The organism is Bacillus australimaris, assembly GCF_001307105.1.
Classification (GTDB): Bacteria; Bacillota; Bacilli; order Bacillales; family Bacillaceae; genus Bacillus; species Bacillus australimaris.
In genome coordinates this window covers 345,088-402,758 of record NZ_LGYN01000026.1, presented here as the reverse complement: position 1 = coordinate 402,758, position 57,671 = coordinate 345,088, and the positions used below count along the sequence as shown (strand labels likewise).

Here is a 57,671-nt window from a genome sequence, read left to right as displayed (position 1 = left end):
AACCATGTTCCACCTCATTTGTACGTTAAAACGTGATTGTTGATCTAATTCAACATCATAATCTCTTTTTGATGAAAATGCAAAATAAACTAAAAACCAAGAAGGCGCGTCACAATTTATTCACTTTTCTGCTGTTGAAAATGTCTTAAATATTGAAGTGACGGGGCTTAAGCCGTTATGATAAAAAGAAAAAATGATTCCTTTTTCCTTGCAATTTGAGACGTTTATTTTTATAATTTTATTAATAAGTTCATTTGAACTTAATATGACAGCGGAGGTTATGTATGGGTAAAAGAATATTTCTGTTTATATTAACGAACATTCTTGTTATCACTACGATTGGTATTGTACTGTCGGTTATTAGTGCAGCAACTGGTGTTGGTTCTTATATAGGAGCAGACGGAAGACTTAATATACTTTATCTTCTTGTATTCAGTGCAGTTGTTGGTTTTGTTGGCTCGTTTATGTCACTTGCGATGTCTCGCTGGATGGCAAAAATGATGATGGGTGTTCGTGTGTTAAATCCTGAAAAGGATTCATTAACATATGATGAGCAGCAGCTTGTTGACCGCGTGCACAGACTATCAAGAGCAGCAGGCCTTTCTAAAATGCCTGAGGTTGGTATTTATCAATCATCTGAAGTAAATGCTTTTGCAACAGGACCTTCTAAAAGAAGATCACTTGTGGCGGTGTCGACTGGATTACTTCATGAAATGGATGATGCAGCAGTTGAAGGTGTTATCGCTCACGAAGTTGCTCACGTTGCGAATGGTGACATGGTCACGATGACGCTGCTTCAAGGAATCGTCAACACGTTCGTTGTCTTCCTTTCAAGAATTGCGGCATGGATCGCAAGCCGCTTTGTTCCGCGTGAAGAGCTTGTGCCGGTTGTTCACTTTATCGCTGTGATTGTTTTCCAAATCATTTTCTCTATCCTAGGAAGTCTTGTCGTGTTTGCATATTCAAGACATCGTGAATTCCATGCAGACCGCGGTGGAGCCGACCTTGCAGGTAAAGACAAAATGATTCATGCGCTTCGTTCACTTGAGGCGTACACGTCAAGAATCAAAGATGATGACCAAGCAGCAGTTGCTACGTTAAAAATTAGTGGTAAACGAAAAGCTTCTCTTTTCTCAACACACCCTGATTTAAACGAAAGAATTAGAAGACTAGAAGCAAAATAAGAAAGACAAAAAGACATTCTACACGAGGATGTCTTTTTCTTTTTGATGAAAAAGAAAATAAAGCATAAAATAGCTTTAAAATCATGTCTCTTTTCATTAAAATGATAAAGTATTCGAAAAGATAGATAAAAGAAGGAATGACAATGAATCCTATAAAAAAGCTAATTGACCGGCTATCGGCGTTCCAGCTGATTGCCCTTTATTATTTTCTTGCTGTCACGGTATCACTTATTCTTCTCAGCCTGCCAGTAGCTCATCAAGAGGGAGTGAAATGGACATTCATTGATGCCTTATTTACTGCGGTGAGTGCTGTCAGTGTCACAGGACTGACTGTTGTCGATACTTCCCAAACATTTAGTGTGACCGGTATGTGGATCCTGGCGTTTGTCCTGCAAATTGGAGGCATCGGCATTATGACACTCGGTACCTTCGTATGGCTCGTCATGCGAAAAAGAATCGGTATTAAAGAAAGAAAGCTGATCATGGCAGATCAAAACCAAAGCAACTTATCAGGAATTGTGAAACTAATGAAGCAGGTTTTATATTTAATTTTACTGATTGAGTTTATAGGCGGTCTCATTTTAAGCATGTATTTTCTTAAATATTACGATGTGCAGGGAGCTTTTTTACATGGCTTCTTCTCGAGTATAAGTGCGACAACCAATGGGGGCTTTGATATTACAGGAAACTCGCTTATCCCTTACAAGGATGATTATTTCGTCCAATTTATTACGATGCTGCTGATCATCTTTGGCGCAATTGGCTTCCCTGTGCTTGTGGAAGTAAAGGACTATTTATTCAATCAGGAGCGAAAGCACGCATCGTTTTCATTGTTCACCAAAATCACAACGATTACGTTCGGCGGTCTCGTTGTCGTTGGAGCGATTGGAATATATGCACTTGAAGCTGGGTTCAGCTTTCTAGGGAAAAGCTGGCACGAAATTTTGTTTTATTCCTTGTTCCAATCGACTGCAACGAGAAGCGGGGGTTTGACTACATTAGACATTACCCAGCTGACAGAACCGACACTGTTATTTTTATGTATGCTCATGTTTATCGGGGCTTCCCCAAGCTCAGTAGGGGGCGGAATACGGACAACCACGTTTGCCCTTAATTTACTCGCCTTGTTTCATTTTGCTAGGGGAAACAAATCCATTAAAATCTTCAAAAGAGAGCTTCATCAAGCGGATATTAATAAATCCCTTATGGTGACAATGATGGCCTTTATTTTGGTATTTGGCGCTACGTTCCTGTTATCCTTAACAGAGCATAATACACTTCTTGAAAATTTATTTGAAGTTTGCTCTGCATTCGGAACAACAGGGCTGTCACTAGGAATTACTTCCGATCTCTCTGTGTTTGGTAAATGTATCATTATGGTCGTCATGTTTATTGGACGAATCGGCATTCCAAGCTTCTTATATTTAATCGGCCGGAGAGAAAGTGAAGCGAATTATCATTATCCGAAAGAGCGCGTTATTATCGGCTAAACAGCATTCCAAGCGAATGCTGTTTTTTTATTTCCATTATCTAACTGGCTAAATCACATGAGATGTTCGCAATCTATAGGTAAGAGGTGAACGAGACGTGCTGGATGTGTTATGGAAAGCAATTGTCATGCTGCTAGTTGGTACCTTGCTGCTGAGAATAGCAGGGCCTAAATCCATTAGTCAATTAACTGTACAACAGACTGTGATCATGATTTCAATCGGATCGATTATTATCCAACCCTTTATTGAACATAATTTACTTGAAACCATTTATGCAGCTACCATCTTTATTGTGGCACTTGTCATTATGGAGAAGCTGTCGATTCAATCTGATTTCTTTGAAAAATTGCTTTCAGGCAAATCGGTCGTGATTTTACAGGATGGCGAAATGCTTGATCATAAGCTGAAGAAAACAAGGCTCACAAGGGATCAATTCAAAATGCGCTTAAAGCAGCAAGGCATCACGGACATCAGCAGTCTCAAAAAAGCTACGCTAGAAGCCAATGGACAAATTGGCTATGAGTTAAAACCTGAGGAAAAGCCAGTGACGGTCAAGCAAATGAAGGAACTGTTTGACCAATTAAGAGAAGAACTAAACATGTCAAAAAAGGACTGATTTTAGATGAAAAGAAAAGCAGCGAAAAACGAAGCACTAACAAATAATATGACTCCGACAGAAAGCATGGCGCATGATCAAGGACAAACCCAATTTGACGAACACTCAAGAGATCGTCAGGCAAACCGAAATTCTCATAAAGGGAAACAAGGGGGTGCATCTCGTGACTAAAAAGCATGTAAAGAGTAAAGAGATGAAGGACCATAAAAAGCCGATGGACCCAGATGTTCTAGAAGAGGAATTTGGCAGTGAGCTTGGAGATATCAACAGCAGCAAATGGATTGATACGTTGGTGAAGCCAAATAAAGATGCGGAATGTCGCACTGAAAAACGGAATGGAAAATAAAAAACGATCCAATGAGGATCGTTTTTTATTTGATATAACTGCTTTGCCTGCCGGTGATTGATCGCATGAGATTAGTCATTTTGAGCTCAATCACTGGCTGTGCAACGGTTTTGACAAAGGTGCTGGACAGGGTAAAGGTTAACAGAATGGTCAGCAGCAATAAAATCAGTACACTTGCGGCATTTAGTGCCCAGTCATCAAACCAAATTGTTCTAAGCAGTTTGATCACAAAGCCATGTAATAAATAAACATATAACGTTCTTGTGCCCCATTTTGTAAAGAAGAAACGGCGTGTTGGAACTAATGCAAAAAAGCTAAAAGTAGCCCCAAATGCAAGCAAATACCATGCCATGCGTTTCATTGCCGCAATCATTCCTTCATCCCCAAGTGAAGCATATGACTTTGATCCAAATAAGAAGGAATAATCAAATTCATAGAAATAGCAAAATAAGAACACAGCCATCAATACAAAAAGTGCTGCTAGTTTTCCTTTGCTTGTACGGATGAATTCAAAGTGCTGCTTTTTTAAATAGAAACCAGCTAAAAACATAGGCAAAAAGACAAACGTACGCGATAAGCTGAGCGTATTGCTGATGCTGTCCACATAACCGACAAGTAACGCAATCGATAAACTGACGATCATTGCCCAGTGGAACGGCAGATTTGAAAAAGGAATGAGGAGCAAATTCCAAAAGAATAAACTAATTAAGAACCATAAAGACCATTGCGGATCAATGGGGTTTAAATTGGTCATGCTTTGATCCTGTAAGAGATAATAGTAAACAGAATAGATCACCTGGAAAATTAAATATGGGATGATCAGCTTAACGGCGACTTTTTTCATAAAGCCCGGTTTTCTAAATCCTTTTGCAAAAAAGCCGGAAACTAAGATAAAGGCGGGCATATGAAAGGTATAAATAAACTTGTATAAATAGAGCATCCAATCATTATCATGAATGAATGATCGTAACAAATGACCAAAAACAACTAGAAAAATCAGAAGGAATTTCGCATTATCAAAATAACTATCTCTTGAGGATGCCATAACATCACCTTTCCTGCTTGATTTAAAACATAAATGTTATAAGTGCACTGTTCCCTTATTTGCCTCATTCTAAAATACATTTTGGCTCAATTCGCTATTTGATTTGAAATTGTAGAATGGCTGTAAAACAAGTGTAAGAAAAGTGAACCGTTATACAATCCTGTCATTCAAATGAAATAAAAGAGACAGTCTTCACGTAAAAAGATATCTTTTTTTATGAGTCGAATGAAGGAACAATGAAAATATTGTAGAAATATTGTAGAGGAATGAGGCTGGAAAAGGAGTGTAAGAGAATGACTGAAACGCTCGATGGCAAAAGGTTAACACCTGATGGAGATATCAGAAAATTAGAAAAAGAGAACGAATATTTGCGTACTGAGTTGATGCAGCAGAAAATGCTGTTGAATAAGACGCTCGATGCTATTTTTATATTTGATCAGCACCTCAACATTATCCAAGCCAACGAAGCAACATGCAGGCTTGTACAGACACCGAAAGAAGACCTCCTCAATAAATCCGTTCTAGATTTCCTATACGGCATTCCGAAAGATAAAATTGAATGTTCACTCGATCTTTTTTTTCGAAAAGGTACGTTAAAAAGAGAAATCTCCATTCAGCTTGAAAGTGGTGAAACAAAATACATTGAATTTGTTGCAGAGCATGACGTCGTGAATCAGCAATATATTGTGGTCATGCGAGACATTTCCTCCAAAAAAATATTAGAACGAGAACGCTCCATGAATGAGCAACTGTTCAAAGATTTGTTTGACCGAGCGATCGATGGAATGGTCATTTTTGATCAGGATGGCTGCATGATCGATGCCAATCATTCTTTTTGTCAGAGCTTTGAGCTGCAAAAGACGGATTTAACCGATCGCTATTTACATGAATTTGTCGAAGAAGAAAATCTCCCAGCTTTGCAGCACCTTTTAATATCACTTAAAGAAACAGGGAAAGCAAAAGGGGAGCTTCCTGTTACCCTTCAATCTGGCCAGCAAAAATTATTTGAACTCACCATTACATCAAATGTGATGAGTGGTTTTTATATGTCCATCATGCGGGATATTACAGAAAAAAGGTTAATGGAAGAAAAGTTGTTAAAAAGTGAAGAACGCTTTAGAGAAATTTTCGAAAATGCAATGGATGCTATCATTATATGGGCGGACGATGGGGAGATTGTGAGAGCCAATGAATCAGCCTGCCGAATTTTTGAATTACCTATGCACTCACTGATTGGCAAGAAACTCACCGACTTTCTCGTGAAATCTGATAAGAGATATAGGCCAACGAGAAGACGGTATTTCCGGAATCATGAAATAAGGGAAGAGCTTTTGTTCAAAATGGCAAATGGGCAATTTAAAGAGCTTGAGTTTACATCAAAGCATGCGGTGTTAGAAGGACAGCACTTAACCATTTTACGTAATGTAAGTGATCGAAAAAGAATGGAGCAGGAGCTGCGCGAAAATGAGCTAAAATTCCGAAAAGTATTTAACGGCTCAATGGATGGCATTGTTCTTTTTGATAATCAATACCGCATCATTGAAGTCAATCCACCTGCAAGCGAGCTGCTCCAATTGAAAGACGATCATCTAACGGAAATGAATCTTTTCCACATCCTTGCGCCGTATCAAATTGAAAATTTGGCGGAGCCTGCTCAGGCGATGTCATTAGATGAAATGGACAATGAGGTTCCGTTTGTATTGAACCATCCAGATCAGCGTATATTGGAATTCTCATTTAAACGAAACATTATCCATAATATGAATTTAGCAATCTTTAGAGATGTGACAGAGCGGAAGGAATTAGAAGAACGGGTGAGAAAATCAGATACCCTTCATGTGGTCGGAGAGCTTGCCGCTGGAATTGCTCATGAAATTAGAAACCCGATGACAGCTTTAAAAGGCTTCATTCAGCTGTTAAAAGGAAATATAGAAGGGGAGTATTCGCTCTATTTCAATGTCATCACATCAGAGCTTAAAAGAATTGAATCCATCATCACAGAATTTTTGATTTTAGCGAAGCCGCAAGCCATTGTTTATGAAGAAAAAAATGTCGTGCAAATTGTGAAAGACACGATGGATCTCCTGCACGCTCAGGCGAATCTCGGCAATGTTCAAATGCATCTCAATGTGCTGGATGAGATTCCGCTGATTTATTGTGAACAAAACCAATTAAAACAGGTGTTTATTAATATTTTAAAAAATGCAATTGAAGTCATGCCGCGCAAAGGAAATGTCTATGTGAGCATTCAGCGGAAGGGTGAGGAGCATATTGTCATTTCACTGAGAGATGAAGGCTGCGGAATGGCTGAGGATAAGCTAAAGCGTCTAGGTGAACCCTTTTATACAACGAAAGAAAGAGGAACTGGACTTGGTTTAATGGTTAGTTATAAAATTATAGAAGAGCATCAAGGAACCATTGAGGTAGAAAGTGAGGAAGGCGTAGGGACCGTCTTCCATCTTACGCTGCCATTAAGGCAGCAGAAACAAGAAGGAGAGCAGTAACGTGTATTATACCGTCTATCAAGCACCTATTGGGGCATTATACATACTAGAAAAGGACGGTGCCATCATCGAGGTGATGTTTGATGATGAGCCGTTTTTAGCAAAAACACAAGCAGCCCATGTAGAAAAAGCAGATACGCCTGTTTTACAAGAAGCGAAAAAGCAGCTGGATGAATATTTCAAGGGTGAGCGTCAAGTATTCGATCTCCCGCTTAAGCAAACGGGTTCTCCGTTCCAAGAGCAGGTGTGGGAAGCACTATCAGCTATTCCATACGGTGAATCAAAAAGCTATGCAGACATTGCAGAGGCGATTGGGAATCCAAAGGCTGTGAGAGCCATAGGACAAGCGAATAGACGCAATGCATTACCTATTTTTATCCCGTGTCACAGAGTCATTGGAAAAGACCGGTCTCTGACGGGTTATGCAGGAACGAAGACAAACATGAAAGCGGTCCTGCTTGAATTAGAGGGCATCCCATTTGTTCAAAAATAAATCGATTGACCTGTTCCAAATGTTTGTCAAGCGACATATCCTTTTATTAAGCTAAAAAAGTTGGTTGAGGGAAAAAGGAGGGCGCTAGCATGTTTTGGGGCAAAAAATCTAAAGTGTATGCTGTTACGTCATTATGTGTCAAAATGAACGTCTTAACAGAAGCACAGAAAAAAGAAATTTTAGCAAAAACAAATCAAGAAACAAAAAAGCGCGGTGCTCTTAAATAACAAGAACACGGCGCTTTTTGTTGTCATTGTGAAATGCTTTCGGCGAAAAGAGCATCAATCTCTTTTGCATAGTTAGATGTGATAATTCCCTTTTCTGTAATGATGCCTGAAATGAGGTGGGAAGGAGTGACATCAAAGGCGGGGTTGAATACTTGCACATCAGGTGGTGCAATCGGGATACCGTTTAATTCCTTTACTTCCAGCGGGTCGCGCTCTTCAATCGGAATATCTGACCCGTCGAGGGTGGATACATCAAAGGTTGAAAGCGGTGCTGCTACAAAAAATGGAATGTGAAAATGCTTGGCTAGAACGGCAAGACCTAACGTTCCAATTTTATTCGCTGTATCTCCATTACGGGCGATGCGATCAGCTCCAACAATGACAGCGGAAATTTGCTTTTCTTTCATCGTATGGGCGGCCATGTTATCTGTAATGAGCGTCACATCTACGCCTCCTTGCATGAGCTCCCAAGTTGTCAGTCTGGCGCCTTGAAGAACAGGGCGTGTTTCGCATGCATAAATGTGAAGATTAAGATTTTTCTTTTTGGCTAAATAAAAAGGGGCAAGAGCTGTTCCGTACCGGCTCGTTGCGATGGAGCCTGCATTACAAATGGTCATGATTCGGTCACCTGATTTAAAGAGCTGCAGTGCATTTTGACCGATTTGTCTGCATGTTTCTTCATCTTCAATTTGAATTTGAATGGCTTCATGAACAAGGTCTGTTTTGGCCGCATTCACTGACGCTGCACGCTCAATGCGCTGCAACAATCGGTCTAATGCCCATGCAAGGTTCACAGCAGTTGGACGAGCACTGTTTAAATATTCTTTGATTCGAATGACTTCTTGTTTAAAAACATCAATTTCTTCTGTCTCAATTGCTTGGGCACTAAGCGCAAGCCCAAAAGCTGCTGTAATGCCAATCGCAGGTGCACCGCGTACTTTTAAAGTCACAATCGCATCATACACATCTTCCTTTGTATATAAATGCTCAAATACCGTTTCGGTCGGTAATTTTTGTTGATTCAAGATGTTAATATAGTTTTCTTCCCATTCGACAGAACGGGGAACTTCAAATTCTTTTGACAAAACCCGTCACTCCTTTACAGATGGCTGGAATAATGCGACGAGGTCAGACGCTGTTTCCACTGCATGATATTGTTTGATAAATGTTTTTCCGAGCGTCAGTGCTGCTTTTTTCTGCTGAATCCGTCTAGTTGGTGATGGAATCGCATCAAGGTCAGCCGCATGAGCAAGACCAATTGTTCGGCGAACAAGCTCACAGCCGGCAAAGCCTGTCGCTTCTTTTAAAATACGGTTAAAGGTTGTTTCTAAAAAGCTGTCCGATACACTAAACGCTTCAATGCTGTCTTCCTTCCAAGCCTTTGTGAACACTTCTTTGAATGTAGCCCATACATTGACGACATGGTCAAAAAGGTGCTGCTGCTCGTGTTCATTTTCACGAGATAAAGCATTCAGGAACAGGTTAGCGATAAAGTGGCCGATATCGAATCCAAATGGACCGTAAAAAGCGAATTCTGGATCAATGATTTTTGTTTCAGTCTCACTTGCAAAAATACTGCCTGTATGAAGATCTCCATGCACCAATGTTTCAGCTGATGTCAGGAAGATACGCTTTAGTTCTGCTGCTTTGGCTTGCACGTCAAGATCTGCCCAAAGCGCTTCTGCGGATTCTCTTAATTCTTCTTCAAAGTCATTTGTTTCACTATTAAAGAAAGGGTCTGTGAAGACGAGTTTTTCTGTGATATCACAAAGGTCAGGGTTCGTAAATTGCTTCACAAATTGTTTTTTGATTTTAGGGTCTGTGGCAAAGTCAGATGTGTAAAAAAGTGTTTTTCCTAAAAATTCTCCAACATGGTCGGATAAATGCGGATATTGTTTTCCGGCAATTAGCCCTTTTCTGACGATTTCTAAGTGTGAGAGATCCTCCATGGCTGTCACAGCAAGAGCTGTATCTGAATAATAGACCGCTGGTACGAGGTGAGGCGCATATTCTGACTGCTTAATCAGGGCAGCACTTTCAATTCTTGCGCGGTCTAATGTAAGCGGCCAGCTCTCCCCAACCACCTTTGCATAGGGGAGTGCCTGCTTGATGATCAATCCTTTTTCTTGTTTGTGATCAAAAATATGAAAGACGTAATTTAAATTCCCGTCACCGATTTCAGTACATGTCAAATGACTGCTTTTTTGGATCAAACCAAGTCTAATTGCAAGTGCAACTGCCGAGCTTTCTGTTAATTCTTCATATGATGCCGTAAGTGTAACCAATTGCTTCCCCTCCAAATCATATAAAAAAGCCTCTTTCTCCTGAGAGAAAGAGGCTTGATAGCGTGTATGCTCAAAGCCTCTCTTATCTCTCAGCACATACGTCTGATGGAATTAGCACCGTGCCCTATAAGACAATTGTCTTGGCGCTTGACTTGCTGCGCCCCACTTCACAGTGGTATTAACGGTCGGTTGCTGTTGGGGTCAAAAGGCCAAATCCCTCGCCCAACTCTCGATAAGAGAAATCAATATGTAATTGTTTCATGTTTGTTTGCATTTCTTAATTCAAGATATTATCAGAGCGGCGCTTAACATGTCAATCTTTTTTCAAAATTGCTTTACAATTCATAAAACAATCCATTACAGTGATTGTATTGTCACGTAACTTGAATAGAAGGTGAAGAAATGGAATTCCAGCAATCAGATGTGTTAAAACAATTACCAAAACAATTTTTTGCATCCCTTGTCCAAAAGGTACAAAAAAAAGTGCAGGAAGGGGCTGATATCATTAATTTGGGGCAGGGAAATCCTGATCAGCCAACCCCTCCGCATATTGTAAAAGCCATGCAGGAAGCGGTAGAAAAGCCTGAAAATCATCAATACTCTTCATTTCGCGGAACAGCAAAATTAAAAGAGGCCGCTGCCGCCTTTTATAAAAGAGAATATGGCGTCACGCTTGATCCAAAGACAGAAATTGCGATTTTATTTGGCGGGAAAGCAGGACTGGTTGAGCTGCCGCAATGTCTGCTGAATCCGGGTGATACGCTTCTTGTCCCTGATCCTGGATATCCTGATTATTGGTCAGGCGCCGTGCTTGCTGGGGCTCATATGGTGACCATGCCTCTTCTTGAAAAGAATGGGTTTTTACCTGACTACGATTTGCTGTCTGAAGACGATAAGAAAAAGGCAAAGTTAATGTACTTAAATTACCCGAACAATCCGACGGGGGCTACGGCAGACCGTGCATTTTTTGAAGAAACCGTGTCGTTTGCGAAAGATCACAAGCTATGTGTTGTCCATGATTTTGCATATGGCGGCATTGGATTTGATGGAGAAAAGCCGATCAGTTTTTTGCAAGTAGAAGGAGCGAAAGAGACGGGAATTGAAATTTACACACTGTCAAAAACGTACAATATGGCAGGCTGGAGAGTAGGATTTGCAGTAGGGAATCGGTCTGTGATTGAAGCGATTGAGCTTTATCAGGATCATCTGTTTGTCTCACTATTTAAAGCAACTCAAGATGCAGCAGCGGAAGCCTTGTTAAGCGATCAAACGTGTGTACAGGTTCAAAATGATCGATATGAGAAGAGGCGGAATGTGTGGATTGCTGCCTGCAAGGAAATTGGCTGGGATGTCAGTGCACCGAAGGGATCCTTTTTTGCTTGGTTAAAGGTGCCGGAAGGATATACGTCTGAAGCTTTTTCTGACTTATTATTAGAGAAAGCACATGTTGTCGTGGCACCGGGGAATGGCTTTGGTGCTCACGGTGAAGGGTACGTGAGAGTAGGGCTTTTAACAAGTGAGGAACGGTTACAAGAAGCCGCTCAGCGCATCGCTGCCCTGAAGCTGTTTGAAAAAAAGCCATTGACAACATAAAAAAATGGTGCGATAATTCAGGCAATATTTAAGAAAATTGAATATTCTTATCAAGAGTAGGCAGAGGGACTAGCCCAATGAAGCCCGGCAACCGACTTCCATGAAGCACGGTGCTAATTCTTGCAGCAAGCGCTGAGAGATAAGATTCGGATGATTTTACACGAAACAACCTCTTTAAGGCGCTGATGAAGCACTTGAAGAGGTTTTTTTATTGAACATATGCATGACGCAATCGAAAGGGGATTCCTAGTGAGTGAATTACTGGCAACATACGTATTAACACATCGAGAGGATGAACAAATAAACCGAAAAGCGGAGCAGATCGCGCTTGGTTTAACAGTTGGATCATGGACGGATTTGCCGCAGCTCAAAAAGGAGCAGCTTCAAAAGCACAAAGGCCGAGTAGAAAGAATTTCAGAGAAGGTGGCTCCAGCCGAAAATGGTCTATATCAATCAGAGGTGACCATTGCTTATCCTGAGGTAAACTTTTCAGCTGATTTACCAGCTGTTTTCACGACGATTTTTGGAAAGCTGTCACTAGACGGAAAAGTGAAGCTAGTCGATATCCAATTTTCTGAAGGGTTAAAAAAAAGCCTGCCAGGCCCGGTATTTGGAATTGATGGCATACGAAAAAAGGTAGACGTGTTTGATCGTCCATTATTGATGAGTATCTTTAAAGGCGTCATTGGCCGTGATATGGCAGATTTAAAAGAGCAGCTCCGTTTACAGGCATTAGGAGGGGTTGACTTCATTAAAGACGATGAAATTTTATTTGAAAGTCCATTAGCCCCTTTTGAGGAACGGATCAAAGAAGGAAAACAGATTTTAAAAGAAACATATGAAGAGACAGGGCACCGAACGCTGTATGCGGTCAATTTAACGGGCAGAACCTTTGACCTGAAGGATCGAGCGAGAAAGGCTGCTGAACTCGGAGCAGATGCGCTCTTATTCAATGTCTTTGCCTACGGGCTTGATGTGATGCAAAGCTTAGCTGAGGACCCAGATATTCCATTGCCTATTATGGCGCATCCCGCAGTGAGCGGTGCATTGACATCCTCTCCTGAATATGGATTCTCACATTCTCTTCTTTTAGGAAAATTAAATCGATATGCTGGTGCTGACTTGAGCCTCTTTCCCTCACCTTATGGATCGGTTGCACTTGCTAAAAAGCATGCCCTTGGAATCTACGAAGCTTGCGTAAAAGAGGATACGGTTCAAAAAACATTCCCGGTACCGTCAGCAGGCATTCATCCTGGAATGGTTCCTGTATTGATGAAAGATTTTGGACTTGATCATGTGATTAACGCAGGTGGAGGTATTCATGGACATCCGCGGGGAGCCATCGGTGGAGGGAAGGCATTTCGTTCGATCATTGATGCAGTGATTCATGAAGAGTCGATCGAGGATAAGGCAGCTTCTTGCCAAGATTTAAAAGCGGCACTTGATCTTTGGGGAAGGGTAGCAGAATAAATGAAAAAACCAATTGTATGTTGCGATTTTGATGGAACAATTACGAAAAATGATAATATCATCCGTATCATGAAACAGTTTGCACCAAGTGAATGGGTGAAGCTGAAGGATGGGGTCCTGTCAAAGGAGATCACCATTCAAGAAGGCGTCGGGCAGATGTTTCAATTACTGACGAGCGATCAGAAGGAAGCCATTCAGTCATTTATTTTAGAGGATACGGAGATTCGAGAAGGATTCAAACAATTTGTGGATGAGGTAAAAAAAGCAGACATTCCTTTCTATGTACTTAGCGGCGGTATGGACTTTTTTGTCTACCCCATTCTCGAAGGTCTTGTTGATCTAGACGATATTTTTTGCAACCATGCGTCATTTGGGGAAGAACATATTCAGATTGAATGGCCGCATGCCTGTGATTCACAATGTCAAAATGGCTGCGGATGCTGCAAGCCCTCGATCATTCGAGAGCTGACTCATGAAAATGACTTCATCATCATGATCGGAGATTCAGTGACCGATGTAGAGGCAGCGAAACATGCGGATCTCACGTTTGCGCGAGATTACTTGCTCAATGAATGTAAAGAGCTTGGGCTCGTACATAAGGAGTATGACACATTTGTTGATTTACACACGCAATTTGTTCAAATAAAGGAAGTGAAGGAATGGCAGACGCAAAAAGCAAACGCTGGCAGGAGCTAGCAGACGTTAAACGTGAACTGGCACAAAGAGACTGGTTTTTCGGAACAAGCGGAAATTTATCGATCAAGGTGTCGGATGATCCAACCACGTTTTTGGTGACGGCAAGCGGCAAAGATAAACGAAAAGAAACGAACGAAGATTTTCTGTTAGTGAATGCGGAAGGCCAGCCTCACGATCCGAACGAATCACTTAGACCATCTGCTGAAACATTGCTTCACACATATGTGTATGAGCGGACGAAAGCAGGCTGCTGTCTGCATGTCCATACAATCGATAATAATGTGGTGTCTGAGCTGTATGGGGATAAGGGTGAGATTCGTTTTAAAGGCAATGAAATCATTAAAGCACTTGGTTATTGGGAAGAGGATGCAGAAGTGTCGATTCCGATTATTGAAAATCCAGCTCATATTCCGCATCTTGCAGAGCAATTTGCAAAACATCTGACAGAAGAGTCGGCATCAGGTGCTGTGCTCATTCGCAATCACGGCATCACGGTTTGGGGAAAAACGGCCTTTGAAGCAAAACGAGTATTAGAGGCGTATGAATTTTTATTTAGCTATCACTTAAAATTAAAGCTTTATCAAAAGCAGCTTGTTAGATAAAAAGGAGGAAAAGCACATGGCGACAATTTTGATTCATAACGAAGAGAACACAGTACTTGAGAACGAGCAAGAGGTAGCAGCATATTTAGAAAACCAAGAGGTCATTTATGAACATTGGGATATTGAAAAACTGCCAAGCCGTTTATCAGAAAAGTATGATTTATCCGATGAAGAAAAGGAAGAGATTTTAACGGTTTTTCAAAAAGAAATCCAAAGTATATCTGAAAAAAGAGGGTACAAAGCGCAGGATGTGATTTCATTATCTGATGCCACGCCAAATCTTGATGACTTGCTCCAAAACTTTAAACGTGAGCACCACCATACAGATGACGAAGTACGCTTTATTGTGAGCGGACACGGAATCTTTGCTATTCAAGGCAAGGACGGCGTCTTTTTTGATGTAAGACTCAACCCGGGCGATTTAATTTCTGTTCCGCCAAATATTCGTCATTACTTTACACTTCAAGAGGATCGCAAAGTGGTCGCAGTTCGCATATTTGTCACAACTGAGGGCTGGGTGCCAATTTACGAGGAAGAAACGGTTTAATAAAGGAGCTGATCATTCCGTATGAGTCGGAAGGTCAGCTTTTTTTTAGGGAAATAGACATAAAATGAGAAAGAAAATAGTTGATTTTGATCTTCTGCATAGGATAAAATTCTGTTTAATCAACGTGTCAGTCCTGTCCAAATTTGAAGTTTACCCCCAAATTTGATTGGGTAAAAGGTCTTTAGGCTGTAAAAAATTAAATAAAATAAGCATATTTAATTTAATTTACAAATAAAGTATAATTTTGATGTCGGATCATTTTGAGCATAGACAGTCGAAATCATTGCGGGAGCTGAGATCATGAATATTTATGTAAGGAAAGAACAATTGCTGATGTCCATTGATGAGAAGAGAAAGCAGATGGTGGAAGCTGCTCAAGTAGAGGGCTACACTGGTGAGACGACAATTAAATATAGTCAAGAATTGGACAACTTGATGAATGAGTATCAGCATCTTCTTTTTCATGAGAAGCAATCTGTTGCATCCTTTCATGATCTTGTATCTCAAATGAGTCTTTTATCTGTGAACCGCCCCTCTTATTGACATGAAAAACCGGTCTTGCATAAGCAAAACCGGCTGTATTCTTCAGCTATACTGAGTGAGCAGAAGGAAGCGTGATAATGACAGTTGTTCCTTTATTCACTTCACTTTGAATATCAATGGTCCCTCCATACATCGAAATGATTCGTTTACACACAACAAGCCCAAGACCTGTGCCTTTTTCCTTCGACGTAATAAAAGGGAGGAAGATATGCTTTAACATCTCTTCAGTTATGCCTTCACCCGTATCTTTCACTTTAATGATGACATGTTCTTTTTCAGCCTCAATTAAAATCTTCAAATGACCGCCGTTTGGCATCGCTTCTAAAGAGTTCTTCGCTACATTTAAGACGACTTGTTTAATATGATCCTTCGTGCAATATACGCCAACATCTTGAATCGTATTAATTTGCAAATCCACCTCGACATTATAAAGGTTCGCTTCAGAGAAAACGATCGGCATGATCTCACTGACAATTTCTTTGACAGAGTTATTCTGCCATTTTTCTGCCGTTGGTTTTCCTAATACAAGAAATTCACTGACGATTTGGTTGATCCGTTTAATTTCTTCCTCGATGACAGAAAAATAAAGCTGATCTTCTTCAGAATGATATTTCTTTTGCAAGAGCTGGATAAATCCGCTGATCCCTGTTAATGGGTTGCGAATTTCGTGCGCCGTACTTGCTGCGAGGGTTCCGATCAATTCAAGCTTTTGCGCTTCGTTTTGATGACGCTCCTGCTGAGTTTGCCGCCGTAACACGATGTATTGGACAAGTGTGAATAAAATATTTAATAAAATAAAAGCACTGGATAAAGGGATGAGCATAACAGATAGCACTTCACTTGTTGAAGCGCGCTGCGGAAAGACCTCCAGCTTCCAGCTGTTTTCATCTAAATATGTAGACACGGTGCTGTCATTTTCGGATACTAGCTGTGGACCACTTGTAAACACGACATGTCCATTTTGATTCAGCATCTTAAAATGAAGATCAGGGTTCAATACATTCATAATATTTCTTAAATAATCAATTTGAATGGCGGCAACCAGCACATTGGTGACGTCTTCGTTTTCATCAAGGACAGGCACACATATGGAGAGAATCCGCTGCTTTGTAATTCGACTCACATAGTTATCTGTGATCACGGTCTGCTTGCTCACTTGAATGCGTTTAAAGTAATCTCTGAAAGATAGATTGATTTTTTCCTTTAAAGGTGTCGTGCTTGCTGTTACATTTCCTTTTTTATCTAGGAGATACAGACCTGAAAAACGAGGTTCTTGTTTATAGATTTTGTCTAGGATGTTTTGTACTTTTTTCGTCTCAAGCGGCTGGTCAAATCCCATCGCAAGGGAAGTTAATCTCGCTTCAGTTTCACTAATTAAATAATTCATTTGGTTTTTGTGAATATTTAACATAAGTGTAGCAGTTTGTTTGTTTTTTAAATCGATTTTTTCAGTTTCTCTTTCGTAGATAAAATAACTAATGATTAGGGTTGGAATAATGACCAAAATAAGGTAAAGCCTGATCTTCTTCCAAAGCCCTTTCAGTATACTCATCATTCATCGCTCCAACGTATTACCTAATAGACTTATTATAGCATTGAACCTATCTTTATTACGATGACTTGTGTGATTTTTAAAAAATTAGGTGATTCGTTCTGGTCTCATTTTCATGCTAAAGATGGATCAAGATGTTGACATTTTACTTATTGTTTATTAATGTCACATTAGTGGGTTGCATTTCATAAAGGATGATAAAAAAATGGAAAATTATAATGTAGAGAAATCTTTGAAATTATTTATTGTATTATCACGTGCCTATCGCTCAATTAACCATCATATGAACAAACATATTGTGAAGCACGGACTGAATCCAACTGAATTTGCTGTACTAGAATTGCTGTATCATAAAGGTGATCAGCCGCTTCAGCAAATCGGTGATAAGATTTTACTTGCAAGCGGCAGCATCACGTATGTGGTCGATAAATTGGAGAAGAAAGAACTTCTCAGTCGTAAGGCTTGTGCAGAAGACCGCAGGGTGACCTTTGCGCATATTACCGAGCAGGGACGAGCTTTGCTTGATGACATCTTCCCAGACCATGCGAAAGAAATTCATGAGATGATCAGTGTCCTGAGTGAAGAAGAGAAGGATGCCTGCATCGATATGCTCAAGCATGTGGGACTGCGTGCAAAGCATTTATATGATCATAAAGAATAAATAAAAAAGGAAGCCGCTGGCTCCCTTTTTTATTTTGCTTTTTTCTCAATCGGTAAAATGAGTACTTCTACACGACGGTTTTTACTTCTGCCTTCTGCTGTATCATTTGAGGCAATCGGCTTGAATTCGCCATATCCTTTTGTGCTGAAATTCTCTTGATCTAGATTGCTGTTCTCAAGAAGAATATTTAAAAAGTTCACAGCACGAATGGCGCTTAAATACCAGTTGGATTCAAATTCCGAATTTCTGATCGGTACATTATCTGTATGTCCGCTAATGACTATGTCACGAGCAGGATTAATGACGAGCAGCTTTGAGATTTCTTTTGCTAATGGAACGTCTTGGGGGCGGATAACTGCCCGGCCAGAATCAAAAAAGATACTGTCTTCAATCGTAATTAGCAAACCTTCATCTGTAAGCTTTGTTTCGAGCTTAGAACCAAGTTTCTTATTGGCAATGAATGAATCCACTTGCTTTTTGACCTTTGTGAGAACGGCTTGATCTCGAGCCTTTGCTTCGGCTTCTTCATCTTCTTCGGCTGATTTCTTGGTTTGGTTGCTTTGTTCAGTTTCTTCCGTGCTTTGCATGCTAGATTGATCCATGACACCAGTACCACCAGTAAAAACCACATTAAAAGACTTAGCCATCTGTTCATATTTTGCCGCATCAATTGAACTAGATGCAAAAAGCACAATGAAGAGGGCGAGTAGAAGCGTTAGAAGATCGGCATAAGGGATAAGCCAAGATTCATCTACATGGTCTTCATGATCATGTTTTTTACGTTTCCTAGCCATTTTGATTTTCTCCTTCTTCAATGACAAGATTTGCACGTTCTTTTGCTGGTAAGTACATAAGAAGTTTTTGTTCAATGACTTTTGGAGATTGACCTTCAAGAACAGAAAGAATACCTTCGATCATAATCAGACGAAGCTTCACTTCTTCCTTTGATTTACGCTTCAGCTTGTTGGCAAATGGATGCCATAACACATACCCAGTAAAAATCCCAAGCAGTGTGGCTACGAAGGCAGCACTGATTGCATGTCCAAGTGCTTCAATATCTCCCATGTTTGCAAGTGCGGCAATAAGTCCGACAACCGCGCCAAGTACCCCTAGCGTCGGAGCGTATGTACCAGCTTGTGTAAAGATTAATGCGCCTGACTGATGTCTTTCAGACATGGCGTCGACTTCTTCTGTTAAGATGTCTCGAATAAATTCAGCACTTTGACCGTCAACTGCCATGCTTAAGCCATTTTTTAGAAAATCATCATCGACTTCCTCGAGACTTGCTTCTAATGCCAAAAGACCTTCACGGCGCGCAATTTGAGCCCAGTTTGAAAAGAGAGGGATCATCTCTTGAATGGATGGAAGCGGGCTGTCTTTAAAAATTTTACCGAACAATATTGGTGTTTTCTTAATTTCACTAGAAGGGAATGCGATGACAACAGCTGAAACCGTCCCAACAATGATGATCAATATAGCTGCCGGGTTGATAAGAGCGGTTAGACTCACACCTTTCAAGACCATGCCGACACCAAGTGCAATAAATGCTAAAATAATACCAATTAACGATGTTTTGTCCATTATCTCACCAAATCCTTTAACTATCTTTTTCTATAGTTAATATCGGTGTGTTCCAGAAGGGTTTTAGTCAGAATATAAAATTAAGCCACTTTATGTGAAGAAATTTTGACGAAAGCGCTTTCTATTTGCATAAAAAGAAACTCCCTCTCACATAAAGGGAGTTTCTTTTTAATCGTTTGGAGCTGTTTCATCTAAATGAAGCAGCTCTTTTAATTTTTCTTCATACATGATTTTGACAAGATCATAGCTCCAATTCATCATGTGATCCACCTCTTTTTCTTTTATCTTAAAGGAAAAGAGGCGGGGGAGCGTCGGCGTACAGATGGAACTTTGACACCGCCACATGATGGAGATGCATATCATCCTGAGGATGTAATTATCCTTTTTTTACCACGATCTCATCGTGTTCAACATCCACAGTAAATCCAGAAAGCTGCTCCTCTTCAAGCAGGATCTCCGTCATTTGATCTTCAACGTGCTCTTGGATGGTTCTGCGCAATGGACGAGCACCAAATGCTGGGTGATATCCAAGCTCTGCGATTTTTTCTTTCGCTTCATTTGTGACATGGACTGTTAATTGCTGCTCTTTTAATTGCTCTGACAGCTCATGAAGTAGAAGATCAACAATCTTCACTAAATCATCTTTGTGTAATGAATCAAATTGAATGATGCTGTCAAAACGGTTCAAGAATTCTGGTTTGAAGTAGATGCTGAGTGAATCAATCAATGATTGTTCCTCAATCGCTTCTTCTTGATCAGACTGGAAGCCGACTTTGATCGTTTTATCTGTGCTGCCTGCGTTACTTGTCATGATGATGACTGTATCTTTAAAGCTGACAGTTCTGCCTTGACTGTCTGTTAAGCGGCCATCTTCCATTATTTGAAGGAACATGTGCTGGACATCAGGATGTGCTTTTTCGATTTCATCCAGCAAAATGATGCTGTATGGTTTTCTGCGCACTTTTTCAGTCAGCTGGCCAGCTTCATCATGTCCAACGTAACCAGGAGGTGAACCGATGAGTTTGGACACAGAGTGTTTCTCCATGTACTCACTCATATCTAAACGAATGATCGCATCTCTTGAACCAAATAATTCTTCAGCAAGCGTTTTGGACAATTCGGTTTTCCCGACACCTGTTGGGCCAACGAAAAGGAAGGAGCCTGTTGGTCTATGTTTCGATTTTAAACCCGCTCTGCTTCTTTTCACGGCTTTCGCCACTTTGTCAACCGCATGTTCCTGCCCAATCACTCGTGCTTTTAGACGAACGTCAATTTCTTTCATTTTGGTTTGTTCATCTGATTGCAGTTTGCCGACAGGGATGCCTGTTTTTTGTTCCACAATGGCCTGAATGTCTTCTGCTGTGACGACATGTTCTTTGTCAGTTGTTTTGTTTTGAAGTCTTGCTTCAATCGCTTCTTCTTCATCTCGAATCTTCGCTGCTTTTTCATATTGTTCTTCTTTTAGCGCAGCTTGTTTTTCAGCGGCAATTTGCGCTAGTCGGTTTGTCAGTTCATCTTCACTTGCTGCATCAATGGAGAGGTTCGCTTTTGAACCTGCTTCATCCATTAAATCAATCGCTTTATCCGGCAAATGACGGTCTTGAATATACCGCGAAGATAACTGAACACACGCTTGAATGGCTTCATCAGAATAGGTGACGCCATGATAGGCCTCATACTTATCTTGAATGCCTTTTAAGATGTCGATTGCTTCATCTTGTGTTGGCTCATCCACGATGACGGGCTGGAAGCGTCGTTCAAGCGCAGCATCTTTTTCTATTTGACGGTATTCTTTTAATGTCGTCGCACCTACTAGCTGCAGTTCGCCTCGTGCAAGTGCTGGTTTTAAGATGTTTCCAGCATCCATTGACCCTTCGGCAGATCCTGCGCCTACAAGAAGATGGATCTCATCTACAAATAAAATGATGTTTTTGCGGCTTTGCAGTTCTTTGATGACCTGCTTCATTCTTTCCTCAAATTGACCACGTACTCCTGTGTTCGCGACAAGTGAGGCGACATCTAATAAATAGATTTGCTTGTTCTTTAATTTATTTGGTACATCGCCACTCGCAATTTTCAAAGCGAGTCCTTCTGCGATCGCTGTTTTCCCAACACCTGGTTCACCAATGAGAACAGGGTTATTTTTATTTCTTCTATTTAAAATCTCAATGACTCTTGCGACTTCTTCATCACGGCCAATCACTGGATCAATTAAACCCGCGTTTGCGCCATCTGTTAAATTTCGACCAAGCTCATCGAGTAAGCCCTTTTGCTTTGGCTGCTCCACATTTGGGGCGTGCCCGGTTGGCTGAGAGAAGAATGAACTTCCTCCGAACAGCTGAGGTCCCATTTTCATTTTTGACTGCTCCATCAAAGAGGTGTAGCAGTCTTCACATAAAACCATTTGGCTTCGGGACGAATTTACTTGCATATTCAGGCGAATAGTTGCTTCATTTACTTGACAATGTTGACAACGCATTTGCCATGACCTCCTTAAAATAAAGTTTGACTTTATTTGACCAATGAATGTTAAAGAAAATGGTCGATTGTTGACCATCTTTGACTATAGTATACTCTGACCAATTTTGACTTTCAACTGTTTTGCTCAAAGTCGGATAAAAATCCTTTTTTGCATTTAATCACGGTTTGTCCTTCTTTTCAAGAAACTTGTCTCATAGGATAAAAAAGAAACAATCGAAAGTGATGGGTGCGGAGGGGTCACATGAAACGTTCAAATGAATCCGCTTTTCAGCTTGCCTTTGTATATGTAGGAACAGTGGTTGGAGCTGGGTTTGCGACAGGAAAAGAAATCGTAGAATTTTTTGTTCGTTTTGGCTGGATTGGACTTTTAGGAATTCTGATCAGCGGCATTATATTTACGGGCCTTGGTGCTAAAATGATGCTGATTTCGAAACGAATCGAGGCAGAATCTTATCAAGATATGAATCGTTTTTTATTTGGCGCAGCTGCGAGTCGATATATTAATGTTGTCATGTTTTTTATTTTACTTGGTGTCACTTCAGTGATGATTTCTGGCGCAGGCGCTATTTTTGAAGAGCAGCTTGGTATATCGAAGGAGTATGGGATCTTTTTAACGATTATTCTAAGTGTCATTGTCCTCTTTAAAGGTTCAAAAGGATTATTTGGTGTCAACGTTCTTGTCGTTCCAATGCTGATTTTCTTTTCATTGATCGTATTTCTCGATTCATTCGTTTTTAGCAGCAGTGAAAGTTATGTTCTTGCGCTGCAAATGGGTAATGGTGAGTGGGTGTTATCGGCAGTTTCATATGGTGCCTTTAATTTAGCGCTGTCACAGGCAGTGTTAGTACCTGTTGCAAATGAAATGACATCTGAAGCTGTTATTAAAAAGGGAGCGGTGCTTGGGGGCGGTATGCTGACACTCATTTTACTTGCATGCTTTTTATCACTTTCTTCATTAGATATGCTGGAGGCGTTTGATATTCCAATGGCTCAGGTGGTATATCAAGTCGCAAACTCGATTCATCTCATTTATTTATTCGTGATTTTCGGTGAAGTCTTTACATCTGTTATAGGCAATTTATATGGGCTGGAAAGACAGGTAAGGGCGTATATTCGAATGAATAGTATCTTGACGATATCCCTTATTCTCCTATGCTGCTATGTGATCAGTAAAATTGGCTACGGTACACTGATATCAACGGTTTATCCGATTTTTGGCTATGTCAGTATCTTTTTTATCCTCTTTCTGAGTTTAAAAAAAGTACCTGCATCGCTTGATAAGTAAAGAAAGGATAGCCTGCAAGAAAAATATGTGGTACACTATCCTCTGTAAAAATTGAACAAAAATCCGTGAAAACGGGAGAGGTTCTAGCAAAACCCTCTATAAAAAACTAAGGACTTGCCGTATCCTTGGATGTGGCATTTTTTATTTTTTATGGCTGGGACACCTCATATACACAATTGAAGGTGTATTTTCTTTTGAGAAAAACAGGGGTTTTTAAGAGCCTTTCAGATGCAGCTTTGTACAGTTGTACTCATCTGCAAAAGGAGGAGAACAGAAAATGAAAAATGAAAAAGCAGTCGTTGTCTTTAGCGGGGGACAGGACAGTACGACATGTTTATTATGGGCACTTCAACAATTTGAAGAGGTAGAAACAGTAACCTTTCATTATAATCAGCGTCATCAAGAGGAAATTGATGTAGCCAAAAGAATCGCTGACAAGCTAGGCGTGAAGAATCATCTATTAGATATGTCTCTTTTGAATCAGCTAGCACCTAATGCTTTAACAAGAGATGACATTGACATTGAGGAAAAAGAAGGAGAGCTGCCTTCTACATTTGTGCCTGGGAGAAACTTAGTGTTCTTATCCTTTGCTTCTATTCTTGCGTATCAAATCGGAGCAAGACATATTATCACAGGAGTTTGTGAGACAGACTTTAGCGGCTATCCAGATTGTCGCGACGAGTTTGTAAAATCTTGCAACGTCACCGTGAATTTAGCAATGGAAAAACCATTTGTGATCCATACACCACTCATGTGGCTGAATAAAGCAGAAACATGGAAGCTGGCGGACGAACTAAATGCGCTTGATTTTGTGAAAAATGAAACACTCACTTGCTATAATGGCATCATTTCTGATGGATGCGGGGAATGTCCTGCATGTAAGCTTCGGAAAAACGGCTATGACACTTATATGGAAATGAAGGAGGCAAAATAAATGCTTTCTCAAATCTATCCACAAACGAATCATCCATTTTCATTTGAATTGAACAAAGATATGCATGTATCGGCTGCCCATTTTATCCCAAGAGAAGATGCAGGCGCATGCAGCCGTGTACACGGTCATACGTACACCATCAATATCACCATTGCAGGAGACGAACTAGATGAATCAGGTTTCCTTGTCAATTTCAGTACATTGAAAAAGCTTATTCATGGTCAGTACGATCACACGCTGCTTAATGATCATGAGGAATTCTCATCAAACGATCCATACGCGATGCCGACGACTGAGGTTGTGGCAAAAACAGTGCATGACAAAGTCGCAGCGTATTTATCGACTTTAGCGAACAAACCGACATGTGTTCAGGTTTTTGTCAGGGAGACACCAACAAGCTATTGTATCTACCGTCCGAAACGAGTTGAGATCAATGGCTAAAGCGATTCCCGTATTAGAAATCTTTGGTCCAACCATTCAAGGAGAAGGTATGGTTATTGGACAAAAAACAATGTTTGTCAGAACGGCTGGCTGTGACTATTCTTGCAGCTGGTGTGATTCCTCCTTTACATGGGATGGCTCAGCAAAGCATGACATTCAGTGGCTTCAGGCAGAGGACATTGTCCAAGAACTAAAAAGAATAGGCGGACAGGCTTTTTCTCATGTCACCATTTCAGGAGGGAATCCTGCGCTTTTAAAACAAATGGAATCACTCATTGATTTGCTACATGAAGAAGGAATTGATACAGCACTTGAAACACAAGGGACGATGTATCAGGACTGGTTTTTGAAAATTGATGATTTAACCATTTCACCTAAGCCGCCAAGTTCGAATATGAAAACAGATTTTACAAAATTAACACGTATCATAGATGAGCTGAAAAGCGGAAATAGATTGCAGCATGCAAGCTTGAAGGTCGTGATTTTTGATGAACGTGATCTAGCCTATGCGAAGGATGTTCATGCGAAATACCCTGAGCTCACTTTTTATTTACAGGTAGGAAATGATGACACGACGACTAGTGATGATGCGTACTTGTTAACGCATTTATTAAAGAAATATGAAGCGCTAGTAGATCAAGTCGCGCAAGATCCAGATTTAAACCGTGTAAGAGTGCTGCCGCAGCTGCACACGTTATTGTGGGGAAATAAACGAGGCGTATAGAAAGGAAGAAATAACATGACGACAAGAAAACCAGAAGAATTAGAAGGTGTCACGTTGCTAGGAAATCAGGGAACCAATTATTTGTTTGATTATGCACCACAAGTGCTTGAAACGTTCCCGAATAAACATACAAATAGAGATTATTTCGTGAAATTCAACTGCCCAGAATTTACGTCACTTTGTCCGCAGACAGGACAGCCGGATTTTGCGACGGTTTATATCAGCTATATCCCAAATGAAATCATGGTTGAAAGTAAATCATTAAAATTATATTTGTTCAGCTTCCGTAACCATGGTGACTTCCACGAGGATTGTATGAACATCATCATGAACGATCTGATTGAATTAATGGACCCTAGATACATTGAAGTATGGGGCAAATTTACACCAAGAGGCGGTATTTCAATTGATCCGTATACGAACTACGGAAAACCTGGAACCAAGTATGAAGAAATGGCATCGTATCGTATGATGAATCATGATATGTATCCAGAAACGATTGATAATCGCTAATAAATAGGAAAAGACATGCGGTATGCATGTCTTTTTTTATGGGATTGAAGCGAATCGATCAGACTGAACCTATAAAAAAGAGAAGAGTCATGTCACTCTTCTCATACGAATGGGAATAGAACTTGCTAGGACGGCTGGGGGCTACCAGCTCGTAAACATATTATATATGACAGAACGTATGTTTGTAAAGGGTGAACGTGTTTTTTGCGTATCTTATTTTCTTTGAGATAATATAGGGGTAATGAATGGTAAACGGAGGCGTTAGAGTTGGCAAACAAAGAAGAGAAGACAGAGAAACTGCTAATGGAGCTAAGAGAAGAGCTTCAAATGCTTGAACATCAAAACAAAGAAAGATATAAATGGGGTGCCTCCACATTGCTTGGAGTGATCGCACTCTTAATTGATAAAGGGGTGATCACACCCGAGGAAGTCGACATGTACAAGACAAAGGCGGAAATGCAAACCTTTCAAATGCAAAAAGACTGACCCTTTTTATATGGTGTCAGTCTTTTTCATATGTGATTGTCAAAAAAGAGCAAAGTTGTTAAATGAGTCAAATTTGCTTCATATATACGTATGTAACGGTAGTCTGAATTGAGGATTGCAAATTAATGTTCGGAGTCTTTGATGATTTTATAGTTTTTATGATTAACGACTGTTAGTGAATCCAGTTCTAAATCTCTATAGTTGTCCATAATGGTGACATCCACAATGACAGAGTTTTCATTCACTTTTTCAACTATCCCTGTTAAACCATTTCTAAATTCGATCACATTTCCAATTTTTGCAATCTTCAACCGATCTCTCTCCTTTAAAAACAGATTTCATTCCCTATTAAAAAGTATTTTGCAATATTTTCATACTAATGTAAAGGATAAAGGCGTTTTTGTTTCGTTTTCGTTGTATGCTTTTCTAACGAATGGTATATTTAATATTTGATCATGGCTGAAAAGGAGCGGTTTTTTTGACTGAAGAACAAATCCTCACAATACTTGAATCATTACGGAATGGGACGGAAAAACAAGTGACCATCCAAAAAGATGATTTTTTAACGTTTCGTTCTGTTTTGGTGGATCAAGATGATTTTAAACATTTTCGCGGGATTGCTAAACATGGTGGAGATGTTATTTTTGAATATCTTACAGAAGCAAGAAGCTAAAGCTTTTTCTCATTGATGAGAGAAAGCTTTTTTATTTTCGTTCTTTTGTCACACTTCAAACCAGTCTGATACATATGAAAAGAAAATGTAATAACCCATAATCAGGAGCATAAGGATGATGATAGGTGAAAAAGGGACCTTTTTAAGCGCTAACAATTCCATTTTATGTGCGCTCAACTAGGACATGCCATTTAATGACGGAATTTGGACAGGCATGTAAATCTTTGTGCGTGAAAATAGAATGAGCTCTTGTTAGAGTGGACAAGTATCTTACAGCCTACTTTGATTATAGGAGGAAAAAGGCGAATGATTAAAATTCATACAGCTCTTTTTGTCATCCTTATGCTGGTTGCAGCAATGAAGATGGACAATATACAAGAGCAGCAAGGCACATTAAGTCACGAAATTTCACAAGCACCTGTTAAACATCAGCTTTCATATATAGATCAAGATCACGATCAAGTCATCCCAGCATTTTCTGAAGAGAAGCGTCAGCCAAAAGTGAAAATGCTAAGTACGTCAACAGAAGAAAAGTCTTCAAAACCGAAGCAAGAGAAAAAAGTAAAATCTGAAACGACGAATAAGGCAAGCGGTAAACAATATTCTAATGAAGAAATGGACTTGCTTTCTCGATTGGTACACGCTGAAGCAAAGGGTGAATCTTACGAAGGGAAAAAAGCGGTGGCAAGCGTCGTCTTAAACAGAGTGGAGCATCGCTCTTTTCCTGATAGCGTTAAAGGCGTTATTTATCAGCGAAATGCCTTCCAACCAGTATCGAATGGAAGTATTCATGATAAGGCAGATCAAGATTCCATTAAAGCTGTGAAGCAAGTCGTGAAAGAACATGACAGAACAACAAAGGCCATTTATTTTTATAATCCAAAAACGGCAACAGATCATTGGATTCGTTCTCGCAAAATTGTAGAACGTATTGGGCGTCACGTATTTGCCGTATAAAGGAAAAGAGCGATCAATAAGATCGTTCTTTTTTTGTCTTCAATTATCAAAATATTTTCAGGACTTGTCTCATAGAATGTGAAAAGAATTTTCTTTTAGACAAGGGGAGGCTACATGAATCGATTTGTAAAAGGGGTCATTCTGCTATCTGTCGCAGCTTTTATTGCGGAGTGTATCGAGTTTTTAGTCAATATGATTTTAGCGAGAGAGCTTGGAGAACATGGAATGGGTCTTTATATGAGCATTCTTCCGATCATCATGCTTGTCCTTGTGATCGCCAGCTTAGAGCTGCCAGTCTCCATTTCTAAATTCATTGCAGAATCGCATGAGCGGCTCCATAAAAGTATGTTGCGCCATGCCTTTAAAATGACGCTTGTGGTGACATGTACAACAACAGGTATAGCAGCGATTGTTCTGCCTTTCATTCCTGTGTTTCAGTCGTATCACCCGCTTATGAAGGGCCTAGTGCTGTCTCTTATTCCGATCATTGCGTTTACCTCCATTGCCCGCGGCTATTTTATGGGGAAACAGCAAATGGGCAGAATCGCTCTAGCTAATATGCTGAAGAAAACAATCCAGCTCATCTGCTTGTTTTTGTTTTTTCATTGGTATTCGTTTGATATTGAAACAGCGGTCCTCATCGCCATTGGTGTCATTGTTGCGAGTGATCTTGTCGTCTTTATTTATTTATACTCTCAATACGTCATGGCAAAAAATGCTGTGAATGTTAGGTCTGTTGAATTAAGAGGGATTGATGTGAGAAAGCGCCTTTTAGCCGTTTCCATTCCGACAACTGGCATGCGCATCTTTCATGCGATTGCCAATGCGGTTGAACCGTTTTTAATCAAAGGAGCCTTAGTTGCAGCAGGCATTTCTGGAACACTTGCTGTTGATCATTACGGCATGCTGGCTGGTGTGGCGATGTCGATCGGTTTTTTTCCAGCCTTTATTGCTCATTCCATCATGATTGTGATGATTCCTAATGTATCTGAAGCCTATGCTTTGGGGCAGTATGATCTAGTGAAAAAACGTGTCAGGCAGGCAATTCTGATTACGTTTGCATACGGAGTGCCGGCAGTGATGGTGATGTATTATTTTGCTTACCCACTCACGCAGCTCTTTTTTGATTCACCGCAAGCTGCGGTCTATTTACAGCTGCTTTGGCCATACTTTTTATGCCACCTGTTTGTGATGCCGTTTCAAGCGTGTTTAATCGGGATGGGGCTTATCAAAGATGTGTTCCTGCATAATATATGGGTGCATGTTGTCTCTTTTTCTATGGTGTATTTCCTTGGTTCAATTGAAAGCTTAAATATGATGGGGGTTATATTAGGAATGAACACAGGCATGCTGCTTTTGACTGCTCTGCATTATGCGACGATTTGTAAGGAACTTGGCGTTTCAATGTTTCTTACAATGAAAAAAGCTTGAATGTCATCATCATCGAGAGGGCAAGCTATAAGAAAACTGGGAAGGAAGATCATGATGAATCGTAAACATCTACCCGTCAGTCTTCTGATGATGAGCCTGCTTCTATTTTTAATGAGTACAGTGACAGAGGCAAAAGAGCCAGTGATGGCGCCAAGAATAGAGGCTCCGACACTAACTGGTAAAACGCAGATAGTTCCCGCAAAAGGGAAAAAGACCATTCTGCATTTTTGGACAACATGGTGTCCATCCTGCAAAATGGAGCTGCCCGAATTTGAACAGATTGTAAAAGAAAATCAGAGTGATGTTGACATATTGACCGTGAATTTACTAGGAGCTGAACAAAGTAAACATGCTGTTGCCCAATTTGTGAAAGACAGAAAGTTTACATTCCCAATCATACTAGATGAACATGGAGAAATGATGAAGAAATATCAAATCATCACCATTCCAACGACCTTTTTAATTAATGAAAAAGGAGAAGTGGTGAAAAATCATGTAGGTCCGCTGACGAAAAAACAAATTAAAGAGTGGACGGATTCATAGAACAACTCCTTTGTGAAAGAACCAATTCTATTTGGTTCTTTTTTTGTGTTCATTTTCTTTTCATCTGAATAAACTGTGCTCAGAGGAGGATGGAATGTCCTATCATAATAATGATAATTATTATCAAGAAGAAATTATAATAATTATTAATTGAAAATTACTCAGAACCTGTTATAATGAGTAACAGACCTATAAGAAGCTTGAAATAGCAGAAAAAATAGATGAAAAATGAAACGGGCAACGATTGATAATATGAAAACTATTATCAATTAGAGAGGAGAAAACAATCATGAATGAGAATACAGTACTTTATCAAACGACAAATCAAAAGGAATCGAAATTGTCCTTTCATAAATGGGCACAGCACGGAGAATTAATTGCAGCAGGGATCTCGGGCATTCTCATTTTAATTGGATGGATGTTAAAGGATCAGAGCATGTGGAGCATTCCTCTTTTTATCCTCGCTTTTGTCATTGGAGGTTTTGCAAAGGCGAAGGAAGGAATTGAAGAAACCATCTCGTCTAAAACGTTGAATGTTGAACTTTTAATGATTTTCGCAGCAATAGGATCAGCTCTGATTGGCTATTGGGCAGAAGGCGCCATCTTAATCTTTATTTTCTCACTGAGTGGTGCGCTTGAAACGTATACGTCAAATAAAAGCAAGAAAGACTTAACAGCTTTAATGAGCATTGCACCGGATGAAGCTACTTTAATTGAAGAAGATGGCACGATGATTCAAATCGCCGCTTCATCATTAACACCAGGTGACCGTATTATGATCAAAGCTGGGGAACGTATTGCAGCTGATGGTGTGATTTTAAGTGGTAGAACAAGTGTGGATGAATCTGCGCTTACGGGAGAATCTGTTCCACAGGAAAAAGGGCAAGGGGAAAACGTTTTTGCAGGAACAGTGAACTTAAATGGCTCCCTAACAGTAGAAGTCACTAAACATAACGAAGAAACGCTTTTCCATAAAATTATTAAACTTGTCGAATCTGCTCAAGAAAGTGTTTCGCCAAGCCAAGCATTTATTGAAAAATTCGAAGGGGCTTATGTAAAAGGTGTGTTGATAACCGTTGCGATTTTAATGGTTCTGCCTCATTTTGTGCTTGGCTGGAGCATGAGTGAAACCTTCTACCGGGCCATGGTGTTTATGGTCGTTGCTTCACCTTGTGCACTTGTTGCATCTATTATGCCAGCCGCACTGTCGCTAATTTCAAATGGTGCAAGAAACGGAATGCTTGTCAAAGGAAGCGTCTTTTTAGAAAAACTAGGCACAAGCAGCATGATCGCTTTTGATAAAACGGGGACGATTACAAGTGGAAAGCCAGCTGTAGAACAAGTGGTAATTGCTAATGGGCAGGATGAATCTGCTTTTTATCAAGCGCTTTATCAAATTGAGAGTCAATCAAATCACCCTTTGGCAAGAGCAATTTCAGAGATGGCAAAAGAGCACCAAACAGAAAGATCAGCCCATGTCACCATTGAAGAAACCTCTGGGTTTGGGGTAATAGCACAATTAAATGGAGAAACATGGCGGATTGGGAAGAAAGACTTTGCTGGAAAAGCGTCAATCGGCCGCAAAATTGAAGAGACAGGTGATGATCTTTCGGCGCAAGGATACACAGTGGTCTATGTTCAAAAAGATCAAGAAGTCGTTGGCTGCCTAGGCCTTAAAGATCAAATCCGACCTGAAGCTAAAAAAATGATTCAAGAACTGAATGATTTAGGCATCCAAACCGTCATGCTGACAGGCGATCAGCAAAAAACGGCAGAAGCTATTGCGCAGGAAGCCGGCATCCAAACCGTTGTGGCTGAATGTCTTCCAGATGAAAAGGTACATGAGGTCAATCAATTAAAAAAACAAGGTAATTCAATTATTATGGTGGGAGACGGAATTAATGATGCACCTGCACTTGCCACAGCAGACGTTGGGGTGGCGATGGGCGGAGGTACAGATGTTGCCTTAGAAACAGCGGATCTCATCTTAATGAAGAACAATTTAAATAACCTAACAAAGATGATCCGCCTTTCAAGAAAAATGAATCGAATCATTAAACAAAACATTGTTTTCTCTTTAACGGTCATTTGTCTGTTAATTTGTGCGAATTTCTTACAAGTGCTTGATCTGCCTTTTGGTGTCATTGGGCATGAAGGAAGTACGATTTTGGTTATTTTAAATGGACTGCGTCTGCTTCGCGCATCTTAAGTAAATTATCAGAGTGCACTGGATTCATGCCAGTGCGCTTTTGTGCGAAATGCAGTAAAAACTGATACAATAGATCAGTACAAAACGCATGAGGAGGATCATGATGAATCGAATGAAAAGCTTGTCTTCTTGGCTTAAGAAAAAAGACATTCAAGGTGCATTTATACATACAAAGGAAAATGTGTTTTATCTATCTGGATACTTCACAGAGCCGCATGAAAGAGTGATGGGGCTGTTTGTATTTCAAGAGGCAGAGCCATTTTTTATTTTGCCTAAAATGGAAGTCGAACAGGCAAAAAATGCAGGATGGTCCGGCGATATCATTGGATATGAAGATCATGAGAATCCATTTGATTTCATTCAATCAGCAATAGAAAAACGAGGTGTTCAACTGGCGCATCTGGCGATTGAAAAAGAATCGATTCCGCTTCAAAGAGCAGAGCAGCTGCAAGCTGTTACCGGGGCAGAAACTTTTGTCCGGGCTGAAGAAGAGCTCAATCAGTTAAGACTAATTAAGGATGAGTCAGAAATTGCTACATTGAAAAAAGCGGCTCAATTGGCAGATGAAGGCGTAAAGATTGGTGTTAATGCTTTAAAAGAAGGAATCACGGAAACAGAAGTGCTTGCAGTCATAGAATATGAACTAAAGAAAAAAGGCATTCAAGGCATGTCCTTTTCAACCATGGTTCTCTTTGGTGAAAAATCAGGTGAGCCTCATGGAAATCCAGGACAGGCAGCCTTAAAAAAAGGCGATTTTGTGTTATTTGACCTTGGCGTCATTGTCGATGGATATTGCTCAGACATTACAAGAACATTTATCTACCAGGAAGCTTCTGAAAAGCAAAAGGACATTTATCAAACCGTCTTAAACGCAGAAATGGCTGCCCTTGAAATGAGTAAGCCAGGCGTGAGAATCGGTGATCTTGACTTAAAAGCTCGCGGGCTGATCACAGAAGCAGGATATGGTGACTATTTCCCGCATCGCCTTGGGCATGGTCTTGGGATTTCTGTTCATGAGTTTCCTTCTATGAGTCAGGCAAATGACGACCTTCTGCAAGAAGGTATGGTATATACGATTGAACCAGGTATTTATGTACCCGGAGTCGGCGGCGTGAGAATTGAAGATGATGTTCTAATTACAGCGAATGGTCCTGTCACCTTAACCAATTATCCGAAAGAGCTGACGATCATCAAGTAATGAAAAAAATCACGATGAACGTCCAGGCCATGGAAGCGTCATCGTGATTTTTTGTCACTCTTTTCGATCCTTATCAACAAAAAAATCATCAATTGATTGAAACGGTTTGATTTTATGGTCTTTTCCTAAAGGACGTAGTGCAAAACGAGCAGAAAACAAAACAGTCATACATAATACGATCCATATGATGAAACCCATCTTGAATTCCCCTTTCCACCCAGTGATTTGTTCAGCTCACATACATCTTAAAGTATGAAACGCTTACCATATCAAGAGAAAGTAGGAGAAAAAATGGCAAACATACGGGAGATTGCAAAAAAAGCGGGCGTATCCGTGACAACTGTATCACGTGTGTTGAATCATCATCCTTATGTCAAAGAAGAAAAAAGGGAACGAGTTCTAAAAGCGATGAAGGAGCTCAAATATACGAGAAACATCCAGGCTGTCCATTTAGCGAAGGGCTATTCGAATATGCTTGGCATCGTTCTTCCAAACATCGAGCACTCTTATTTCAGCGGACTTGTCACAGGTATGGCTGAAAAAGCACAGGCGCGCGGCATGCATTTTGCTTTATTTCAAACAGGATATGATCCATTAAAAGAAAAAGAAGCATTAATGAGTTTAAAAGAGCGCCGTGTAGATGGTTTAATATTTTGTTCAAATGCGTTAAGTGATGAGCACATTTTAAAGTGGCAGGAATTTGGGCCGATTATCTTTTGTCATCCCACGCAGCATGATACATGCTCAACCGTCTCGATTGCGCATGATCAAGCATTTAAGGAGGGTCTGCACCATTTGGCAGCATGCGGCCATGAGCGAATTGCAATTGTTCTCGCCAGAACAGAAGGAGCGAATAGCGAGTCTCGCCTTCAGGCTTATCAAGACATGATGCAGTCGCTCGGGCAGTCTATTGATGAGGAATGGATCATTGATGGGAAGCTATCACTTATTGATGGAAAGCAATTATTTGCAGAATGGCAGAAAATGAGAAATCGCCCTACAGCATTATTCATCACAAATGACGACGTCTCTGCAGGCTTTTTATTAGAGGCGCGGCGCCGTGGCATAAAAGTAGGAGAATCTCCAGCCATACTCAGCTTTCAATATAACCAATTAAGTGAGGCTTTAGGGATTTCTAGTATTCATATTCCCCTCAAACAAATGGGACAGGAAGCGTTTGACTTGTTCGACCTGGCATTAAAGGGAGAGAAATCCGAAAAAAGAATGCTGCCATTTCGTCTGATTGAACGAACAACAACCGTTTTAAAAAACAATCGTTGACGCACGTTTCATCTGTTTTGTACGATAAGAGGGATTGAAAAAGAAGGAGGTGGGGATGTTCATGGAATCCTTCACCGTTGATAAAGCGTTAAATAATAATGTCATCATCGCAAGACACCCTTCTTTGGGCGAAGTGGTTCTGATCGGGAAAGGAATCGGCTTCGGAAAAAAATCGGGGGATCATCTCGATCAAGACGTGTTTGAAAAGATGTTTGTGTTAAAAAACACGAAGGAACAAACAGAATATAAACAACTGCTTCATCATATTGATGAGAACATGATTGAGCTTGCCAATGATGTCATTTATCATATACGAAAAAAAATGGGACAACGCTTGAATGAGCATATTCATGTTGCACTGACCGACCATATTGCGTTTAGTTTTAAGCGGGTGCAGCAAGGCTATGATATCACGAACCCGTTTATGCTTGAGACTCAATCGCTATACCCGAAAGAATACGAGGTCGCAAAGGAAGTCGTTGAACTGATTAACGAGCGTCCAGATGTTGAAACAAAGCTCCCAGAAGGAGAAATTGGCTTTATCGCGCTCCATATTCATTCAGCTTTGACGAACCGGCCTTTATCTGAGGTGAACCGTCATTCGCAGCTAATTACGCAAATGGTCCAAGTCATAGAAGACTCATTTCATATGAAAGTAGACAGAGAAAGTATTCATTATTTACGCTTATTACGCCATATTACGTTTTCAATCGAGCGTATTAAACGGGGAGAATCATTAGAGGAGCCAGAAAAATTGCTTCATCTATTGAAAAATGAATATCCTTTATGCTACAATACTGCTTGGAAAATGATCAAAATTTTGCAGCATACATTAAAAAAGCCTGTACAAGATGCAGAGGCTGTCTACTTGACGCTTCATCTGTACAGATTGACGAATAAAATTTCATAGTTTCCTTGAAACGTGTAACTGATTCGATCAGGCATGAGTGACTTAAGGTAAATACAGGATAAGATCCTGTTATTTGCGCAACCTTATATCACCATGCCTTTTTTTGTGTTTGAAAGTGAAATGTAAACGGTTAATTATGAAATGTACGTCAGGGAGCAGCCCAAATGTATGTTGTAAGCGAAAACAAAAGGAGGTTCAACCAGTGTTTAAATCACTTTTTGGTGTGTTGCAAAAAATTGGACGAGCTCTCATGCTTCCAGTTGCGATCCTTCCTGCTGCCGGTATTTTACTAGCGCTTGGGAATGCGATGCAAAATCCGCAGCTGATTGATGTAGCTCAATTTTTAAGTAACGATACGATTCAGCTTGTTGCAAGTGTCATGGAGAATGCGGGGAACATCGTCTTCTCAAATCTTCCGCTCTTATTTGCGGTAGGGGTTGCCATCGGTCTTGCCAATGGAGATGGTGTAGCGGGGATTGCCGCAATCATCGGTTACCTTGTCATGAACGTAACGATGAGTGCCGTATTAATGGCCAACGGATCCATTCCATCCGATTCAATCAAGTTGGCTAAGTTCTTTAAGGAAAGCCATCCAGCATATGTTAATATGCTCGGGATACCGACCTTGTCTACCGGAGTTTTTGGCGGGATTATTGTAGGGGTATTAGCAGCTTATATGTTTAATAAATTTTACAAAATTGAGCTCCCGCAATATCTTGGCTTCTTTGCTGGTAAACGTTTTGTTCCAATCGTCACTTCTATTTCAGCACTTATTTTAGGGCTTTTGATGCTAGTCATTTGGCCACCAATCCAAGGTGCGCTGAACTCATTTTCAACAGGACTGCTTGCAGCGAATGAGCCGCTGGCTGCCTTTGTATTCGGTGTCATTGAACGCTCACTAATACCGTTTGGTCTGCACCACATTTTCTACGCGCCATTCTGGTATGAATTTTTTAGCTATAAGAGCTTATCAGGAGATATTATTCGTGGTGACCAGCGTATCTTCATGGCGCAAATCAAAGATGGTGTTCAGCTGACAGCTGGTACATTTATGACAGGGAAATATCCGTTCATGATGTTCGGTCTTCCAGCAGCAGCTCTTGCGATTTACCATGAAGCAAAACCAAAGAATAAAAAGCTTGTAGCTGGAATCATGGGATCAGCGGCCCTTACTTCTTTCCTAACGGGGATTACTGAACCGCTTGAATTCTCATTCTTGTTTGTTGCACCAGTACTATTTGCGATTCACTGTGTATTTGCTGGATTATCCTTTATGATAATGGATATTCTAAACGTGAAAATTGGGATGACTTTCTCAGGAGGGTTAATCGACTTCTTCCTATTCGGAATTCTGCCAAACAGAACCGCTTGGTGGCTTGTCATTCCAGTAGGTCTCGTACTTGCTGTCATCTACTACTTCGGATTTAGATTCGCCATTCGCAAATTTAATCTGAAAACACCAGGGCGCGAGGATGAAGCAGCAGACGGAGCAAGTGATGTGAAGTCTGAAAAAGGTAATGACTTACCTTATGAAATCCTTGAAGCAATGGGTGATCAAGAAAACATTAAGCACCTTGATGCTTGCATTACGCGTTTACGTGTCACGGTTAATGATCAAAAGAAAGTGGACAAAGACCGCTTGAAAAAGCTTGGCGCTTCAGGTGTTCTTGAAGTAGGAAACAACATCCAGGCAATCTTTGGTCCTCGCTCTGATAATTTAAAAACACAAATGCAGGACATCATTGCAGGCCGCACACCTCGTCCAGCGAAAGACCCTTCTGCAAAAGAAGAAGTCAGCCAGCAGGTCGAAGAAGTCATTGCAAAGCCGCTGCAAAATGAACAAGGTGAAGAAATTTTTGCTTCACCAATTACAGGGGAGCTTCATCCAATTACAGATGTACCAGATCAAGTATTCTCAGGGAAAATGATGGGTGACGGTTTCGCTATCTTGCCAACAGATGGAACGGTGGTTTCACCGGTAAGAGGGAAGATCTTAAATGTATTCCCAACGAAACACGCTATTGGTCTTCAATCTGATGGTGGACTTGAAATTTTAATCCACTTCGGTATTGATACGGTCGGCCTCAAAGGAGAAGGATTTGAAGCATTTGTACAAGAGGGAGATAAAGTAGAAATCGGTCAAAAACTTTTAGAGGTTGATATTGATAAAATTAAGACTGAAGTACCATCTTTGATGACACCAATTGTATTTACCAACTTAAGTGAAGGACAATTTATTGACCTTCAAGAATCCGGTGAAATCAAAGCTGGACAAGAAAATATCATGAAAATTTCAAAATAATTTTCATAACTGCCGTTCTTGTTAGATGACAAGCTCGGCAGTATGATATAATATTGTGGATGTATTAATTGTATAAAAAGGAGATTGATAAAAATGGCTCAACAAACATTCAAAGTAACAGCAGATTCTGGAATTCACGCACGTCCTGCAACAGTTCTTGTACAAACTGCTAGTAAATATGATGCTGATATCAACTTAGAATATAATGGTAAAACAGTGAACCTGAAATCTATTATGGGTGTAATGTCTCTAGGAATTGCAAAAGGTGCTACAATCACGATCTCTGCTTCTGGTTCTGATGAAAATGATGCACTTGCTGCGCTTAAAGACACAATGAAAAGTGAAGGCCTAGGCGAGTAATGCAACAACTGAAAGGAATCGGTGCTTCAGCAGGCGTTGCGATTGCAAAAGCATATCGTCTGGAAGAACCAGATTTAACAGTTCACCAAAAAGACATCAACGATCCAGAGACAGAAGTGAAGCGTTTTGAAGAAGCAATTCATGTTTCTAAACAAGAACTTGAAGCAATTAAAGCACATGCGCTAAAAGAGCTTGGCCAAGACAAAGCAGATATCTTTTCTGCCCATCTTCTTGTGTTAAGTGATCCTGAACTGCTTAACCCAGTAAAGGATAAAATTAATGCTGATAAAGTAAATGCTGAATTTGCTTTAAAAGAAACAGCGACAATGTTTGTCACAATGTTCGAAGCAATGGACAATGAATACATGAAGGAACGTGCAGCGGATATTCGCGACGTAACAAAACGTGTCATTGGACATTTACTAGGCGTGGACATTCCAAACCCAAGCATGATTTCTGAAGAAGTCATCATCATTGCTGAAGATTTAACTCCTTCTGATACTGCTCAGCTAAACAGACAATTTGTCAAAGGTTTTGCGACAGACATTGGCGGACGTACTTCTCACTCAGCAATCATGGCAAGATCTATGGAGATTCCAGCAGTTGTTGGAACAAAAGAAGCAACAAAAACGGTAAAAAACGGTGATCTGATCATTGTAGATGGTATTAGCGGAGACGTCATCATTCAGCCTTCTGAAGATGAAGTGAAAGCGTATCAAAAAAAGCATGAAAGCTACTTAGCTCAAAAAGCGGAATGGGCGAAACTTGTTGACCAGCCAACGGTCACAAAAGACGGCGTTCACGTAGAGCTGGCTGCAAATATCGGAACACCTGAAGATGTAAAAGGTGTACTCGAAAATGGCGGCGAAGCAGTTGGATTGTACCGTACTGAATTTTTATACATGGGCAGAGATCAGCTTCCTACAGAAGAAGAGCAGTTCGATGCGTATAAAACAGTTTTAGAGAAGATGGAAGGGAAAGCAGTGGTTGTCCGCACATTAGATATTGGCGGCGATAAAGAGCTTCCTTACTTGCAGCTTCCAAAAGAAATGAACCCGTTCCTTGGCTATAGAGCCATTCGCCTTTGCCTAGAAGAGCAGGAGATTTTCAGAACACAACTACGCGCGTTACTTCGTGCAAGTACATATGGAAACTTGAAAATCATGTTCCCTATGATCGCGACGTTATCAGAATTCAGAGAAGCAAAAGCCATTTTACTTGAAGAAAAAGAAGCATTGGTTGCCGCTGGTACAGACGTTTCTGATTCCATTGAAATCGGAATGATGGTAGAAATTCCATCAACGGCTGTTATCGCAGATCAATTTGCAAAAGAAGTAGATTTCTTCAGTATTGGAACGAATGATTTGATTCAATACACAATGGCTGCTGATCGAATGAACGAACGAGTGTCTTATCTTTACCAGCCTTACAATCCAGCGATTTTACGTCTTATAACGCTTGTCATTGAAGCAGCGCATAAAGAAGGTAAATGGGTTGGCATGTGCGGTGAGATGGCAGGAGATGAAATCGCAATCCCACTTCTACTTGGATTAGGATTAGATGAATTCTCAATGAGTGCAACATCCATTCTTCCAGCAAGAACACAGCTAAGCAAGCTTTCTAAGGAAGAAGCTGCATCATTTAAAGAGCATATCTTGTCACTTAGCACAACAGAAGAAGTTGTTGATTTTGTAAAGAAAACATTTCAATCATAACTAAGTGAATCAAAACCAGACAGGTGAAACTGTCTGGTTTTTTTGTCGAATTTTATCATATTAAGTCATATTGGTCGGTGAGAAGGGCACCCTATAATTAAAAATGGAGGTGACCAGATTGCCTTTCTCAGATTATAAACCGGGTGATCAAGTATATGTGATTTATCGAAATCCACATGCAGCAAACGTTGCACAAATTAAAGAAGCAGAAATTGTTTCACATCCATATAACGAAGAAGAGCTTGCCCTATTTTTACTTGAAACGTATCATCCATTAGCTCCTGATGATGCTGTTTTTCCAACATATGAAGAAGCAGAAGCTCTTTATCAAGACTTGTTTGAATAAGGGAGATTTTAGAAAGGATAAAAGCCATCCTGAGCGGTTAAAGTAACGGTATGAAAACCTTAAAGGTAAGGATGTGCTTAATATGATCAAACCTTTCGTTCCCCAGCTTGTTTACATTGAACCCCGGGCGTTAGAGTACCCGTTAGGACGAGAGCTGAAGGAAAAGTTCGAGGGTATGGGAATCGAAATAAGAGAAACAACCTCACACAATCAGGTCAGAAATATTCCGGGGAAAAATGATTTGCAAAAGTATCGTAACGCGAAGTCAACGCTTGTCATTGGTGTGAGAAAGACATTGAAGTTTGATTCGTCTAAACCATCTGCAGAGTATGCAATTCCATTTGCAACAGGATGTATGGGTCATTGTCATTATTGTTATTTACAAACGACAATGGGAAGTAAGCCGTATATTCGAACGTACGTCAATGTAGAAGAAATATTAGATCAGGCTGAGCAGTACATGAACGAGCGTGCGCCTGATATCACGAGATTTGAAGCCTCCTGTACTTCAGATATCGTAGGAATTGACCATTTGACACATACGCTCAAACGAGCAATTGAATACTTTGGGCAGACCGACCTAGGAAAGCTTCGTTTCGTTACAAAATTTCATCATGTTGACCATCTGTTAGATGCAAAGCATAATGGGCGAACAAGATTCCGTTTTAGCATCAATGCCGATTATGTCATTAAATATTTTGAGCCCGGAACATCACCGCTTGATCAGCGGATTGAAGCGGCTGTTAAGGTTGCAAAGGCGGGCTATCCTCTTGGCTTTATTATTGCTCCAATCTACATCCACGAAGGCTGGCAGGAAGGATATAAAGTTCTTTTTGAAAAGCTCGATGCTTCCCTTCCTGAAGATGTGAGGAATGATATCACCTTTGAAATGATTCAGCACCGCTTTACAAAGCCCGCAAAACGTGTGATTCAAAAAAACTATCCGAAATCAAAATTAGAATTAGACGAAGAAAAAAGAAGGTACAAGTGGGGCAGATACGGGATAGGTAAATATATCTATCAAAAAGATGAGGAAAAAGAACTAAGAAAGACTTTGGAATCATATATCGATCAGTACTTTCCGTCTGCAAAAATCGAATATTTTACTTAAAACAAGCCATTATGGCTTGTTTTTTCTATTTAATTTTTTTTTGAAACTATTGAATGCACTAACCATTTTGCCGATATATAAAATAAGGAATGAAAGTAGATGTAGGGGTGATGAGATGTTTAAGAAACTTCAAGTGAGAATAGCTGTTTTCATCTCAGTTATTTTAATTTTAACCGTTGTGGCTGTTCAAGTGGGTTCCAACTTAGTATTAACACCACTTATTGAACGAGATGCAAAAACCACCGCAACAGCAACGGCAGAAAGCATGAGAGACATTATTACAGAAAAGCTTGATAATTACGCAAATACAATTAACAAAGTGGCAACAGGTACAATGACTGAAGAATTTGCGCAAAAACAAACAAAGCAAACATTAGCTTTTGAAAAAGATGCACTTAAAAACTTGCAGGAACAGGATAAACTCATTTCGTTTACCTATATTGGAACAAGTGACGGCAAAATTTTTGGATTCCCAGAGTTCGATCTTGGCGAAGGGTATGATCCATCTAAACAAGGTTGGTATAAACAAGCAGCCGAAAAGCCTGATCAGGTCGTATGGACAGATCCATATGTTGATGAAGCAACGAAAAAAGTGATTGTCTCAGCGACGAAGGCGATTGTCAAAAATGGGAAGGTCATCGGGGTCGCTGGACTTGATTTGAAGCTGTCCTCCATTCAAACTTATATAAATGAACAAGAGATTCCTTATAAGGGAACCGCTTTCTTAGTTGATGGCACAGGCACTCTTTTGGCGCATCCAACAGAGCAAGGAAAAAACATATCAAAGGTCGCCTCTGTGAAAAAAGCGCTTGACAACTCAGGTATTGATGACAAAAAAGAACTGACGGTCATATCTAAAATCAAAGAAGCCAATTGGACAGTTGGTGTCAGCTTTGAGAAAAAGCAACTGCTTTGGATTACAGAACAAATGAATCAGACAAGTATCATTATATCCGTCATTGGCATTATTCTTGCGATGATTCTCAGTTTCTTATTGGCAAGAAGCATAACAACGCCAATCAAGCGTCTAATAGAGCATGCTCGTAAGGTGTCAGATGGCGATCTAACAAGCACGCTTGAAACGAAGTCTAAAGATGAAATTGGTTTCCTCACAAAAAGCTTTAATCAAATGACTGAGGACATCAGGGAGTTAATTGAAAAAGTAAAAGGGGCTTCAGATCAAGTTGTGAAATCAGCGGATGAAGTGACCCACATTTCAAATGAGACCTTGCTGTCCAGCGAACAGATTGCAACGGCTATTCAAGAGGTGGCAACAGGGGCATCTAAGCAGGCATCAGATGCAGAAACGATTAATGAGAAATCAGAGCATTTGTATGAGAAAGTGCGCCATATGGGTGAGCTCGCCTCACAAATGCTAACCAACTCAAAATCATCTGAAGATGCAAGCTATAAAGGGCTTGATGCACTTGGTGTGCTCGTCCAAAAATCAACACAAACGAGCGAAGAATCGAAAAAGGTAGAACAAATGCTGTTAGACCTTGAGCATAAAACGAAAAATATTGAAAACGTCGTAACTGCTATCTCTGAAATCTCGGATCAAACGAATTTACTTGCACTTAATGCAAGCATTGAAGCAGCGAGAGCAGGAGAAAGCGGACGAGGATTTGCTGTAGTTGCAGAAGAAGTGAGAAAGCTTGCTGAACAATCTGCTCAGTCAACAAAACACATTAGTGAAACCGTCAAACTCATTCAAGATGAATCGAAGAAGGCAGCTGAAGCGATGACAACAGCAAGTAAAATGAATGAGGAACAAGGTGACGCCATCAATGCAACAGGCGAGGCACTGAGCAGCATCACAATGGAAATGCAGGCACTTGTCGGTTCAATTGACAGCATTCATACACAGATCAATGAAATGACAGAAGAACAGCAGAAGATGAGTGACTCCATTCAAAGCATTGCTGCCATTTCAGAAGAATCTGCTGCCTCAGCTGAGGAAGTGCATGCGTCTACAGATGAACAAGTCCAAGTATTAGAAAGAACGAAAACATCAACTGAAATGCTGAACGAATCAAGCCAGGCGTTACGTCAGGCGGTTGACCGATTTAAGGTGTAATCAGCGGAAAGGAACCTTGCGACGTGAGCAAGGTTCTTTTTGTGTGATAAAATAAAAGCAGAGGAGGTGTTGACATGGATGTCAATCTATCTGGAAAAAAAGCATTGGTGGCTGCAAGCAGTCAAGGTATTGGAAAAGCCATTGCCTTTGCTCTAGCAAAAGAGGGAGCAGACGTAATGCTCTCAGGAAGACATGAACAAACGCTGAAAGAAACAGTGAAAGAGCTGTCCCCGCTTGTCAAAGGACAGCTGGCTTATCAAGTATGTGACGTATCTGACGCCGGGCAAATCAAGTCGCTTGTTCAAGCGGCGGCTGGTGATGAACAGTGTCTAGACATTCTTGTGAACAATACAGGAGGGCCTAAAACAGGTACGCTCGACACCTTAACAGATGAAGATTGGATGGAATCATTTCAGCTTCATTTACTCAGCTATATTCGATTATTAAAAGAGGCATTGCCTTATTTGAAAAAACGCGGCGCACGAGTGTTAAATATTGCGTCAATGTCAGTGAAAGAACCGATCCCGGGCTTGATGCTGTCGAATACATTTAGACCTGCCATTGCCGGATGGACAAAAACAGCCGCTCAGGAGCTTGCAAAGGATGGTATTTTGATCAATACGTTAGCGCCGGGGAAAATTGAAACAGACCGCGTCAAGCTATTAGAGAAGCACCGCGCACAAACAGAAAATCTAACGGTTGAAGAAATTAAAGCACAGGCTGAACGTGCGATTCCGCTTGGCCGTTACGGACAGCCAGAGGAATTTGCAGCATATGCAGCTTTTCTTTTATCTGAAATCAATACATATATGACAGGTCAAACACTGATCATTGATGGTGGATTGACCAAGTCTCTTTAAGGGGGAACAAGTGATGGCACAAATCAAAACAGTTGGTTTTATAGGAATCGGTGTAATGGGACGCAGCATGGCAGGACATTTAATGGATGCAGGATATGAGATTCTCGTTTATACAAGAACGAAAGCAAAAGCAGACTCATTGATTCAAAAAGGCGCAGCATGGAAGCCGGCAATAAAGGAGATAGCAGAGAGTGCTGATGCTGTCATCACAATGGTGGGATATCCATCAGATGTAGAAGAAATCTACTTGGGAGAAGATGGGCTTGTGGCACATGCCGCGCCTGGTACATATCTTATTGATATGACGACATCGAAGCCTCAGCTTGCCAAAGAAATTGAGATGAAAGCGAAAGAAAGAGGTGTATTTACATTAGATGCACCTGTATCAGGTGGAGACATAGGCGCTCAAAATGGCACGCTGGCTATTATGATCGGCGGAGAAAGATCAGCCTATGAAGCCTGTCTGCCGCTGTTTGAGAAAATGGGAGAGAACATTCAATATCAAGGTCCGGCAGGCAGCGGTCAGCATACAAAAATGTGTAACCAAATTGCGATCGCAGCGGGTATGGTAGGTGTCGCAGAGGCAATGGCCTATGCTGAAAAATCAGGACTTGATCCAGAGCAGGTACTCAAAAGCATTACAACAGGTGCAGCCGGCAGCTGGTCTTTATCAAACCTTGCACCAAGAATGCTGAAAGGTGATTTCGAGCCAGGATTTTATGTGAAGCATTTTATCAAGGATATGGGCATTGCGCTTGAAGAAGCAGAGCTGATGGGCGAAGAAATGCCAGGGCTCTCACTTGCGAAGTCACTTTATGAAAAGCTGAGCGAACAGGGCGAAGAAAACAGTGGAACTCAAAGTTTATATAAATTATGGGTGAAATAAAAAACCTGTCCCAATGAGGGGCAGGTTTTTTTGATATTATTTTCCGATGAATTGCTGTGTCCAGTAGTTGCCAGATTTCACATAACCAACACCGATATGTGTATAGTTTTTGTTTAGAATGTTCGCTCTATGGCCTTCACTGTTCATCCATGCTGTCACAACTTCTTGAGGAGATCTTTGACCTTGGGCAATGTTTTCACCTGCTGTTTTGTAAGTGATACCGAATTGCTTCATTTGATCAAATGGAGATCCGTAAGTTGGGCTTGTATGAGAGAAATAGTTTTTATCTTTCATATCTTGAGATTTTGCACGAGCAGATTTGCTTAATTTGGAATCAACAGAAAGTGCTTTTAATCCTTGTTTTGCACGCTCTTTATTTGTAAGCTCAACCACTTCTTTTTCAAATGCATTTGAGCTGCTGTCTGCTTTTGATGCCGTTGTGTCTTTTTGGTCCGCTTTTGTGTTGTTATTGTTGTTTGTATTTTGTTTTGCTGGAGTGCTTGGTTTAGAAGCAGTTGGTTTTTTCACTGATTCTTGTTTTTGTTCATTTTTAGCTTTGTTTACTTCTTTCACTACTTTTGTTCCAGTAACAGGCTGGCCGCTTTTGATCAGCTTGTTTAATAGAGCTTCGATCTCTTTTTGGTCTTGCTTGCTTAGCTTGTTTACATCTGAAGAGATATGTAATTTTGCCGCTAATGTATGAAGATCAATGGCTTGATGTTGTACTTGTATGACTTGTTTCAGGTTAAGCTCCTTCGCATCAGCTGAATGTCCTCCAGTGAACGTGATGAGTGCAGCAGCTGTCAGCGCTGAAAAAAAGAATGATTTCTTCTTCATATTGTAACTCCTCCTAAAATCTTTGTTTTGTTTTCTCACAGAAAATCATAACATGGACTTTTTGTTATAAACGTACCAGCATCCTCCATTGACAGGCGGCTGTTTGTCATTTTTGTTATAGTCATCGGAAGAGCCGCTTCATATCAAAGGATAGGGAATTCTATCATTTAAAGAAAACGACATAAACATACCAAAATTTTAAAGTGTTAGTATATTTTTTTGTAGAATAGGGATTGACAGCTTTTTTTCACTTGTTTCGCTGTAACAACTATTACAAAAGTGTTACAATAATGAGTGATAATTGTAAAAGATTGAAAGGATGAGAGGAGCTACATAAGTGGGAGAGAAACAGCATCAAGGTGCTGCCGAGCAGAAAAAAATGAAGCGCCGGAACGCCTGGAGAATTAATCTCTTTTTCTTCGCTGTATTTAGTTTATTTGCTGGACTTGTGATCAAGCTTGGTGTACTGCAAATCGTCAATGGTGAAGATTATAAAAAGCAAGCCAACCGAACAGAGGTCAAAACAGCATCATACCCGTCTCCAAGAGGAAAAATGTATGACGCGAGGGGAAGAGTCGTCGTTGATAACGAAAGTGTACCTGCCATCGTTTATACATCAGAAAGCGGTGTGAAAGCGAAGGATAAGATTAAAGTAGCAAGAAAACTTGCGACTTATATAAAAATGGATACTGATTTTTTGAGAGAGCGAGACATTCGAGATTTTTGGCTGGCGAGCCATCCGCAAGAGGCCGAAAAGCTCATTTCAAAAGCGGAAAAAAAGGATATTGCTGCAAAGGATGTCTATCCGCTTCAAGTAGAGCGTGTGCCGAAAGAAGAAGTGAAGGCGATCGAAAACGATGCATCTGAAAAAGCAGTTGCAGCGATCTATCGTAGATTTACAGGCGGATATGCCTTTGAGCCTCAGATCGTTAAAGCAATGGACCCAAATGAAGAGAAAAAAGGGGACGAAAAAGTTGCTTTACTCGATGAAACAAAAGAATCAAAACAGACATCATCCGTCAGCTTGACATATGAAGAGATTTCACTTGTGTCAGAGCATCTGGATGAACTGCCTGGTGTGAACGTCATCAACGACTGGACAAGAAAATATCCATATGAAAAGACCCTTTATAATGTACTTGGCGGTGTGACGACACCGGAGCAAGGAATCATTAAAGAGCGCGAAGATTACTATATGGCAAGAGGCTACTCGCGAAACGACCGGGTAGGGAAGAGCTATTTAGAATATCAATACGAGGATTTCCTAAACCCAGAGAAGGCGACCGTTCAATATACACAGGTTGGCGGGAAGCTTCTCGATGAAATCAAGCGGACAGAGGGCCGAAGAGGACTTGATCTTGCGCTGACATTCGATATGGAGCTGCAAAAGGAAGTCGACAAGATCGTCGAATCAGAGCTTAGATCTGCTAGCGCAAGAAACTATATGATGGACCGTGCCTTTGTTGTCATGATGGACCCTAACTCGGGAGATATCCTTGCCATGTCAGGCAAGAAAATGGACGGCAGAGACGTCACAGATTATGCCATCGGAACATTTACGACCCAATACGAAATGGGCTCTGTTGTCAAAGGAGCTACAGTACTTGGCGGGTATCAGGACGGGATGTCACACAACCAATCTTATATGGATACACCGCTCTATTTTGCAGGAAGTGGAGGAAAGCCGAAACAGTCTTACAAAGTTCTTGGTTGGGTCAACGACCTTCAGGCACTCCAAAAAAGTTCCAACGTCTACATGTTCCAAGTAGCAATGAGAATGGCGGGCATCACCTATCAAAAGGATGGGCCGTTACCTGCAAGACCTGAGCACTTACAAAAAATGCGAAACTACTATGCGCAATTTGGTCTTGGCGTGAAAACAGGAATCGATCTGCCGCAGGAATCAAGCGGGATGCAGACACATCCTAAGACGGTCGGCGGACTTTTGCTTGATGAAGCGATTGGACAGTATGACACGTATACACCGCTTCAAGTGGCACAATACATGTCAACCATCGCCAACGGAGGCAGCCGTGTTCAGCCAAGAGTGGTGAAAAGTGTTCATCTTCCAACAAATAAGGAAGAAGTGGGCCCAGTGGTGAAAAAATATGAGCCAAAGGTGCTGAACAGGATTAACAACTCGAAAGCAGATATTGACCGCGTCAAAATGGGATTGAAAATGGTCACATCAACAGGCGGAACAGCGGCTGGCCGGTTTGGTCAGCATGATGTCGCAGGGAAAACGGGAACAGCACAAACCTTTTACTATGGTGCCAACCGCAGCTGGTGGGGGAATGCCACGTACAATTTAACCTTTGGCGGATATTATCCTTCATCTCATCCAGAGGTGGCTTTTAGTGTTGTGACACCTTATGTCTCAGATAAAGATCCCGTCATTAAAAACATTCCTAGTAAAATTGTGGATAAGTACGTAGAATTACAAAAGAAATATGAAAAGCAATAAACAGCAGGGAGCACAGCAGCAGAAAGTGCTCCCTTTTTGCTGAAAATATGGACGTTTCCCGCGATGATGGAAGGAAAATACGGGTTTTCTAGCGAATCTTTTTTATACATCAACCTAAGGACAACCCTAAAAAATGAAAAGGAGGGTCGGACGACGATGGAACAAAAAATGAAAGATTCGAATCAATTGTATTCGAATATCGATTTACATGCCGTTCTTTCTTCTAATGGCCGCTTTCTCTACATTTCTTCCAACTGTAAGCAGCTTTTGCTCTATGAACAAAAGGATTTACTAGGGTGTTTTTTGAAAGACTTTGTTCATACTGAAGATCAATTTCTCGTTGAAAGTTATTTCTACAATCAGCACATGCTAGAGATTTGCCACTTTAGACTGCTTAGAAGTGATCTGACAGCTGTTTGGATCGAAGCGAGCATTGATTTTGTTGCTTGCGATGGTTTAGACGACGATTTAGGTAGAGAAATGATCCTGAAAATGAGGGTGCTGGACGATGAACCTCAAAAAGCAGCATTTCAAACAACATCAGAAGTAGCAGAACAGTCGTTAGGCAGTCTGCCGGCTTTCCAAAATGTTAGTGAAGCTGAACAATTGATTGCCATGCTGCCAAATCCGTTATGTATTACAACATTAGGGAAAATTGTTTATGCAAACGATGCCATGCTGCAATTAATGGGTGTAAGTACGAGAGATGATATGATTGGCAAGTCCGCGTTTGATTTCATTGCTGAAGAGTACCATGATATTGTCAGAAGCCGAATTACAAGGCTGCAGCAAGGACTTCCAGTCGGGATGATTGAACAGATATGGAAACGAAAAGATGGGAGCACGATTCATATTGAAGTGAAGTCATCACCAGCGATCTATCAAAATCAGAGGGCAGAGCTTTTACTGCTGGTGGATATCTCATCCCGTAAAAAATTCCAAACCGTTCTTCAAAAAAGCAGGGAGCGGTATCAGCTGCTCATCCAAAATTCCATTGATACGATTGCGGTCATCCATGATCACAAATGGGTGTTTATGAATGAATCAGGCATTAAATTATTTGAAGCAGAGCATTACGATAAATTAATAGGAAAGGATATTTTTCACCAAATCCATTCCTGTGATCAGCAAAAGGTCAAAAAGAGCTTATCACGTATTATTGAAAGAGCATCAGATTCTGAAATTGTCACGATGAGCTGTCATACTTTTAAACATAAGCTGATTTATACAGAAATGGTGTGTATCCCAACCACATTCTTTGGAGAAACAGCCGTTCAAATTATTTTAAGAGATATATCCGAACGTAAGCAGACAGAAGAGCTCATGCTTCGCTCTGAAAAATTATCGATTGCAGGTCAATTGGCTGCTGGTATTGCACATGAAATAAGGAACCCATTGACCGCCATCAAAGGCTTTTTGCAGCTCATTAAACCGAAAACAAAAGATCGTGATCAATATTTTGACATTGTTTTTTCTGAGCTGAGCCGGATAGAAGTTATATTAAGTGAGCTGCTGATGCTGGCAAAACCGCAGCAAACAGCATCGATGCAGACGCTTGATTTGAAAAAAATCATTAGCGAAGTCACAGCTTTGCTAGAAACACAAGCTAACTTAAATGGCATTTTAATGAACACACATGAGATAGAGGAAAATCTCTTGATGAACGGAGATCAAAATCAGCTCAAACAGGTGTTTATCAATTTAATCAAAAATGCTGTGGAATCGATGCCGGATGGAGGAAAGGTAGACATCACGGCCAAAGCAGAAAGAGAAGGGATACTCGTCACCATTCGTGATGAAGGGGTCGGCATTCCTGAATCGGTGATGAAGCGGATTGGAGAGCCCTTTTTAACCACAAAGGAAAAAGGCACTGGACTTGGTCTCATGGTGACATTTAATATTTTAGAAAATCATAACGGGACGATCCGTGTGGACAGTCATCCTGAAAAGGGCACAGTATTTCACATCAAGTTTCCTGCAAAATAAAAACAACGGCAAGTGAGCCGTTGTTTCAATCTAGCGAACGAATTGAACGTTTTTCAAGAACAAATTGTTCCAAGCGGTCAAGTCCTTCTTTTAAAGTTTCAAGTGAATAAGCATAGGACAGGCGCACATACCCTTCGCCGAGTGGAGAGAAGGCAGAGCCAGGTACGACAGCAAGTCTTGTACTTTCTAACAGCTCCATGCAAAAATCAAAGGAACTCATCCCGAACGATTCAATGGATGGAAAAATATAAAAAGCGCCAGAAGGTTTAATGACCGGAAGCCCCATAGAAATGAGCCGATCATATACATAATCGAGCCTTTTCTTATATTGCTCTCTCATGATTAGCGCATCATCCACACCATTTGTCACAGCTTCAAGTGCCGCCTTTTGTGAGACAGCCGAGGCACAAGACACGTTATATTGATGTACTTTTAATACATGTTTAGCAATTGGAGCTGAAGCAAATAAAAAGCCAATTCTCCATCCTGTCATGCTATGAGATTTAGACAGCCCATTGATCACAATGGTTTGTTCTTTTAAGAAAGAGGCAATTGAATGATGCGGCCGGTCAAATGTCAGCTCACTATAGATTTCGTCAGATAAAATAAAGATGTCTTTTCCTTCAAGGAGCTGGGCAATTTCTTTCAATTCTTCTTCTGAAAGTGTAACACCAGTTGGGTTTGAAGGATAAGGAAGAACCACACACTTTGTCTTTTCCGTTAATGCATCCTCAATCAGCTTGGCATTTAATTTAAAGCCAGCATTCGTTGTGTCGATATGGACGGGCGTGCCGCCGCACATCCGAATGATCGGTTCATAGCCGGGGTAAACAGGGCCAGGTAAAATGACCTCGTCACCTTCTGTCAAAATGGTTCGAAACGCAGCATCGATCGCTTGACTTGCACCTGTCGTGACAATGATTTCTGACTCTGCATCATAATCAAGATTGACTTTCTTCTTGATATACTGCTGGATCGCTTGTCTTAGCTCTAGGAAACCAGCATTGTGAGTGTACGAGGTGAAATTCTCGTCAATGGCTGTTTTGGCAGCTGTTTTGACATGATGCGGCGTATAAAAATCGGGCTGGCCGATCGTCAATGATACGACATCCTCATATGACGATACGAGATTTGAAAATGTTCGAATGCCTGAAATTTCAATATCCTTTACTCTTGGATTCAGCAAATGCTCCATTTCTCATCACCTTAAAAATTTATGTTTTTATCCTATTTTACCATTCACTGCATAAATGTCACCTGCGAAGGGCACTGGATATCGTTATATGTAGTCTATTCTCCTATTTATCACAGCATGAGTGATATATTGAAGAAAGAGCAACATTTATTATAGCGTAACCTTACGAGAAAATACAGGTTGTGATGAAGATGGTTAGAAAATGGACAAACTGCGTAAACTGAAAGAACGTGAGAATCAGGGTCATGGGAATTGCTTTCATAGACATACGATCTCCTAAAGGAGGACGAAAGATGGAACAATCAGCGAAGACATCGAAAATCGCGTTTCTATCTGTGATGAGCAACACATTTATTGTCGTCTTAAAAATCATTGTCGGGCTGTTAACTGGATCTGTTGCGGTTTTATCAGAAGCCATTCATTCCTTTCTTGACTTAATGGCCTCTTTTATTGCATTTATCTCTGTTCGTATTTCAAGAAAGCCAGCAGATTCAAAACATCCTTATGGGCATGGCAAAGTCGAAAATATTTCTGGAACGATTGAAACACTGCTCATATTCGTTGCTGGCATTTGGATTATATACGAATGTGTTCACAAATTAATGCATCCAGAGCCAGTCAAGCTGCCTGTGCTCGGCATTGTGGTCATGCTGATAGGTGCGCTCATCAATTTTGTTGTATCGAGGGTTGTGAACAAAGAGGCAGAGCGAGTACATTCAGTCGCCATGAAATCGAATGCACTGCACCTTTTAACGGATGTGTATGCGTCATTAGGAGTGGCATTCAGTTTACTGCTTGTGGCATTAACCGACTGGTATTTCCTAGATCCGATCATTGGAATGGTTCTTGCTCTCTTTATTATGCGTGAAGCGTTTAAGCTCATGAAGGAGGCTTTCCCGCCGCTTGTGGACGCACGTTTAACACCGGAGGAAGAACAATTGATTGAAGCGATCATTCAAGGGTTCAGTGAAGAATTCATTGAATATCATGACTTTCGAACAAGGCGGTCTGGTGCGGAAGAATATATTGATTTCCATTTGATTGTGAATGGGAAAACAACCATTGAAGATGTTCACCAACTATGTGATCGAATTGAAGAGAAAATTCAGCTGGAATTTCCACATGCACAAATCTTTATTCATGTGGAACCTGAAAGTGAAAGAAGCTCAAAAACGTAAAAAAGGCGATCAACCTATTCTCAGGTTGGATCGCCTTTTTTGACGCTTCATCTATGAAATGAAATCAATATCCATAAGCAGTATCGTAATCTTCATACCAAGAGATATAAGCTGTGTCATCATTAGACAAACCTTGCTTCATATCTAAGAAATCAGCTTCGCAAATATCCTCAATTACAGTCATTTCGTTGTTCTTTAATAGTACGACAGTTCCCATCATGAACACCTTTCTTTAAAAAATCCTTGACTATTGTACCATGTGAAGCACGGTTGTCAACAGAAGAATGGAAATAAGACGAAAATATCACAAAATGTTAAAAAGTCAGGAGGTGAAAGAACTATAAGTGCCATCTTTTTCACAAAATTTTCAGTCATTATTCACATAAACCGTTTGAGTCACGCTGATCTAAAATATATGTAAAAGTGTAAAGCTCCATTGATCTTGCTATATTCATAGGATATAATAACGAATGATTATAAGAAATTTATAGAAAACATACATAATAAAGGAGAAATAGGATGGAAACCAATATTACAGAACCGCACATTCAAGAAAAGAAGCATCCTGAGCTAGCAGGCGTAGGCTATCGTTTTCTTGCACACCTTTTGGACGGTATCATTATCGGAGTACCAATTGCTTTTATCATGTTTATTTTGGCGTCAGTCTTTTTTGTCTCAAGCCCAGGAGCAGCCCTGATGATGGATGACGATAGTTATTATTATTCTTCAACCGTCATGACGGATGAGGAATGGGAAGCTATTATGGGACTGATCATTTTCTATATAGGGGCAGTCTTGATGGGGACCGTGGTGACATGGCTTTATTACGCCATCATGGAATCATCAAAATTACAAGGAACACTCGGGAAGATGGCTCTTGGCATCAAAGTAACAAAAGTCACAGGCGAAAAGGTCACATTCGGGCGTGCAACTGGCCGCTTCTTTGCAAAAGGCTTTTTGTCTCCAATCTTATATATTGGCTATATCATTGCCTTTTTCACAGAAAAAAAACAAGCACTTCACGATTTGATTGCAAGTACCATTGTTGTGAAGAAATAATGAAAGAAAAAGCACCTCTGCTATATAGTAAGGGGTGCTTTTTGCATAGATTGCTTGTATGGAAGAGGGAAACATGACATAAAATAGATTGATCGTGAAAACTGAGGCAGGGAAGGGAGACAATCTATTGAGAAGCGGAAAAAAGACGATACAGAAAAAAGGGGCAGGCTTCGGTCTGTTTTTGACAGCACCTGTGTTAGCCTGGGCGTTGTATGATTTTGCAAATACGATATTTTCATCAAATATGATCACCATTTTCTTCCCATTCTACTTACAGGAAACGATCGGGGACAGTGCAAGAATGGATCAGATCGCCAGTACCTTTATTTCTTATGCAAACGCACTAGCCAGCTTTTTTCTTGTCATTTTTACACCATTATTCGGAGTACTGATTGATCGGACAGGAAAAAAGAAGCGCTATATCACGATGTTTACTTTTATATGTATTGCTTGTACGTTTCTGATGGGAATCTTTGCTGGAATTGATTTCTCAAGCGAATGGTTTGGGCTGCCTGTCTCCTTATTAGTCGTCGTCACCTTGTTTGTGATCGCAAAGTTTTTCTATCATTCTAGTCTTGTTTTCTATGATACGATATTGCCCGATCTTGGGACAAAGGATGAAATCCCGCTTATTTCTGGATTTGGCATTGCTGTTGGTTATTTAGGGACACTTGTCGGCCTCTCTGTTTATTTACTTGTCGGTAATGACCAGTTTCATGAAGCCTTTATTCCGACAGCCCTTTTATTCTTTCTCTTTTTTCTTCCGTTTCTCTTTTTTGTAAAAGATCCTCATCCACTGCCGCAGCAAGAGAAAAAGGCGTCTTTTTTCAGCGGGTATAAGGAGATTGTTCGCACGTTTAAAGAGATGAAGCAATACAAGCCAGCTTTTATCTTTATGATCGCCTTCTTTTTTATGAATGATGCCTTACAAACAGCGATTGCGATGATGGCTGTTTATGCGAAAATCATTATTGGCTTTACTGCTGGGCAGTTTATTTTGCTTTATCTTGTGTCGACCATATCAAGTATCATTGGTTCCTTTCTATTCGGATATATCACAAAAGCGATTGGGGCAAAGCGCTCGATTACAGTCGTGTATGTCATTTTAATTGTGGCGCTCATCCTGGCTGTAACAGCGACAACTGAATGGGTCTTCTGGGTAGCAGGCAGTTTATTCGGGATTTCGCTTGGCGCAAGCTGGGGGGCATCACGAATATTGATTATTGAGCTCACACCGCAGGAAAAGAGAGGACAGTTTTTTGGTCTCTTTGCCTTCTCGGGGAAGGTGTCTTCCATTATCGGGCCCATCATTTATGGCTCAGTCACTCTGCTGTTTGCAGCGCACGGAAATGTCGCAAGCCGCCTTGCACTAGGATCTTTGCTCATCCTTGCAGCGATAGGACTTGTGATTCATCAATTCGTTCGAGAGAAAGCGTAAAGAAACGTCAACTTTTTACCTATGCTGCCGATATAAAAAGTACAATCTTATATTGAAGAATAGAGGGATTTCCGTGGCTTTAAACAAACAAGAAATTTTACTTGACTCTGGTACCAATGAATTGGAAATTGTGAAGTTTGAAATTGGTTCAAATCAATTCGGCATTAACGTCATGAAAGTAAGAGAAATCATTCAGCCGGTTGAAGTGACGGTTATACCGCACTCTCACCAAGATGTAGAAGGGATGATTAGTTTACGAGGCGAGATTTTACCAGTCATCAATCTATTTTCCTTTTTTAATGTGGAGTCAGATCAGTCAGAACAAGAAAAATATATTGTGACTGAATTCAACCAACGGAAATTTGTGTTCCATACAGGAACGGTATCACAAATTCACCGCGTCAGCTGGGAAGAGATTGAAAAGCCAACTGCACTTAATCAAGGGATGGACCGTCATTTAACGGGCATCATTAAGCTTGATGAAAAAATGATTTTCCTTCCAGATTACGAAAAAATCATTTATGATATTGAATCCGCTTCTGGTGTTGAGACGTATCATATGTTTGACGGTGAGAAAGACGAGAGAAGAACAGGGAAGAAGCTGTATGTCGTTGAAGATTCTCCGCTTCTTATGCGTCTTTTAACAAATGAATTAACCGAAGCAGGCTATAAAAACATTGTGACCTTTGAAGATGGCAAACAGGCATATGATCATGTCATGGATCTTGTCAGCAAAGGAATCAGTGTAACAGAAGAAATTGATATGATTATTACGGATATCGAAATGCCTAAAATGGATGGTCATCGATTAACAAAACTGCTGAAGGACAATCCTTTAACAAATTCTATTCCGATTCTCATTTTCTCTTCGTTAATCACTGAAGATTTGCGGCATAAAGGGGAGACCATCGGTGCGGATGATCAAATTAGTAAACCAGAGATTCATCAGCTGATTGAAAAGGTTGATCACTTTATTATCTAAACAAAAAACCACTCGGCATGAGTGGTTTTTTTTTCTGTTTAAAAATAGCTTTCCCCTAGTCGTTTGAAGACGGGCTTGGTGTAATGTGATTTTGGTTTTGTGGCGGTAGGTTTTTCTTTTAAACCGACATACGTTTGAAGTATTTGCTTTGCTCGATTTAATGACATATTCGCTTTCGGATTGCGATATGATTGATTTAAATTTCCTAAGTGTGGCAAAAATTCGAAGTCTTCTTTTGTTGGTGGCAGGTGAAAATAATAATCTCCAATTTCAATCAGCACGTCGGACTGTTGTTGACTATACTTGGGATTGTTAGAGAAATGTAGGCCCACTTTTCTTCCTTTACCTTCTTGCAATAGTTTTTGCAGCGCACGTTTTTTCAAAAGATAAAGAAACTTGGGATTTGGTGCAGTTTTAGCATGGCGGTTAACAGTATAAATGGCTTTTGCGATGTTTTCTGCTGTAGGTTCTATGTCTTTAGTATGAGCATAATCGTCCATTTTTTCTCTCCTTTGTCTTTCGTCTTCCTGTGCTTAGTATAAATTATACGTTTTTATTAGTAAATTGCAAATAGGGTTATTGTAAAAAGCGATCGGATTCTCATCGCTCTTATTTACAATAGCCATTCATGATGGGTCTCATACGGCTTCTTCATTTTAGCAAAAACACGATTCGTCATCATTACTCTTCTACCCGTTTTAGCTGGAGAGCATGCGGCAGTTTTAATTTTCTATATGCTAAAGGTGTCGTATTTTTTATTCTTTTAAACATATTGATAAAATAGCTAGTGCTGTTGAAGCCTACTTGGTAGGCGATTTCTGTTATATTGAAGTCCGTTTCTTGAAGCAGGATAAGACTTTGCTGAATTCTATATTCATTTACATAATGAAGGGGTGATTTCTTTAAAATATCTTTGAAGTATCTGCAGCATTCAGAACGGCTTAGCTGGCCTTCACGAGCGATATCTTGGAGAAGAACCTTTTCATGATAATGCTGATGAATCCAATTCAGCATGTGTTTCATCCGTTCATTTTTATTGTGTTTACGCACATCATGTTTCATTTGAAAGCCATTTTGTAATAAGTTTTTCCAAATGATGATGAGCTGAATATTGAGTTCAAGTTCATAATATGCGGGTGTCTCATCAATTAATTGTTGAATGGTTTGAATACATTGATAGATATGCTTTGCCCAGCGGTCTTTCCAGTTGAATAAAATATAAGGTGTTTGGCTTGCATGCATATAAGGATGGACAAATGTGGTAAATAGTTCATTCGCTGTGATGAAATGAGGCGAGACGTTTAAACAAATATAAGTACATGCTGTTCCATTCGCTTCTTTTGCCATGTGCAGGCAGCCGCTATTGATGAATAT

Annotated in this window: 58 protein-coding genes and 3 riboswitches (2 of these 61 only partly in view); of the genes, 43 read left to right on the top strand and 15 right to left on the bottom strand. The window is 40.4% G+C overall.

Going from position 1 to position 57,671, the window contains the following annotated elements:
- Positions 1-6: the 5' portion of a DUF1836 domain-containing protein gene (locus AKG37_RS13690; RefSeq protein ID WP_060699295.1), read on the bottom strand. The gene continues 711 nt to the left of window position 1, outside the view; the window shows 6 of its 717 coding nt (coding positions 1-6); the start codon lies at positions 4-6; its stop codon lies beyond the left edge, outside the window.
- Between the two features lie 278 nt (positions 7-284).
- On the opposite strand from AKG37_RS13690, the gene htpX reads away from it, so the two are divergent.
- From htpX to AKG37_RS13670, 5 genes are all read left to right on the top strand, one after another.
- Positions 285-1,184 carry a protease HtpX gene (gene htpX / locus AKG37_RS13685; RefSeq protein ID WP_056704857.1) on the top strand — a complete coding sequence of 300 codons (900 nt, stop codon included), beginning with the start codon at positions 285-287 and terminating at the stop codon, positions 1,182-1,184.
- 143 nt (positions 1,185-1,327) lie between these two features.
- A complete protein-coding gene (locus AKG37_RS13680; protein WP_078061024.1) occupies positions 1,328-2,674 on the top strand; it encodes a TrkH family potassium uptake protein in 1,347 nt (448 codons plus the stop codon).
- 97 nt (positions 2,675-2,771) lie between these two features.
- On the top strand, positions 2,772-3,290 hold the full coding sequence (locus AKG37_RS13675; protein WP_060699293.1) for a DUF421 domain-containing protein: 519 nt from the start codon (positions 2,772-2,774) through the stop codon (positions 3,288-3,290).
- 6 nt (positions 3,291-3,296) lie between these two features.
- Positions 3,297-3,461, top strand: a complete 165-nt coding sequence (locus AKG37_RS19030; RefSeq protein ID WP_162838484.1) for a hypothetical protein — start codon at positions 3,297-3,299, stop codon at positions 3,459-3,461.
- Positions 3,454-3,636 (top strand): hypothetical protein, encoded by a 183-nt coding sequence (locus AKG37_RS13670; RefSeq protein WP_060699292.1) that lies wholly within the window; start codon positions 3,454-3,456, stop codon positions 3,634-3,636. Before AKG37_RS19030 ends, AKG37_RS13670 begins: the two co-directional genes overlap by 8 nt.
- A 25-nt stretch (positions 3,637-3,661) precedes the next feature.
- On the opposite strand, the gene AKG37_RS13665 is transcribed toward AKG37_RS13670, so the two are convergent.
- Positions 3,662-4,681: an acyltransferase family protein gene (locus AKG37_RS13665; RefSeq protein ID WP_060699291.1), complete on the bottom strand. Its 1,020-nt coding sequence runs from the start codon at positions 4,679-4,681 to the stop codon at positions 3,662-3,664.
- Between the two features lie 293 nt (positions 4,682-4,974).
- Here AKG37_RS13665 and AKG37_RS13660 point away from each other — a divergent pair, with 293 nt between their 5' ends.
- From AKG37_RS13660 to AKG37_RS19025, 3 genes are all read left to right on the top strand, one after another.
- Positions 4,975-7,185, top strand: a complete 2,211-nt coding sequence (locus tag AKG37_RS13660) for a PAS domain-containing sensor histidine kinase (protein ID WP_060699290.1) — start codon at positions 4,975-4,977, stop codon at positions 7,183-7,185.
- Position 7,186: 1 nt separating this feature from the next.
- Positions 7,187-7,678 carry a methylated-DNA--[protein]-cysteine S-methyltransferase gene (locus AKG37_RS13655; protein ID WP_060699289.1) on the top strand — a complete coding sequence of 164 codons (492 nt, stop codon included), beginning with the start codon at positions 7,187-7,189 and terminating at the stop codon, positions 7,676-7,678.
- Positions 7,679-7,767: 89 nt separating this feature from the next.
- A complete protein-coding gene (locus tag AKG37_RS19025) occupies positions 7,768-7,905 on the top strand; it encodes a hypothetical protein (RefSeq protein WP_162838483.1) in 138 nt (45 codons plus the stop codon).
- Positions 7,906-7,928: 23 nt separating this feature from the next.
- Here AKG37_RS19025 and mtnA read toward each other — a convergent pair whose 3' ends face one another.
- Entirely contained in the window at positions 7,929-8,990 is a 1,062-nt protein-coding gene (mtnA, locus tag AKG37_RS13650) for an S-methyl-5-thioribose-1-phosphate isomerase (RefSeq protein ID WP_060699288.1), read from the bottom strand.
- A 6-nt stretch (positions 8,991-8,996) separates the two neighbouring features.
- Positions 8,997-10,190 (bottom strand): S-methyl-5-thioribose kinase, encoded by a 1,194-nt coding sequence (mtnK, locus tag AKG37_RS13645; RefSeq protein ID WP_060699287.1) that lies wholly within the window; start codon positions 10,188-10,190, stop codon positions 8,997-8,999.
- Positions 10,191-10,270: 80 nt separating this feature from the next.
- Positions 10,271-10,428, bottom strand: a riboswitch (SAM riboswitch).
- A gap of 164 nt (positions 10,429-10,592) precedes the next feature.
- Between mtnK and AKG37_RS13640 the strand changes: the two genes are divergently transcribed.
- The 6 genes from AKG37_RS13640 (at position 10,593) to AKG37_RS13615 (ending at position 15,641) form a co-directional block, all read left to right on the top strand.
- On the top strand, positions 10,593-11,783 hold the full coding sequence (locus AKG37_RS13640; protein WP_060699286.1) for a pyridoxal phosphate-dependent aminotransferase: 1,191 nt from the start codon (positions 10,593-10,595) through the stop codon (positions 11,781-11,783).
- 44 nt (positions 11,784-11,827) lie between these two features.
- Positions 11,828-11,929, top strand: a riboswitch (SAM riboswitch).
- 103 nt (positions 11,930-12,032) lie between these two features.
- Positions 12,033-13,253, top strand: coding sequence for a 2,3-diketo-5-methylthiopentyl-1-phosphate enolase (mtnW, locus tag AKG37_RS13635; RefSeq protein WP_060699285.1), 1,221 nt, complete (start codon positions 12,033-12,035; stop codon positions 13,251-13,253).
- Positions 13,254-13,949 (top strand): 2-hydroxy-3-keto-5-methylthiopentenyl-1-phosphate phosphatase, encoded by a 696-nt coding sequence (locus tag AKG37_RS13630; RefSeq protein WP_060699284.1) that lies wholly within the window; start codon positions 13,254-13,256, stop codon positions 13,947-13,949.
- Positions 13,913-14,551 (top strand): methylthioribulose 1-phosphate dehydratase, encoded by a 639-nt coding sequence (locus AKG37_RS13625; RefSeq protein ID WP_060699283.1) that lies wholly within the window; start codon positions 13,913-13,915, stop codon positions 14,549-14,551. Before AKG37_RS13630 ends, AKG37_RS13625 begins: the two co-directional genes overlap by 37 nt.
- Positions 14,552-14,567: 16 nt before the next feature.
- Positions 14,568-15,098 carry a 1,2-dihydroxy-3-keto-5-methylthiopentene dioxygenase gene (locus AKG37_RS13620; RefSeq protein WP_060699282.1) on the top strand — a complete coding sequence of 177 codons (531 nt, stop codon included), beginning with the start codon at positions 14,568-14,570 and terminating at the stop codon, positions 15,096-15,098.
- A gap of 300 nt (positions 15,099-15,398) precedes the next feature.
- Positions 15,399-15,641 (top strand): aspartyl-phosphate phosphatase Spo0E family protein, encoded by a 243-nt coding sequence (locus AKG37_RS13615; protein ID WP_060699281.1) that lies wholly within the window; start codon positions 15,399-15,401, stop codon positions 15,639-15,641.
- A gap of 46 nt (positions 15,642-15,687) precedes the next feature.
- Here the strand turns inward: AKG37_RS13615 and AKG37_RS13610 are convergent, their stop codons facing one another.
- Positions 15,688-17,193 carry an ATP-binding protein gene (locus AKG37_RS13610; protein ID WP_060699280.1) on the bottom strand — a complete coding sequence of 502 codons (1,506 nt, stop codon included), beginning with the start codon at positions 17,191-17,193 and terminating at the stop codon, positions 15,688-15,690.
- Between the two features lie 205 nt (positions 17,194-17,398).
- Between AKG37_RS13610 and mhqR the strand changes: the two genes are divergently transcribed.
- Entirely contained in the window at positions 17,399-17,854 is a 456-nt protein-coding gene (gene mhqR, locus AKG37_RS13605; RefSeq protein WP_058337420.1) for a MarR family transcriptional regulator MhqR, read from the top strand.
- Between the two features lie 29 nt (positions 17,855-17,883).
- On the opposite strand, the gene motB is transcribed toward mhqR, so the two are convergent.
- The 3 genes from motB to AKG37_RS13590 form a co-directional block, all read right to left on the bottom strand.
- The gene (gene motB, locus AKG37_RS13600; protein WP_060699279.1) at positions 17,884-18,648 is read right to left on the bottom strand and encodes a flagellar motor protein MotB; all 765 of its coding nucleotides are present in this window, start codon (positions 18,646-18,648) and stop codon (positions 17,884-17,886) included.
- A complete protein-coding gene (gene motA / locus AKG37_RS13595) occupies positions 18,641-19,435 on the bottom strand; it encodes a flagellar motor stator protein MotA (protein WP_060699278.1) in 795 nt (264 codons plus the stop codon). The genes motB and motA overlap by 8 nt, the downstream gene beginning before the upstream one ends.
- A 376-nt stretch (positions 19,436-19,811) precedes the next feature.
- Entirely contained in the window at positions 19,812-21,914 is a 2,103-nt protein-coding gene (locus AKG37_RS13590; RefSeq protein ID WP_060699277.1) for an ATP-dependent Clp protease ATP-binding subunit, read from the bottom strand.
- A gap of 243 nt (positions 21,915-22,157) precedes the next feature.
- On the opposite strand from AKG37_RS13590, the gene AKG37_RS13585 reads away from it, so the two are divergent.
- From AKG37_RS13585 to AKG37_RS13560, 6 genes are all read left to right on the top strand, one after another.
- Positions 22,158-23,201: a YkvI family membrane protein gene (locus tag AKG37_RS13585; protein ID WP_060699276.1), complete on the top strand. Its 1,044-nt coding sequence runs from the start codon at positions 22,158-22,160 to the stop codon at positions 23,199-23,201.
- 71 nt (positions 23,202-23,272) lie between these two features.
- A riboswitch (PreQ1 riboswitch) is annotated at positions 23,273-23,317 on the top strand.
- Positions 23,318-23,478: 161 nt separating this feature from the next.
- Positions 23,479-24,135: a 7-cyano-7-deazaguanine synthase QueC gene (gene queC / locus AKG37_RS13580; protein WP_024424683.1), complete on the top strand. Its 657-nt coding sequence runs from the start codon at positions 23,479-23,481 to the stop codon at positions 24,133-24,135.
- Positions 24,136-24,576: a 6-carboxytetrahydropterin synthase QueD gene (gene queD, locus AKG37_RS13575; RefSeq protein ID WP_060699275.1), complete on the top strand. Its 441-nt coding sequence runs from the start codon at positions 24,136-24,138 to the stop codon at positions 24,574-24,576.
- Entirely contained in the window at positions 24,569-25,300 is a 732-nt protein-coding gene (queE, locus tag AKG37_RS13570) for a 7-carboxy-7-deazaguanine synthase QueE (protein WP_060699274.1), read from the top strand. Before queD ends, queE begins: the two co-directional genes overlap by 8 nt.
- Before the next feature lie 15 nt (positions 25,301-25,315).
- The gene (queF, locus tag AKG37_RS13565; protein WP_003211403.1) at positions 25,316-25,813 is read left to right on the top strand and encodes a preQ(1) synthase; all 498 of its coding nucleotides are present in this window, start codon (positions 25,316-25,318) and stop codon (positions 25,811-25,813) included.
- Between the two features lie 267 nt (positions 25,814-26,080).
- Positions 26,081-26,299, top strand: a complete 219-nt coding sequence (locus tag AKG37_RS13560) for a hypothetical protein (RefSeq protein WP_060699273.1) — start codon at positions 26,081-26,083, stop codon at positions 26,297-26,299.
- A gap of 122 nt (positions 26,300-26,421) precedes the next feature.
- Here the strand turns inward: AKG37_RS13560 and AKG37_RS13555 are convergent, their stop codons facing one another.
- Complete coding sequence (locus AKG37_RS13555; RefSeq protein WP_060699272.1) at positions 26,422-26,610, bottom strand: YkvS family protein; 189 nt, start codon at positions 26,608-26,610, stop codon at positions 26,422-26,424.
- Positions 26,611-26,777: 167 nt separating this feature from the next.
- Between AKG37_RS13555 and AKG37_RS13550 the strand changes: the two genes are divergently transcribed.
- From AKG37_RS13550 to AKG37_RS13525, 6 genes are all read left to right on the top strand, one after another.
- Complete coding sequence (locus tag AKG37_RS13550) at positions 26,778-26,972, top strand: hypothetical protein (protein ID WP_060699271.1); 195 nt, start codon at positions 26,778-26,780, stop codon at positions 26,970-26,972.
- A 306-nt stretch (positions 26,973-27,278) separates the two neighbouring features.
- A complete protein-coding gene (locus AKG37_RS13545; RefSeq protein WP_060699270.1) occupies positions 27,279-27,929 on the top strand; it encodes a cell wall hydrolase in 651 nt (216 codons plus the stop codon).
- Between the two features lie 114 nt (positions 27,930-28,043).
- The gene (locus AKG37_RS13540; RefSeq protein WP_060699269.1) at positions 28,044-29,360 is read left to right on the top strand and encodes a polysaccharide biosynthesis protein; all 1,317 of its coding nucleotides are present in this window, start codon (positions 28,044-28,046) and stop codon (positions 29,358-29,360) included.
- 54 nt (positions 29,361-29,414) lie between these two features.
- On the top strand, positions 29,415-29,903 hold the full coding sequence (stoA, locus tag AKG37_RS13535) for an endospore biogenesis thiol-disulfide oxidoreductase StoA (protein WP_060699268.1): 489 nt from the start codon (positions 29,415-29,417) through the stop codon (positions 29,901-29,903).
- 289 nt (positions 29,904-30,192) lie between these two features.
- Positions 30,193-32,112 carry a heavy metal translocating P-type ATPase gene (locus tag AKG37_RS13530; protein ID WP_060699267.1) on the top strand — a complete coding sequence of 640 codons (1,920 nt, stop codon included), beginning with the start codon at positions 30,193-30,195 and terminating at the stop codon, positions 32,110-32,112.
- 103 nt (positions 32,113-32,215) lie between these two features.
- Positions 32,216-33,310 (top strand): M24 family metallopeptidase, encoded by a 1,095-nt coding sequence (locus AKG37_RS13525; RefSeq protein ID WP_060699266.1) that lies wholly within the window; start codon positions 32,216-32,218, stop codon positions 33,308-33,310.
- A gap of 54 nt (positions 33,311-33,364) precedes the next feature.
- On the opposite strand, the gene AKG37_RS19020 is transcribed toward AKG37_RS13525, so the two are convergent.
- Complete coding sequence (locus tag AKG37_RS19020) at positions 33,365-33,508, bottom strand: hypothetical protein (RefSeq protein WP_162838482.1); 144 nt, start codon at positions 33,506-33,508, stop codon at positions 33,365-33,367.
- 93 nt (positions 33,509-33,601) lie between these two features.
- Here AKG37_RS19020 and AKG37_RS13520 point away from each other — a divergent pair, with 93 nt between their 5' ends.
- From AKG37_RS13520 to AKG37_RS13475, 10 genes are all read left to right on the top strand, one after another.
- Positions 33,602-34,591 (top strand): LacI family DNA-binding transcriptional regulator, encoded by a 990-nt coding sequence (locus AKG37_RS13520; RefSeq protein WP_060699265.1) that lies wholly within the window; start codon positions 33,602-33,604, stop codon positions 34,589-34,591.
- Between the two features lie 55 nt (positions 34,592-34,646).
- The gene (gene glcT, locus AKG37_RS13515; protein WP_060699264.1) at positions 34,647-35,501 is read left to right on the top strand and encodes a glucose PTS transporter transcription antiterminator GlcT; all 855 of its coding nucleotides are present in this window, start codon (positions 34,647-34,649) and stop codon (positions 35,499-35,501) included.
- A 202-nt stretch (positions 35,502-35,703) separates the two neighbouring features.
- Positions 35,704-37,803 carry a glucose-specific PTS transporter subunit IIBC gene (gene ptsG, locus AKG37_RS13510; RefSeq protein ID WP_060699263.1) on the top strand — a complete coding sequence of 700 codons (2,100 nt, stop codon included), beginning with the start codon at positions 35,704-35,706 and terminating at the stop codon, positions 37,801-37,803.
- Positions 37,804-37,896: 93 nt separating this feature from the next.
- Positions 37,897-38,163 carry a phosphocarrier protein HPr gene (locus AKG37_RS13505; protein ID WP_003211078.1) on the top strand — a complete coding sequence of 89 codons (267 nt, stop codon included), beginning with the start codon at positions 37,897-37,899 and terminating at the stop codon, positions 38,161-38,163.
- Positions 38,163-39,878, top strand: a complete 1,716-nt coding sequence (gene ptsP, locus AKG37_RS13500; RefSeq protein WP_060699262.1) for a phosphoenolpyruvate--protein phosphotransferase — start codon at positions 38,163-38,165, stop codon at positions 39,876-39,878. The genes AKG37_RS13505 and ptsP overlap by 1 nt, the downstream gene beginning before the upstream one ends.
- A 118-nt stretch (positions 39,879-39,996) precedes the next feature.
- Positions 39,997-40,224, top strand: coding sequence for a transcriptional regulator SplA domain-containing protein (locus tag AKG37_RS13495; protein ID WP_003211490.1), 228 nt, complete (start codon positions 39,997-39,999; stop codon positions 40,222-40,224).
- Positions 40,225-40,306: 82 nt separating this feature from the next.
- The gene (splB, locus tag AKG37_RS13490) at positions 40,307-41,335 is read left to right on the top strand and encodes a spore photoproduct lyase (protein ID WP_060699261.1); all 1,029 of its coding nucleotides are present in this window, start codon (positions 40,307-40,309) and stop codon (positions 41,333-41,335) included.
- 115 nt (positions 41,336-41,450) lie between these two features.
- Positions 41,451-43,412, top strand: coding sequence for a methyl-accepting chemotaxis protein (locus tag AKG37_RS13485; RefSeq protein ID WP_060699260.1), 1,962 nt, complete (start codon positions 41,451-41,453; stop codon positions 43,410-43,412).
- Between the two features lie 74 nt (positions 43,413-43,486).
- Positions 43,487-44,272 carry an SDR family oxidoreductase gene (locus AKG37_RS13480; protein WP_060699259.1) on the top strand — a complete coding sequence of 262 codons (786 nt, stop codon included), beginning with the start codon at positions 43,487-43,489 and terminating at the stop codon, positions 44,270-44,272.
- A 13-nt stretch (positions 44,273-44,285) separates the two neighbouring features.
- On the top strand, positions 44,286-45,158 hold the full coding sequence (locus AKG37_RS13475) for an NAD(P)-dependent oxidoreductase (RefSeq protein ID WP_060699258.1): 873 nt from the start codon (positions 44,286-44,288) through the stop codon (positions 45,156-45,158).
- Between the two features lie 36 nt (positions 45,159-45,194).
- On the opposite strand, the gene AKG37_RS13470 is transcribed toward AKG37_RS13475, so the two are convergent.
- Entirely contained in the window at positions 45,195-45,995 is an 801-nt protein-coding gene (locus AKG37_RS13470) for a CAP domain-containing protein (RefSeq protein ID WP_060699257.1), read from the bottom strand.
- Between the two features lie 337 nt (positions 45,996-46,332).
- Between AKG37_RS13470 and AKG37_RS13465 the strand changes: the two genes are divergently transcribed.
- Entirely contained in the window at positions 46,333-48,459 is a 2,127-nt protein-coding gene (locus tag AKG37_RS13465) for a peptidoglycan D,D-transpeptidase FtsI family protein (RefSeq protein WP_060699256.1), read from the top strand.
- Positions 48,460-48,615: 156 nt separating this feature from the next.
- Positions 48,616-50,445, top strand: coding sequence for a PAS domain-containing sensor histidine kinase (locus tag AKG37_RS13460; RefSeq protein ID WP_060699255.1), 1,830 nt, complete (start codon positions 48,616-48,618; stop codon positions 50,443-50,445).
- A gap of 25 nt (positions 50,446-50,470) precedes the next feature.
- On the opposite strand, the gene AKG37_RS13455 is transcribed toward AKG37_RS13460, so the two are convergent.
- Entirely contained in the window at positions 50,471-51,640 is a 1,170-nt protein-coding gene (locus tag AKG37_RS13455) for an aminotransferase A (protein WP_060699254.1), read from the bottom strand.
- 293 nt (positions 51,641-51,933) lie between these two features.
- On the opposite strand from AKG37_RS13455, the gene AKG37_RS13450 reads away from it, so the two are divergent.
- Positions 51,934-52,818 (top strand): cation diffusion facilitator family transporter, encoded by an 885-nt coding sequence (locus AKG37_RS13450; RefSeq protein ID WP_060699253.1) that lies wholly within the window; start codon positions 51,934-51,936, stop codon positions 52,816-52,818.
- 64 nt (positions 52,819-52,882) lie between these two features.
- On the opposite strand, the gene AKG37_RS19015 is transcribed toward AKG37_RS13450, so the two are convergent.
- Complete coding sequence (locus AKG37_RS19015; protein WP_162838481.1) at positions 52,883-53,035, bottom strand: hypothetical protein; 153 nt, start codon at positions 53,033-53,035, stop codon at positions 52,883-52,885.
- Positions 53,036-53,337: 302 nt separating this feature from the next.
- Between AKG37_RS19015 and AKG37_RS13445 the strand changes: the two genes are divergently transcribed.
- From AKG37_RS13445 to AKG37_RS13435, 3 genes are all read left to right on the top strand, one after another.
- Positions 53,338-53,877 carry an RDD family protein gene (locus AKG37_RS13445; RefSeq protein ID WP_060699252.1) on the top strand — a complete coding sequence of 180 codons (540 nt, stop codon included), beginning with the start codon at positions 53,338-53,340 and terminating at the stop codon, positions 53,875-53,877.
- A gap of 127 nt (positions 53,878-54,004) precedes the next feature.
- Positions 54,005-55,315 (top strand): MFS transporter, encoded by a 1,311-nt coding sequence (locus tag AKG37_RS13440; protein ID WP_060699385.1) that lies wholly within the window; start codon positions 54,005-54,007, stop codon positions 55,313-55,315.
- A 73-nt stretch (positions 55,316-55,388) separates the two neighbouring features.
- Positions 55,389-56,297, top strand: coding sequence for a chemotaxis protein (locus AKG37_RS13435; RefSeq protein WP_060699251.1), 909 nt, complete (start codon positions 55,389-55,391; stop codon positions 56,295-56,297).
- A 38-nt stretch (positions 56,298-56,335) separates the two neighbouring features.
- Here the strand turns inward: AKG37_RS13435 and AKG37_RS13430 are convergent, their stop codons facing one another.
- Complete coding sequence (locus AKG37_RS13430; RefSeq protein ID WP_060699250.1) at positions 56,336-56,797, bottom strand: YkyB family protein; 462 nt, start codon at positions 56,795-56,797, stop codon at positions 56,336-56,338.
- A 181-nt stretch (positions 56,798-56,978) separates the two neighbouring features.
- Positions 56,979-57,671, bottom strand: the 3' portion of a protein-coding gene (locus tag AKG37_RS13425) for an AraC family transcriptional regulator (protein WP_060699249.1). The gene runs 222 nt beyond the window's last position; only the last 693 of its 915 coding nucleotides appear in the window; its start codon lies off the right edge, out of view — the gene reads right to left on this strand; its stop codon occupies positions 56,979-56,981.

Coding starts and splice junctions, on each gene's coding strand:
- htpX (WP_056704857.1), top strand. CDS start 285: ATGGGTAAAAGAATATTTCTGTTTATATTAACGAACATTCTTGTTATC.
- AKG37_RS13680 (WP_078061024.1), top strand. CDS start 1,328: ATGAATCCTATAAAAAAGCTAATTGACCGGCTATCGGCGTTCCAGCTG.
- AKG37_RS19030 (WP_162838484.1), top strand. CDS start 3,297: ATGAAAAGAAAAGCAGCGAAAAACGAAGCACTAACAAATAATATGACT.
- AKG37_RS13665 (WP_060699291.1), bottom strand. CDS start 4,681: ATGGCATCCTCAAGAGATAGTTATTTTGATAATGCGAAATTCCTTCTG.
- AKG37_RS13660 (WP_060699290.1), top strand. CDS start 4,975: ATGACTGAAACGCTCGATGGCAAAAGGTTAACACCTGATGGAGATATC.
- AKG37_RS19025 (WP_162838483.1), top strand. CDS start 7,768: ATGTTTTGGGGCAAAAAATCTAAAGTGTATGCTGTTACGTCATTATGT.
- AKG37_RS13640 (WP_060699286.1), top strand. CDS start 10,593: ATGGAATTCCAGCAATCAGATGTGTTAAAACAATTACCAAAACAATTT.
- AKG37_RS13630 (WP_060699284.1), top strand. CDS start 13,254: ATGAAAAAACCAATTGTATGTTGCGATTTTGATGGAACAATTACGAAA.
- AKG37_RS13625 (WP_060699283.1), top strand. CDS start 13,913: ATGGCAGACGCAAAAAGCAAACGCTGGCAGGAGCTAGCAGACGTTAAA.
- AKG37_RS13620 (WP_060699282.1), top strand. CDS start 14,568: ATGGCGACAATTTTGATTCATAACGAAGAGAACACAGTACTTGAGAAC.
- AKG37_RS13615 (WP_060699281.1), top strand. CDS start 15,399: ATGAATATTTATGTAAGGAAAGAACAATTGCTGATGTCCATTGATGAG.
- AKG37_RS13610 (WP_060699280.1), bottom strand. CDS start 17,193: ATGAGTATACTGAAAGGGCTTTGGAAGAAGATCAGGCTTTACCTTATT.
- mhqR (WP_058337420.1), top strand. CDS start 17,399: ATGGAAAATTATAATGTAGAGAAATCTTTGAAATTATTTATTGTATTA.
- motB (WP_060699279.1), bottom strand. CDS start 18,648: ATGGCTAGGAAACGTAAAAAACATGATCATGAAGACCATGTAGATGAA.
- motA (WP_060699278.1), bottom strand. CDS start 19,435: ATGGACAAAACATCGTTAATTGGTATTATTTTAGCATTTATTGCACTT.
- AKG37_RS13590 (WP_060699277.1), bottom strand. CDS start 21,914: ATGCGTTGTCAACATTGTCAAGTAAATGAAGCAACTATTCGCCTGAAT.
- AKG37_RS13585 (WP_060699276.1), top strand. CDS start 22,158: ATGAAACGTTCAAATGAATCCGCTTTTCAGCTTGCCTTTGTATATGTA.
- queC (WP_024424683.1), top strand. CDS start 23,479: ATGAAAAATGAAAAAGCAGTCGTTGTCTTTAGCGGGGGACAGGACAGT.
- queD (WP_060699275.1), top strand. CDS start 24,136: ATGCTTTCTCAAATCTATCCACAAACGAATCATCCATTTTCATTTGAA.
- queE (WP_060699274.1), top strand. CDS start 24,569: ATGGCTAAAGCGATTCCCGTATTAGAAATCTTTGGTCCAACCATTCAA.
- queF (WP_003211403.1), top strand. CDS start 25,316: ATGACGACAAGAAAACCAGAAGAATTAGAAGGTGTCACGTTGCTAGGA.
- AKG37_RS13545 (WP_060699270.1), top strand. CDS start 27,279: ATGATTAAAATTCATACAGCTCTTTTTGTCATCCTTATGCTGGTTGCA.
- AKG37_RS13540 (WP_060699269.1), top strand. CDS start 28,044: ATGAATCGATTTGTAAAAGGGGTCATTCTGCTATCTGTCGCAGCTTTT.
- stoA (WP_060699268.1), top strand. CDS start 29,415: ATGAATCGTAAACATCTACCCGTCAGTCTTCTGATGATGAGCCTGCTT.
- AKG37_RS13530 (WP_060699267.1), top strand. CDS start 30,193: ATGAATGAGAATACAGTACTTTATCAAACGACAAATCAAAAGGAATCG.
- AKG37_RS13525 (WP_060699266.1), top strand. CDS start 32,216: ATGAATCGAATGAAAAGCTTGTCTTCTTGGCTTAAGAAAAAAGACATT.
- AKG37_RS19020 (WP_162838482.1), bottom strand. CDS start 33,508: ATGGGTTTCATCATATGGATCGTATTATGTATGACTGTTTTGTTTTCT.
- AKG37_RS13520 (WP_060699265.1), top strand. CDS start 33,602: ATGGCAAACATACGGGAGATTGCAAAAAAAGCGGGCGTATCCGTGACA.
- glcT (WP_060699264.1), top strand. CDS start 34,647: ATGTTCATGGAATCCTTCACCGTTGATAAAGCGTTAAATAATAATGTC.
- AKG37_RS13505 (WP_003211078.1), top strand. CDS start 37,897: ATGGCTCAACAAACATTCAAAGTAACAGCAGATTCTGGAATTCACGCA.
- ptsP (WP_060699262.1), top strand. CDS start 38,163: ATGCAACAACTGAAAGGAATCGGTGCTTCAGCAGGCGTTGCGATTGCA.
- splB (WP_060699261.1), top strand. CDS start 40,307: ATGATCAAACCTTTCGTTCCCCAGCTTGTTTACATTGAACCCCGGGCG.
- AKG37_RS13485 (WP_060699260.1), top strand. CDS start 41,451: ATGTTTAAGAAACTTCAAGTGAGAATAGCTGTTTTCATCTCAGTTATT.
- AKG37_RS13480 (WP_060699259.1), top strand. CDS start 43,487: ATGGATGTCAATCTATCTGGAAAAAAAGCATTGGTGGCTGCAAGCAGT.
- AKG37_RS13475 (WP_060699258.1), top strand. CDS start 44,286: ATGGCACAAATCAAAACAGTTGGTTTTATAGGAATCGGTGTAATGGGA.
- AKG37_RS13470 (WP_060699257.1), bottom strand. CDS start 45,995: ATGAAGAAGAAATCATTCTTTTTTTCAGCGCTGACAGCTGCTGCACTC.
- AKG37_RS13460 (WP_060699255.1), top strand. CDS start 48,616: ATGGAACAAAAAATGAAAGATTCGAATCAATTGTATTCGAATATCGAT.
- AKG37_RS13455 (WP_060699254.1), bottom strand. CDS start 51,640: ATGGAGCATTTGCTGAATCCAAGAGTAAAGGATATTGAAATTTCAGGC.
- AKG37_RS13450 (WP_060699253.1), top strand. CDS start 51,934: ATGGAACAATCAGCGAAGACATCGAAAATCGCGTTTCTATCTGTGATG.
- AKG37_RS19015 (WP_162838481.1), bottom strand. CDS start 53,035: ATGGGAACTGTCGTACTATTAAAGAACAACGAAATGACTGTAATTGAG.
- AKG37_RS13445 (WP_060699252.1), top strand. CDS start 53,338: ATGGAAACCAATATTACAGAACCGCACATTCAAGAAAAGAAGCATCCT.
- AKG37_RS13430 (WP_060699250.1), bottom strand. CDS start 56,797: ATGGACGATTATGCTCATACTAAAGACATAGAACCTACAGCAGAAAAC.